Origin of the sequence: Nostoc sp. DedSLP04 (assembly GCF_034530775.1) — a bacterium.
Classification (GTDB): Bacteria; Cyanobacteriota; Cyanobacteriia; order Cyanobacteriales; family Nostocaceae; genus Nostoc.
Map to the genome: position 1 here is coordinate 94043 of NZ_JAVRCL010000013.1, position 44559 is coordinate 138601.

At 40.3% G+C, this 44559-nt stretch carries 41 protein-coding genes; 14 read left to right on the top strand and 27 right to left on the bottom strand.

From position 1 onward, the window contains the following. Window positions 1-3019: caspase family protein (locus RMX89_RS10415; RefSeq protein ID WP_322688876.1), on the bottom strand; the 3019-nt coding region annotated here is incomplete at its 3' end. 412 nt (window positions 3020-3431) lie between these two features. Between RMX89_RS10415 and RMX89_RS10420 the strand changes: the two genes are divergently transcribed. Both RMX89_RS10420 and RMX89_RS10425 read left to right on the top strand, forming a co-directional pair. Beyond that, a complete protein-coding gene (locus RMX89_RS10420; protein ID WP_322688877.1) occupies window positions 3432-3902 on the top strand; it encodes a hypothetical protein in 471 nt (156 codons plus the stop codon). A gap of 10 nt (window positions 3903-3912) precedes the next feature. Next, complete coding sequence (locus RMX89_RS10425) at window positions 3913-5238, top strand: hypothetical protein (RefSeq protein WP_322688878.1); 1326 nt, start codon at window positions 3913-3915, stop codon at window positions 5236-5238. 101 nt (window positions 5239-5339) lie between these two features. On the opposite strand, the gene RMX89_RS10430 is transcribed toward RMX89_RS10425, so the two are convergent. Both RMX89_RS10430 and RMX89_RS10435 read right to left on the bottom strand, forming a co-directional pair. Further along, complete coding sequence (locus RMX89_RS10430; protein ID WP_322688879.1) at window positions 5340-6308, bottom strand: cytochrome c; 969 nt, start codon at window positions 6306-6308, stop codon at window positions 5340-5342. A 124-nt stretch (window positions 6309-6432) separates the two neighbouring features. Continuing rightward, window positions 6433-8283 (bottom strand): vanadium-dependent haloperoxidase, encoded by a 1851-nt coding sequence (locus RMX89_RS10435; protein ID WP_322683764.1) that lies wholly within the window; start codon window positions 8281-8283, stop codon window positions 6433-6435. 391 nt (window positions 8284-8674) lie between these two features. Between RMX89_RS10435 and RMX89_RS10440 the strand changes: the two genes are divergently transcribed. Beyond that, complete coding sequence (locus RMX89_RS10440; RefSeq protein WP_322683765.1) at window positions 8675-8827, top strand: hypothetical protein; 153 nt, start codon at window positions 8675-8677, stop codon at window positions 8825-8827. Window positions 8828-9120: 293 nt separating this feature from the next. On the opposite strand, the gene RMX89_RS10445 is transcribed toward RMX89_RS10440, so the two are convergent. Next, window positions 9121-10437: an MFS transporter gene (locus RMX89_RS10445; RefSeq protein ID WP_322688880.1), complete on the bottom strand. Its 1317-nt coding sequence runs from the start codon at window positions 10435-10437 to the stop codon at window positions 9121-9123. Window positions 10438-11024: 587 nt separating this feature from the next. On the opposite strand from RMX89_RS10445, the gene RMX89_RS10450 reads away from it, so the two are divergent. The 4 genes from RMX89_RS10450 to RMX89_RS10465 all read left to right on the top strand — a co-directional run bounded on the left by RMX89_RS10450 (window position 11025) and on the right by RMX89_RS10465 (window position 13890). Next, on the top strand, window positions 11025-11165 hold the full coding sequence (locus tag RMX89_RS10450; RefSeq protein ID WP_322683767.1) for a hypothetical protein: 141 nt from the start codon (window positions 11025-11027) through the stop codon (window positions 11163-11165). A 371-nt stretch (window positions 11166-11536) separates the two neighbouring features. Next, a complete protein-coding gene (locus RMX89_RS10455) occupies window positions 11537-12208 on the top strand; it encodes a glutathione S-transferase family protein (protein ID WP_322688881.1) in 672 nt (223 codons plus the stop codon). Window positions 12209-12293: 85 nt separating this feature from the next. Continuing rightward, a complete protein-coding gene (locus RMX89_RS10460; protein ID WP_322688882.1) occupies window positions 12294-13166 on the top strand; it encodes a CmcJ/NvfI family oxidoreductase in 873 nt (290 codons plus the stop codon). Between the two features lie 142 nt (window positions 13167-13308). After that, entirely contained in the window at window positions 13309-13890 is a 582-nt protein-coding gene (locus RMX89_RS10465) for a carbonic anhydrase (RefSeq protein WP_322688883.1), read from the top strand. Here the strand turns inward: RMX89_RS10465 and RMX89_RS10470 are convergent. Beyond that, a complete protein-coding gene (locus tag RMX89_RS10470; protein ID WP_322688884.1) occupies window positions 13868-14899 on the bottom strand; it encodes an Mrp/NBP35 family ATP-binding protein in 1032 nt (343 codons plus the stop codon). The genes RMX89_RS10465 and RMX89_RS10470 overlap by 23 nt on opposite strands. A 94-nt stretch (window positions 14900-14993) precedes the next feature. On the opposite strand from RMX89_RS10470, the gene RMX89_RS10475 reads away from it, so the two are divergent. Then, complete coding sequence (locus tag RMX89_RS10475) at window positions 14994-15512, top strand: 2'-5' RNA ligase family protein (RefSeq protein WP_322688885.1); 519 nt, start codon at window positions 14994-14996, stop codon at window positions 15510-15512. A 36-nt stretch (window positions 15513-15548) separates the two neighbouring features. On the opposite strand, the gene RMX89_RS10480 is transcribed toward RMX89_RS10475, so the two are convergent. The 13 genes from RMX89_RS10480 to RMX89_RS10540 all read right to left on the bottom strand — a co-directional run bounded on the left by RMX89_RS10480 (window position 15549) and on the right by RMX89_RS10540 (window position 27887). Continuing rightward, a complete protein-coding gene (locus tag RMX89_RS10480; protein ID WP_322688886.1) occupies window positions 15549-16511 on the bottom strand; it encodes a HEAT repeat domain-containing protein in 963 nt (320 codons plus the stop codon). 19 nt (window positions 16512-16530) lie between these two features. After that, on the bottom strand, window positions 16531-16758 hold the full coding sequence (locus tag RMX89_RS10485; protein WP_012408944.1) for a 4Fe-4S dicluster domain-containing protein: 228 nt from the start codon (window positions 16756-16758) through the stop codon (window positions 16531-16533). 67 nt (window positions 16759-16825) lie between these two features. Beyond that, window positions 16826-17296, bottom strand: coding sequence for a GNAT family N-acetyltransferase (locus tag RMX89_RS10490; RefSeq protein ID WP_322688887.1), 471 nt, complete (start codon window positions 17294-17296; stop codon window positions 16826-16828). A gap of 24 nt (window positions 17297-17320) precedes the next feature. After that, window positions 17321-18103: a class I SAM-dependent methyltransferase gene (locus RMX89_RS10495; RefSeq protein WP_322688888.1), complete on the bottom strand. Its 783-nt coding sequence runs from the start codon at window positions 18101-18103 to the stop codon at window positions 17321-17323. A gap of 74 nt (window positions 18104-18177) precedes the next feature. Then, entirely contained in the window at window positions 18178-18873 is a 696-nt protein-coding gene (locus RMX89_RS10500) for an HAD family hydrolase (protein WP_322688889.1), read from the bottom strand. Between the two features lie 26 nt (window positions 18874-18899). Then, window positions 18900-19604 (bottom strand): HAD family hydrolase, encoded by a 705-nt coding sequence (locus RMX89_RS10505; protein ID WP_322688890.1) that lies wholly within the window; start codon window positions 19602-19604, stop codon window positions 18900-18902. Between the two features lie 2 nt (window positions 19605-19606). Beyond that, window positions 19607-21316 carry a fumarate reductase/succinate dehydrogenase flavoprotein subunit gene (locus RMX89_RS10510; protein ID WP_322688891.1) on the bottom strand — a complete coding sequence of 570 codons (1710 nt, stop codon included), beginning with the start codon at window positions 21314-21316 and terminating at the stop codon, window positions 19607-19609. Between the two features lie 26 nt (window positions 21317-21342). Beyond that, window positions 21343-22371, bottom strand: a complete 1029-nt coding sequence (locus RMX89_RS10515) for a sulfonate ABC transporter substrate-binding protein (protein ID WP_322688892.1) — start codon at window positions 22369-22371, stop codon at window positions 21343-21345. 165 nt (window positions 22372-22536) lie between these two features. Further along, the gene (locus RMX89_RS10520; RefSeq protein WP_322688893.1) at window positions 22537-23304 is read right to left on the bottom strand and encodes an SDR family oxidoreductase; all 768 of its coding nucleotides are present in this window, start codon (window positions 23302-23304) and stop codon (window positions 22537-22539) included. A 106-nt stretch (window positions 23305-23410) separates the two neighbouring features. After that, a complete protein-coding gene (locus RMX89_RS10525) occupies window positions 23411-23752 on the bottom strand; it encodes a 4Fe-4S binding protein (protein WP_322683781.1) in 342 nt (113 codons plus the stop codon). Between the two features lie 13 nt (window positions 23753-23765). Beyond that, entirely contained in the window at window positions 23766-25427 is a 1662-nt protein-coding gene (locus RMX89_RS10530; RefSeq protein ID WP_322688894.1) for an FAD-binding protein, read from the bottom strand. Between the two features lie 293 nt (window positions 25428-25720). Beyond that, entirely contained in the window at window positions 25721-26443 is a 723-nt protein-coding gene (locus tag RMX89_RS10535; RefSeq protein WP_322688906.1) for a phosphotransferase, read from the bottom strand. 391 nt (window positions 26444-26834) lie between these two features. Further along, window positions 26835-27887: an LLM class flavin-dependent oxidoreductase gene (locus RMX89_RS10540; RefSeq protein ID WP_322688895.1), complete on the bottom strand. Its 1053-nt coding sequence runs from the start codon at window positions 27885-27887 to the stop codon at window positions 26835-26837. Window positions 27888-28049: 162 nt separating this feature from the next. Here RMX89_RS10540 and RMX89_RS10545 point away from each other — a divergent pair, with 162 nt between their 5' ends. Then, window positions 28050-29129, top strand: coding sequence for an LLM class flavin-dependent oxidoreductase (locus tag RMX89_RS10545; protein ID WP_322688896.1), 1080 nt, complete (start codon window positions 28050-28052; stop codon window positions 29127-29129). A gap of 60 nt (window positions 29130-29189) precedes the next feature. On the opposite strand, the gene uvrB is transcribed toward RMX89_RS10545, so the two are convergent. Further along, window positions 29190-31187, bottom strand: a complete 1998-nt coding sequence (gene uvrB, locus RMX89_RS10550) for an excinuclease ABC subunit UvrB (RefSeq protein WP_322688897.1) — start codon at window positions 31185-31187, stop codon at window positions 29190-29192. A gap of 253 nt (window positions 31188-31440) precedes the next feature. Here uvrB and RMX89_RS10555 point away from each other — a divergent pair, with 253 nt between their 5' ends. The 3 genes from RMX89_RS10555 (at window position 31441) to RMX89_RS10565 (ending at window position 33641) form a co-directional block, all read left to right on the top strand. Next, the gene (locus tag RMX89_RS10555) at window positions 31441-31893 is read left to right on the top strand and encodes a hypothetical protein (RefSeq protein ID WP_322688898.1); all 453 of its coding nucleotides are present in this window, start codon (window positions 31441-31443) and stop codon (window positions 31891-31893) included. Between the two features lie 355 nt (window positions 31894-32248). Beyond that, window positions 32249-32431: a CsbD family protein gene (locus tag RMX89_RS10560; RefSeq protein WP_100900626.1), complete on the top strand. Its 183-nt coding sequence runs from the start codon at window positions 32249-32251 to the stop codon at window positions 32429-32431. Between the two features lie 571 nt (window positions 32432-33002). After that, window positions 33003-33641 (top strand): histidine phosphatase family protein, encoded by a 639-nt coding sequence (locus tag RMX89_RS10565; RefSeq protein ID WP_322688899.1) that lies wholly within the window; start codon window positions 33003-33005, stop codon window positions 33639-33641. 87 nt (window positions 33642-33728) lie between these two features. Here RMX89_RS10565 and RMX89_RS10570 read toward each other — a convergent pair whose 3' ends face one another. From RMX89_RS10570 to RMX89_RS10590, 5 genes are read right to left on the bottom strand one after another with little or no spacing between them, the layout of a single operon-like run. Beyond that, the gene (locus RMX89_RS10570; protein ID WP_322688900.1) at window positions 33729-34160 is read right to left on the bottom strand and encodes a hypothetical protein; all 432 of its coding nucleotides are present in this window, start codon (window positions 34158-34160) and stop codon (window positions 33729-33731) included. 19 nt (window positions 34161-34179) lie between these two features. After that, window positions 34180-34599, bottom strand: coding sequence for a PIN domain-containing protein (locus RMX89_RS10575; RefSeq protein ID WP_322688901.1), 420 nt, complete (start codon window positions 34597-34599; stop codon window positions 34180-34182). After that, window positions 34596-34868 (bottom strand): hypothetical protein, encoded by a 273-nt coding sequence (locus RMX89_RS10580; RefSeq protein ID WP_251959623.1) that lies wholly within the window; start codon window positions 34866-34868, stop codon window positions 34596-34598. The genes RMX89_RS10575 and RMX89_RS10580 overlap by 4 nt, the downstream gene beginning before the upstream one ends. Before the next feature lie 47 nt (window positions 34869-34915). After that, the gene (locus tag RMX89_RS10585) at window positions 34916-35422 is read right to left on the bottom strand and encodes a hypothetical protein (RefSeq protein ID WP_322688902.1); all 507 of its coding nucleotides are present in this window, start codon (window positions 35420-35422) and stop codon (window positions 34916-34918) included. 6 nt (window positions 35423-35428) lie between these two features. Next, the gene (locus RMX89_RS10590) at window positions 35429-39484 is read right to left on the bottom strand and encodes a tetratricopeptide repeat protein (protein ID WP_322688903.1); all 4056 of its coding nucleotides are present in this window, start codon (window positions 39482-39484) and stop codon (window positions 35429-35431) included. Between the two features lie 137 nt (window positions 39485-39621). Between RMX89_RS10590 and RMX89_RS10595 the strand changes: the two genes are divergently transcribed. After that, complete coding sequence (locus RMX89_RS10595; protein WP_322688904.1) at window positions 39622-40746, top strand: succinylglutamate desuccinylase/aspartoacylase family protein; 1125 nt, start codon at window positions 39622-39624, stop codon at window positions 40744-40746. A gap of 93 nt (window positions 40747-40839) precedes the next feature. Here RMX89_RS10595 and RMX89_RS10600 read toward each other — a convergent pair whose 3' ends face one another. From RMX89_RS10600 to RMX89_RS10610, 3 genes are all read right to left on the bottom strand, one after another. Next, on the bottom strand, window positions 40840-41073 hold the full coding sequence (locus tag RMX89_RS10600; protein ID WP_322688905.1) for a type II toxin-antitoxin system RelE/ParE family toxin: 234 nt from the start codon (window positions 41071-41073) through the stop codon (window positions 40840-40842). Between the two features lie 29 nt (window positions 41074-41102). Continuing rightward, window positions 41103-41342: a hypothetical protein gene (locus RMX89_RS10605; protein ID WP_322673447.1), complete on the bottom strand. Its 240-nt coding sequence runs from the start codon at window positions 41340-41342 to the stop codon at window positions 41103-41105. Between the two features lie 487 nt (window positions 41343-41829). Further along, on the bottom strand, window positions 41830-42912 hold the full coding sequence (locus RMX89_RS10610; RefSeq protein ID WP_322683863.1) for an ATP-dependent 6-phosphofructokinase: 1083 nt from the start codon (window positions 42910-42912) through the stop codon (window positions 41830-41832). Between the two features lie 429 nt (window positions 42913-43341). Between RMX89_RS10610 and era the strand changes: the two genes are divergently transcribed. Further along, window positions 43342-44316 (top strand): GTPase Era, encoded by a 975-nt coding sequence (gene era / locus RMX89_RS10615; protein WP_322683795.1) that lies wholly within the window; start codon window positions 43342-43344, stop codon window positions 44314-44316. Window positions 44317-44559 lie beyond the last annotated feature (243 nt).

Here is a 44559-nt window from a genome sequence, read left to right on the forward strand (position 1 = left end):
TGAATGCTACACTATTGACCCAATTGCTATGCCCTTTAAGGGTAGTAATTTCTTTCTCTGTAGCCGCATTCCAGAGTTTGACGGTTTTGTCAGCACTCGCAGAAGCGATGGTCTTGCCATTGGGGCTGAATGCTACACTATTGACCCAATTGCTATGCCCTTTAAGGGTAGTAATTTCTTTCTCTGTAGCCGCATTCCAGAGTTTGACGGTTTTGTCAGCACTCGCAGAAGCGATGGTCTTGCCATTGGGGCTGAATGCTACACTATTGACCCAATTGCTATGCCCTTTAAGGGTAGTAATTTCTTTCTCTGTAGCCGCATTCCAGAGTTTGACGGTTTTGTCAGCACTCGCAGAAGCGATGGTCTTGCCATTGGGGCTGAATGCTACGCTATAGACCCAATTGCTATGCCCTTCCAAGCGATTCTGCTCTTGTATATTGTAAATTGCTTGCCTTAGTGCGACTACTGCTTGCTGGTTAGCCGTTTGTTCTAAATTGACATCTTTTCTAAGTGTTCTACCTGAAAGTTGTCTGTTTGACTGTGTAGCTGCAATTAAAGCCTCAATATGCTTGTTAGATACTAGCGAAGATTCAGAACTTTGCGCCAGAGCAATCGCAGTTTGTTGTGCTGCTTCCTTAGCTTTGTTTTGGGCGTTCCACCATTGATAACCCGCAAAGATAGCTACTCCAGCTAACCCCATACTAAACAAGATAACAACTCGGTTTTGCCGCCGTGCTGCTGCCAACTTTTCTTGTTGACGTTCTTTCTCCTCTCGAACCAGGCGATTTCGCAGTTCTTGACTCTCCTGAATGTACTCTTGGGCTACCCCATTCAGCATTTGCCAATCACCAAATTTAGTTAAATATGCTTCTGCTACTGCTAATCTGTCATCTTGTCTGAGAAACCCTAGCTTTTTCTCATTCCTCTCCCATTCTTGGGCTTCCGCTTCAATCTGCCGCTCAATGCCTATTCCTAACTTATATTCCTCTTTCCACTCCCGTAACATTTGCCAGTGGCGGATTAAGGCTTCGTGGACAACATCTAAAATTACATCCTGGGAATCCGGTTCATCCGTCTTTGTAATTAATCGTGTATCTTTATCCGCTAACTTCTCACTCACCTGTTGCAAAAGTTCCAAAGAATGATAGGAATTAACCAACTCGCCCAAACGCACGCGCCGCCGGACATCTGTGGTTTCTCCGATTTGCGTCAATTCCAGAAAAATCCGCCGCGCCACAGTTTTTTCTGTTGGTGAAAGACTTTCGTAAACTGCATCGGCGCGTTTTTGTAGGGTTCCTTCCACCCCGCCTAAATCCTGATAAGTTTTCAAGCTGAGAACCTCATCGCCTTGATTTTTCGACTCACGCCACAATTCTGTCAGGGTATATTGCAGCAAAGGCAAACTTCCGGGGTAATCCTCAACATCATTAATTAGTTGCTGTTCTAACCTTCCCTCTATGCCTAATCCTACCCAATCAGCCGGTTTAGTAATCGCTTCTTCAATTTCCTCACGGCTTAAGTGTTCGACGTTGATGTAAGGTTTATGGATTCTGCTGGCATATTCAGGATATTCTCGCCATCTCGCCCGAAAATCCGATCGCATCCCAATGAAAATATAGAGGTTATCTGTACAATCAACTAATTCCCGCAAACAGTCAAAGAATTCTTGGCGCTGGCTGTCATCGCACATTGTAAAGCATTCTTCAAACTGGTCGATAATCAAGATGACTGGTGTGTTTAATGCTTTTAACTCCTTGCCGATGACATGGGTAAAATTACCCCTCCCCAACCCTCCCCTTGTAAAGGGGAGGGAGTTAGATTTTCCAGTTTCCCCCCTTTTTAAGGAGGGATTAAGGAAGTTAGATTTTCCGGTTTCCCCCCTTTCCAAGGGGGGATTAAGGGGGGTAATTTCACTTGTCTGTACACCGGAACTTTGCAATGTGGGATTAAGCGGGGTAAGCGAAAGATTAGGCAAAGAAAGTGCAAAAGCCTCCTGTAAACTATTAACAGGAGATTCTTTCGGCGTAAACGGTGTAATATAAGTCCAGCGATCGCTCCCTGGAATATCTTGCCCTAGCTTCAACTGGTAGAGTAACCCCGCCCGTAACAAAGATGATTTTCCACTACCAGAAGCGCCTAATACAGCAATTAGGCGATGCTTATCTCTTACCTGTTGAATCAACTCCTGAGTCAGCGCACTCCGCCCATAAAAAACCTCAGCATCTTCCTTTGTCTCGCTAAAATACGACAGAGAACGATAAGGACACTTATCCTGAAAGCTTTTTTGAGAAAACTTAGTAGTCAGCAGAATTGCCCGTGCAGAATTAGCAATTAACGGACGCTGGACTGTATTCGGCATTTGGCTGATAATGAAATCTGCCAATTTGTGGCTATTGATAATCCCATCTGCGTCATTTTCCGGGTTCAATCCTGCAAGTAACGCCTGCGTCAACAACCCCTGCGCGTGAGGAATTTCGACACCAGTTTCGTAGGAACGGGTTGCAGTAATAAAACAGTAGTCTTTATCTGTAGGAATAAATTTTAACAATTCACCGCTATAGCAGCAATCTAGCCAAACAACAACTCGTTTAGCCTGACTTCTTTGCAACTGCTCACCCAACCAACTTAAAGGTATACCATAGATTCCTGCTTCAGGTAAAACATCACTAGTAGCTAAAAATACTTCTTCTTTTCCCGCTACAGTTTTGCACCACCCATGTCCTGAAAAGAAGAATAACGCTGTTTCTGGGCTAGGGTTAGGAAGAGGAGGATTGAAAAGATTAGCTATGGCTTCTTGTAATTCTTGCACCTTTACCGCCCCAAGGCGATCGATTTTACTTTCTCCCTTCTGGTTTAAAGTTCTAGGTAAACATTGAGCGCGAAAAGGTCTATAACCGTATTGTTCTAATTGCTGGGCAATTTTCTCAGCATCTTCTGCTGCTGCTGTTAGCGGCTTTAGGGTGGTGTACTCTGGGTAATAATTAATTCCAATAACTTCAGCCGCCCATTCCGATGCCATTTTTATTACCTAACTAACCATTAGAACTTTTTTTTAAACTGTAGACACAATCTGTCCACAGTTTTAATACCTAATCCACAGCATTCTTTAGCTTCTACGGAAAATAACTAGGAAACCGTGCTAGGACTTACGCACCTCCGAGAAAAAATAAGGCTTTGCGATCGCTTCCCTACCCTGCGGGAACGCTAACAGCGAACGGTCGCAATGACGAAACTACGTTATTGTTGCGTAAGTCCTGCGTGCAATAAACTATATTAACTTCCGCAATAACAGGTATAATAAATAACGTTTTATTGTGTAAATTATTCTTTCTAGACATAAAGAATCAAAATTGAACATCAAGGTATCTGCTGTAATCATCTCATTCTAAATTATATTTATATTAGTCGTAGTGAGTTTGGTATAAAAACCTATGAAGACCAAGGCTGACAATACTATCATTGCTTTTCTATTGGCGTTTCAAGACTTAAAAACCGCCCTCAAAGAACAAGAAAAACAGAATTTAAAAGAAGTTGCAAAGCAATTAGACACCCAACCCAAAGCTTGGGAAGACTATATTAAAGGACGTTTATTAGAAATAATTACCCCTAATCCTGACTTAAATCAGTCTTATCAATTTTATAAATCTCAATTAGATAATCTAGAAGAAATTCCTTATGATTTACTTCCAACTGAAGCAGAAATTAGTAGCCTCAATACTTTTGACAAGTATCCAATAACTAGAGGCTTTAAACCCAAATATGAAGCTACAGGTTACGAAAGCCAACTCAATAATGTTGTAGTCATTGTTGGGAGTTCTTCTCAACCAGAAGAAACAGTAAAACAAGTCAAATTTTTAGAAAAATGGAAACAACTTTTATCTCAATCCAATCAATCAAATTAGTTTTGCCCTTGTGATGAGCGATTTAATCTATCCTACACTTGATTTGTTTCTATATGCTTTAAAAAGTTCTTTAAACACAACTGACGCAGAAACGCAAAAAAACAAAGTAGCTTTTTTAGAACAATTACCTTCTGATACTCAATTCTACGATCCTGACATTGAAACTGAGTATTTAGAGATTACCCACCCTCCTCAAATTAACTTTATTCCCGACAATAAAAGTTTAGAAGGATACTATTATGCTGTTAGATTAAATGATACTTATGGCTTACAAATAGATTGTTCTATTAATAATCAAACTGAAAGTCAACCAGCTAAGTCTTTTGCAATTTTAAAAACTGAAATCGAACAAAAACTAAAGAAAGAACTGAAACTAATTGGAAAAACCTGGTTGCTTTCTGGTTGGCTACCAGAAAACTCATCTCAGAGCCATGAAGATATTGCCAAAGATTGCTATTATGCTTTATTTAAAGATACTTCTTGGCAACCAGAAAAAGGTACTTTTTTAGATGGTAAAGTTTTTGAATTAGGACGATTGCAATATATAAATCAGAGCCTAAAAAACGCAACAAGTTCTCTAAATAGTAATGAATATGATGTGATTATTACTATTTACAATAATCGAGAGAGCGCAGAAAAATCTGCGGAATTTTATAAAGATTGGATGGGTTTATTTTGTTATCGAAGTAAGATTTCGTGGGCTTATTGGCAAAGTCGTTTAGTCAAAGAATCTCTGCTAAATCATTATAAACAGATTGAAGAAAATAGAAAAATTACCAATCAGAGTAATTCTCGGCAAGAAAAGCAGAATATTACAACTTCTCGCAAGATTTTAAATAATATTGATAATATTCTTCAGCAATATACAATCGACTTACTAAACCTTTCTTTCCAAAAACAAATTATTGAAATTAATTTATCTAATTATCAACTTCGCTTGGCTTTGATTCAAGAAAAAGCAGGTCAAAATAATCAGCTAGATTTTTTAGAAAAATTTAGCGCCCTAGCCAACAAAAAATATTTACCACAAATTAGTAAAGATATCGAAAATATGCAGCTTGGCTTGCAACTTTTAGAAGATACAATTAACGCTACTCGCAGTCGCATAGAAGCGGAAAAATCTGAACGAGAGCATAACTTCCAAGAGCTTGTAGCTGTTGCAGGTGCTAGTATAGCAACTATATCTCTGGTAAGAGAGCCTGCAAAAGATTGTAATAAAGATATTTTTTTTAAACAAGTTCGCTTCTTTTGCGACTACCCTTTCAGTTCCAGTTTCATAGTTGGAATTATTGTTGGTTTTGTAGTTTTGTGGCTGAGGAAACGATGGCGATCGTGAAATCATGTAATATTTTCAGTCGATTGTTTTAGCTGAGGAACTAGCACAGACAGCACCACATCAGACTCAATTACCAGTTGTTTGAATGAACTTGAAAGAAGTTATTTTTCTCCTTCGTAAGCTAGGGCTTGGTCGCCTGCTTGGGCAAATGCTTGGGCGAGTTCAACTAGCTTTTGTCGCTCTTGATCGTTAATAATACCAGTCGGAGGTGGCATCAGTTTTTCTTTGATTTGGCGTACCGTTTCGTGTCGTAATGAGAGCGCTTGATTTGGATAACTCAGCATTACTAAAGGATTTTGTTTAGCCGCGTTGTCTGGACTATGACAAACAATACAAGCGTGTTGACGTAAATTAACCTCAAATGCACGATAAGCAGCATCAACTTTAGCAACGTATGGGTTCGATGGAGAAAACAAACGGGTATATAGTGTTACATAAGGTTGTTTCTGACCATGAGCATCATCCCAAACCCAATTACCATCCCATACATGATTCACTACTGGTCTTTGTGAGTCAACCACAGCTGAACGCAGCGCCCCTTTAAGCTTTTTCTGTTCTAGAAACAGAAGTAATTCAGTACTTTGCTGGTAAGAATTCCACTTTTTCGATGAGTGCCAAAAAGGATAAGGATAAGCACCAATATCAAGCTGATTGCGGAACTGAATGGGAAGGTGAATCACAATTAAATTGTTTACTTGTTCAACCTTTGGTTCACCTTTGAACATAAAAGTAGCTAGGTAAATGCGACGCCAAACTAATGGATTAAATTCAGTTGTTTGATTATCTTTGAGATTATAATTACCGACTTTGCTTTGAGCGCCCCACAAGAAGGGTGCATTCATGGTTTCGCGGAGGGTTGTTAGTTTAGCGAGTTTGTCAGCGCATGAGTTGAAGGCAGCTAAATTTTTAGCATCAGAGACAACAGGACAAGCAGCAATAATTTCTTTACCGATTTTCTTAGCTAGTTCTATGTCCGGTGATGCTTCTTTTGCTGATACTATATTTTTGGGATTGAGTGCTTGTGTTGTAGATATCAAGAGCGCGATCGCTACTGCTATGCTCAATAACATAGATCGCGACCGAGAGTAAAATCTCCGAAGATCAGACATTGTAAAACTCTGAAACTAAATAGGATTTAAGTAAATGTAGAGACACGATATTTCGCGTCTCTATATTTTCTAAACAGTTAAAGCCTTAAATTGTGATTCTTGTACCATCAAACTTGGTGAAGGTGAAACCTGCAAATTTTTCGCGGAACGTTAGCTTTTCATCTCTGAGAATGCTAATTGCGATCGCTTCGCCAAGGGCCAACGACGCTGCTGCATCTGTGCGCCAGTGAATCCCAGCACTATCACGACCCAAGCCAATATTTGCCGCCAGTTTGTTTAATTCGCCGCCCACGGTCAGCAGTGGCCCTTGATAGGGAATCAACTTGGTGGGATCTTTGGGATCGGGTACCACCGGATTCGGAATCACATAACTTTCATCAAATAGTGCTTTCAAAATGGTGACACTGGCACCTGCGGACACCGAAGCGCCCCCTGGATAAGAAGAGTGGAATGGTGCCCCTTCAGGAAAAGCTTGCGGTAGCAAATAAGATTTGTTTTTACTAAAGAAGCGGTCTAGTACTTCTGAGTTAAAAACATCGGGGTGAATCGGATAGTTTGTTTTATTCACCTTGTTGTTGTGAACCAACCCACCATAAGCCTCTGCTCGCAGACGACGGTGAACATAGTACTTCTGCCAATAAGCCGCTCTGATTGCATGTGGAGCAACCCAAGCGATGAGAGATTGTGAATACCCTGGGCCAAATGTCGCAGTACCACCCGCTTGGGTCTTCGAGTTGTTATAAGGATTACCGGGATTGTAAGGTGAGCCAACGCCACCAGCTAGGAAGTCATTAATGACTGGCTTGGCGAGTAGAATTAGAGCAGCATTTGCATAGACGGGTGGTGGTGTGTGGGCAATCTCTGACTGGTCGCGCCCGTTGATAAAGTAGCGAGGGGTTGGGTCAAATTTAATCGTTCGACCAGGATCGCCACCATTTTGCACCAGCAACCACTCGTTATAGTTGGTTTGAAAACTGTTTTCGGGAATAGCTAGGGGAACACGGTTAAGCTGAACATAACTCTGTGTTCCTGCGGGCACAGGACGCAGTAAAAACTGGGAGACGTATGGCCCCACATCTACCCCTGGTAACGTGTAGTAAGTCGTTCCACCAGAGCCATTAACGTAAATCGCGGTGCCTCGAAATAGGAGTTCGGGTGTAACTCGTCCGTTCTGTTTAGGCCCTTTGAATGCTGACAACCGATTCAGATCCTGAACTGCTGCCAGAATCAGCGGGTTAGTTGTATTATTGCGGAACTCACTAAAGGGTATATCCTGCAACAGTTGTTGCCAAGCAACTTCGAGGAATTCAGCCGCCTGCTCTGCACTATCGAGGGTAGGTGGCACTGGAATTGTCAATTGGGTCGGATTCAGCCCACTCAAGCTAACCGCTAATGGACCGAGCGGTTGTACCAGCTTGCGTTTGCCACCCAGGATGATATTTTCATACTCATTGGGATCATCGGAGGTCAACGCATTAATAAAAGATTGATAAGCCTTCAGATCCACTTCGCCCAGCTTGTTATGGGGTAATCCTCGTGTATCCGTCGCAATTTTGTTAGCATACTTCGCCTCATCTCCATTGGTGGGATGAGGAGGGATAGGAACTTCCGAATTAACCTTGGCTGCTCTTGTACGTACTTGAAAAGCTCTATTACGAAAGTTGCTATAGTTAAACGTTGCAGGAGTAAACGTTGCAGGAGGTCTTTGGGCCTGGACAACATTTCCTCCTTTCTTCAAGGAAAGAGATGAGCTGAAAACCCCTGCCACAACACTAGCTGCACTAAACAAACCGGCGCGACCGAGAAATGAGCGTCTGCTGGCGTGACTACCAAAGAAACGTTTGCTAGCTACACGGGGTTGTTTCAGTTTATCTATTTCGCTATTAGCCTGAGTATCTTGTTCGGAACCTTGATGAGAATTTGGATCTACTTGCATGAGATGTTCTCCACTAGAAAAAATAATCCCAAAATTTAGTCATAAGTGAATACATGAGCATCTGAAAACTAGAACAACTAGCCACACACAAAATGCCCACTCCCAGAGAAACAGGGAAATTGAATCTGATTTGGGATGATATCTGGGGTTACTTTACTGGTAATGGAAGGTAACTTGCATAAGAGTGATATCAAGTTCGGTTAAACACTTAATAATATCTGTAGGTTACGGTTGATTGAAGAACCTAGAATCTAATGCGAATAGCATCTCCTAGAGAAAGGGCTTCTCGCAGTCAAACCCAACATTTGATCCTTGTTTAGGTTGGGTTTGACTGCCGTTAAACCCAACCTAAATTGATAGATTTTATTAGAAGTAATCATCCAAACTTGATATGATTCTCCTGACAGTCATACCAGCACTGAATGCCGATATTATGCCTTCATTGCATGGCTGTTATACTTTTGTAGTTGTAATCAGTCCGATCGGATGTTGCCGGATTAAAGCACAGCTAAAACCACGGCTTGCTTCCAGTCAAGCTATGTAGTACTGTAAATTTATCGATTTACCGTATTTTATAGATGTTAAATCAGACTTTCTCACAATCGGTGATAAAAATCAAGAGGTTTTTACAATAAACTTAGTAAGAGCGGGAAACCCTAGAGTAACAGCACACAGTGTTGTATTTTCTGCTTGAGACTGTGGATAAAACGCAACGCGGTGGGTTTTGATCGAGTATCAACAAAGGTGGTTGTTGTTGAAAGGTTGAGTTGAGAGAACTACGAGTAGGCGTAGCCCGTCATAGACATCGCTTCCAGACAACATCCCATCAAAGCGGATTTAGCTTTTATTGGACTGGGCAATTAAGCCCAACTCTGCATAAATTGGATGCACTATTTTTCTTATTTGGGGCAGTTGTCTACTAAAAAAATATGCTCCTAAAATGCAACAAACACCGCCAAATAATAAAGAATTATTAACACCAAAGTAACCTGTTAATGCTCCAAAAAATAAATTACCAAAAGGTAGTATTCCTAAAAAACCAGTTGTAAATATACTAGTTACTCTACCTCTTTTGTCTTCATCAGGAAGAATTGATTGTACAAAGTTATTGATTGAAGCCAAGGTGAGAGTATTATTCATACCGATGATAAACATGAATAATAGACAAATCTCCAAATTGTTTGAGCGAGAAAAAACTGTTAAACCTAAACCTAAAAGTGCAGCAGATATTGCTATAATTTTTCCCAGTCCCATAACATTTTTTCTAGAAATGAGATAAATACCTGAAACTATGGAGCCAAAAGCCGAAGCTGTCATCAGAAAGCCCATAGTTTCAGCGTTTCCCTTTAGTACTTCTTGAGCAAAAATTGGCACTAGATTTACATGAGTCATTCCCATAAAACAAATAATAAATTGTAATATTAATAAATATCTAATCGGCAGAAATTCGTATGCGTAAACAAACCCTTCTTTAAGGTTTTTCCATATTTTTGCTTTTTGAGCAAAGGAATTATTGATAACTGGGTTAACTTTGATAGTTAAGATTGCAGATACAAATGGTAGATAGCTGATACTATCTACTAAAAAGCAGGAAGCTGCACCAGACCTAGCAATCAGTAAACCCCCAATCATCGGGCTAACAAACTTCGCTGTATTAATCAAGAATGAATGGAAAGCCATTGCACTATAAGTATCTGATTTCTTATCCAGAAGTCTGGGAATAATTACCTGACGTGCTGGTAAATCGAAAGCTTTTACCGTTCCCTGAAGCGTGCCAATGACAATAATCCATGCAACATTGATGTTATCGCTAAGAGTTAAAAAGGTTAAGGTAGAAGATAGCAGAATAGATACTAGCTGAGTAGTTAATAAAACATATCGTAAGTTCCAGCGATCTAGCAATACTCCTACCAATGGTGTAATAATTAAGCCCATAGCTTGATTTGTAAATCCAGCTACACCCACTAATACAGCCGAATTAGTTAGCTGATAAACTAGCCATACCAAAGCAATTTGAGTCATCCAAGACCCAAAAAAAGATAAACTTTGTCCAATAACGAAACAAGAAAAGTTTACAGATTTAAGCGCAGGTGGAATTTCAAAAAAAAACTTTGGTTTGTGTTTTTGGACTTTTACTCTATTACTTGGTATCATCAGTTTTTCCTTCTTTGCAAATTATTCCAACCCTGTTTAATATTTTCATCTTTTGTTCGTTGTTAAAACTTACGCATAAGAGATCCATTCGCCCCTTTTTTATCCTCTTTTGTCATTTTTTTAGAATGCAATAACCCAAAACTTTATCGAGTTTTGGTTTCTACTTTTTGTCTACAATTTTTAGTTTATGTTAAAAAATAAAGCTTCAAAGTTTGATTCAACCTAAATCTCAGAATCTAGATTCGATTATTGTTTTTTGAGAGTAGCAAACCAGGATTAAGGAGGGATAGACGTTTCTAGTTGTTAGGTTGTGTTGCCTTTCGTGCGCTTTGCGTTCACTCTATTCATAGTGTTTTTTCCTTTAACCTATTACCTTTGGATTAAAATAATTTGCACGGATGAGGACATTGGTAAAAACGTTGAAATCCAATGTCTCTACTAATTTTTTTGATGAAGTTTTAGCAGCCTTGCATATCACCAGCCTTGAAATAGTATTAGCAAAGCTTAATGTTAGCAAAACAGAAATTTTGTATGCTTAGTATTGAAGTAAAAAATAGCAAGATGATAACTAGAATGCATATAATACCATGTTTGGTCGAATAGCCACAACCCCTACCGGTAAACAGCAAGGGTTTGAGGTGGTTGATGCTCAATTAAACCCAGTTGAGATCGCAGCCAAGCGCGATCGCATTGAACAGGCCAGAGTTTATCGTGTCCAAGTTGTTTAGCTGCCAGATGTGGCCAGTAAGGATTGCGAATGAGCGATAAACGCCACAGCCTACAAAAAGCATCCTAGAGTACAAACGCCTGATTATGTCTAGCTATTTATTTGGTTGCACAAATAATTAGGTATGCATATTTTCATAAAGACTGTATACTATTTAAAATACATTAAGCCGACCGATAAAGTGTAGTATATCATCTAACTCACGTAGATACCTGACAGTCAATTATTTAACTGCACTAATCAGAAAACAGAATGGTTTCTTTCATCCATAGTGGGCGATCGCTCATGAACAGCTTCTGTTTTATTGGTTTAGTTTGAGTTGTGCAATCTCAAATAGTCTGCATGTCACGATTATTACAAGGAAAAGATTTCATGAGCAACATCCAACTGTACTTCGCCAAAGCCTCTACCTTTTCTCAACGTACTCGTGTAGTCTTACTGGAAAAAGGCATTGACTTCACCCCGATAGAAATTGACTTACAAAATAAACCAGATGGGTACACGCAGATTTCGCGCTATGGTAAAGTTCCGGCTATCAAACATGGGGATGTTGAAATTTACGAGTCCGCCATTATCAATGAATATCTAGATGAAGTGTTCCCGGAGCCACCTTTGTTACCCCGCGATCCCGCAGCGAAAGCGATCGCTCGTATCTGGATAGACTACGCCAATACTCGCCTTGTCCCAGCTTTTAACAAATTTCTGCGCGGTAAAGATAGCCAAGAACAGGAACAAGGACGAAAAGAGTTCACAGAAGCACTTTTATATATTGAACAAGAAGGATTAGGCAAAGGTGATTACTTCTTAGGAGACCAGTTTAGCCTAGTTGATATCAGCTTCTATCCTTGGTTTGAACGTTTACCACTCTTAGAACACTTCCGCAAATTCACATTACCAGCAGAAACACCTCGTTTGCAGACATGGTGGAATCTAATAGGCGATCGCTCCTCAATCCAAGCAGTAGCAAACCCTGTGGACTTCTACTTGCAAAGATTCGCCAAAGTTCTCGGTGAACCTGTTCCCGTTGGTGCATCTCAAAAATAGGGCACAAAGGTATGGTAATGGGGAGTGAACCGTTAACTGTTGAGTATTGACCAAAAATTAACTAAAATCCAAAATGGGATGACCTATGAGCTTAAATAACCAAGTTCTAGATAGACCGATTTCCCAAGAACTGCCATCCGTAGAGGCTAACCTCAGTTACCTGGTTCCAATGGCAGAAAAACCTGTTAACTATACTTACGAACCGCCAACCGGGATTCCCCGCACGAACGCAACTTATCAGACGCACAAACTGCCAATTTACAATGCTCGCTCTATCTCAGAGAACATCTCGTTAGATCGAGAAGGATTCGCCTTTACTGGACATAATACTAATGTCCGCAACTTTTACGATGAAGACGAAGTACGCCGCGTTTACTATCCAGAAGCCGAGCAATTGTTAAAAGAAGTGACAGGTGCAACGAAGGTAGTGATATTCGATCACACTCTTCGTAACGCTGGTAACTCCAAGCCAGGTGAGAATAATATTAAAGAACCCGCCAAGCGCGTACACAACGACTTCACCGCCAAATCTGGCTATACTCGCGCTCGTTTGGAACTAGCAGCGCAAGGCATAGATAATGATGATATTGAGACGTTACTAAAACAACGATTTGCCATCATCAATGTTTGGCGAGCGATCGCACAACCAATCCAAGAGTCACCTTTAGCACTGTGTGACGCGCAAAGTATCGCCCCCACAGACCTTGTAGCTGGCGATCTTGTCTACCGCGATCGGGTTGGTGAGACATACGGTGTCACGTATAACTCCCAACATAAATGGTTCTATTTCCCACAAATGCACAGAAACGAAGCAGTATTTATCAAATGCTTCGACTCCGCAGAAGACGGATACGCCCGTTTTGCCGCCCATACAGCCTTTGAAGACCCCACCAGCCCAGCCAACGCTCCCCCACGAGAAAGTATCGAACTCCGAACATTGGTCTTTTACCCCGCATAGATCGTAGAAACTTGTCTCAAACTCCTACTATCTGCGCCTCTGCGTCAAACAAATTACATCAGTTTTCGTGTATTTGAACCACACCGTTAGTAGGGGCGTAAGGCCTTGCGCCCCTACTAGCGATCGCCCATATCAACTCAAAATGAGCCAAATTGTAGAAGAAGTTCTGGCAGCTAATCTTAGTTACACTGATAAATTCGGTGATAAAGGTAATCTCACCATACCCCCATCTCGTCGGTTTGCAATTCTCACGTGCATGGATGCTCGACTTGACCCAGCTAAATTTGCTGGATTAGCTGAAGGAGATGCCCATGTAATTCGTAATGCAGGTGGACGTGCTAGCGATGATGCGATTCGCTCTTTAGTGATTTCTTACAAACTACTTGGTACGCGTGAATGGTTTGTAATTCATCACACTAATTGCGGGATGGAAACCTTCACTAATGAAATCATTAGCAATTTACTTTCTAGTAGCCTCAAAACAGCCAAGCTAGATGAAATAGGTTGGTCAGATATTGGATCTGGGTCGGGATCGGGCGAAGGCAAGTTTATCAATTGGTTGACTATTGATGACCAAGCTAAAAGCATCTCTACAGATGTCCAACGAATTCGTTTACATCCCTTAGTTCCGAATGAAATTCCTATATATGGCTATATCTACAATGTCAAAACAGGACAATTGATTGAAGTTCCTGAAGCTACTAAGCTTGGTCAAGCTGCGTAGTTTTATCGTGTAACGTAAAAGTAGTATTTAATGAAGTAGCTATTTGTGTAAAAACCTCCTTTGCTGGTGAAGCGTATTCGTTTATCGCAATCGGATTTCCCGTATCACTACCGCTACAAATGCGGGGATCGATGGGAATTTGTCCCAACAGAGGCGCTTGTAATTCTGCGGCTAATTGTTCGCCGCCACCACTACCAAAAATCGGTGTGCGCGAACCACAATCACCACAAATTAAATAACTCATATTTTCAATAATGCCAAGAACAGGAACACCCACTTGGCGAAACATATATATATTACGTCGTACATCTGCAACAGCCACTTGTTGAGGAGTTGTCACTAAAATGACTCCACAAATTGGGCTTTCTTGGATAATTGTAATTTGAGCATCACCTGTACCGGGAGGTAAATCGATCAATAAATAATCTAATTCTCCCCATTCCACATCTTGCAAAAATTGCGTAATAATTTTATGCAATACAGGCCCTCGCCATGCCAACGGACGATTTGCTTCTGCAAGTAAACCCACTGACATTATTTTTATTCCTTGAGCTTCTAGAGGTAAAAACTTATCACCTGTGGGAGTATTAATCACTTGAATATCAGTTTGTCCTAAACCCAACATTTGGGGAACATTGGGGCCATAAACATCAGCATCTAATAGTCCTACTTTTGCACCTTGTAATTTTAAAGCTGCGGCGATATTGACGGCTGTTGTGGATTTGCCTACACCACCTTTACCGCTAGAAATACCTAAAGTTATTTTTACGCCTGGAATTGTACAAATTTGAATATAAGTTTTTTTACACCAAGATAGAGATGATAATTTAGATTGAATTTCTGGCTGTAACTGGTGCTGATGAGAACCAATATATAAACGTAAGTAAATATAATCATCAACTATGCGGAGATTTCGCACCATTCCCAAACTAACAATATCATTTTTCAAAATAGGTTCGATGATTTGTTTGAGTAGTTGGACGACTTCTTGCTGATGGACTGTAGTCATATCTTCTGGATGTTATAAAGGATATTTGTGTACCTCATGTTGGTATAAGTTCTCTTAAATAGTTTGAAATCTGCTGTATAACCTTTAATAATTTATGAGTATGTCTTACGCACTCGTACATTACCCCAATATTAACACGGAACATATCAATCAAATAAGGCAGAAATATGACCCACAATTTGATTTAATGGAACCACATATTACACTTGTATTTCCTATAATCGAGTCTATTAATGAAAACAATCTCATTCTTCATGTTGATAGTATCTTGAGTAAATGGACAACATTTCCTATTTATCTCAAAGGATTACAAAAATCATGGGATGAGTGTATGTTTTTAATGGTTGAAGAAGGAAAAGTAGATATGGTAAAACTACACAACGAATTATATACAGGCATATTAGCTGAATATTTCAGGGAAAATTTACCATTCGTTCCACATTTAACGCTAGGAAAATTTACAAAAGATACAGATAAATTGTTGCAAGTGTTAGAAGAAGCACAGCATTTAGATTTAAATTATCGTTGTTTTGTCGATCAAGTCCATCTGATAAATATTGATGATAAGCAGAGGTCAATAATTTGGAGTAAAGAATTTATACTGCGAAATTAGCAAAGCTTTGAGCAGCTTGGCATTTCTCTTAATTATTTACTGCTCCCTTGAGACTATTCTATCTGTTTGAATCTTCTGAATTGCACGTTGCGCTTGGATGGACACTTCTTTGTCAGGGTCATCTAAGGCTTGTTGTAGCGGGTTAATAACGTCGGGATGAGCTAAATTTCCAAGTGCGATCGCAGCTTCTTTTCTTACATCTGCATATTCATCTGTTAATGCTTGAATTAATCTCGGCATAACTTGAATATCTGGGATTTTTTGCAAAGCTTGTGCTGCTGATTTCCGCACTTGCCAATGTTCATCATTTAAAGCTATTTCTAATGCTGAAATTGCTCGATCATTTGCATGAATAGCCAGAGATTTAGCTGCATTCCGGCGAACTTGCCAGTCACTATCATTTGTAAGTGCTTGACAAAGTATTGCGATCGCTTCTGCATCTTGTAAATGTTCTAAAGTTAAAGCAGTAGCACGACGTACACTTGCTTCTTCATCAAAGATTAAATTTAAAGCTTGCGGACATTTTTCTAGTTGATTGATATATCGCAGTGTCGTAACGGCTGCTTCTCTTAACTCAGGATTTTTTGATTCCAAAAATGGTAAAATGTCGGGTAAAGATTGAATATCATGTATCTTCCGCAAAAGCACCAAAATATTTAATTGAATATTTACATCATTATTTTGGAGCTTCTCTAGTAAAAGTAACAATTCATTTTGTGTAACTAACTCGTTTAATGCTGATGCAGCTTCAGAGCGAATATCTGAATCGGCTGAAGTTAAGCATTCAATTAAAGCAGGAATCGCCACAGGATTGGCAATTTCCCAAAGGGCAGATATTGCTATTTTTTGAACAGTAATATGTTCGTCTTTCAAAGCGATAATTAAAGCATTGATTGTTTCGTCATCGCCTAGATGTTGCAAGGTTTTGACAGCTACTATCCGCTCGTTTACGTCAGGCGATCGCAACATTTCTAGCCAATGATTGAGTTCATCGTTCATTAATTTTTACCACAGATAGTTAACGTAATAAAAAGGGGATTTGCACAGTAATTGCATTGGTTGGACATTCTTTTTCACAAGGTAGACAAAACCAACACTCATCATATTTCATGTAAGCTTTGCCTGTTTCTGGATTTTTCGCCAATACATCCAAGGGACAAACTTCAATACAGGCTGTGCATTTTTCTAAACATTTTGATTCATCAACGATCACAGGAACATCTATTCTTTGATTGATTAAAGCCATAAAATAACTCCAATATTTTGTAATGAAACTGCTAATCGCTAAAATAAATAGGGTAAGCTTAGATGAATTATCTCACGATTGTAAGTTGTTTCTGAAAAGTCAGTGATTGTTTTATATTGGTATAACCAATTTTCTCATAAAAAAAGTGAGCTTCTTTGCGTTTAATATTAGAACGTAACAAAACACTATCACATCCAGCCAGAGAAGCCCACTGTTCAATTTGTTGCATCAAAAAACTTCCAATTCCACTATGACGATAATCTTTATCTATAACTAATCCCAAAATAATCGCTGGAGTCGGAATAACTATTGATTCACAAATATGAGCGTGCGCCCAACCAATTACATATTCATTTTCTACAGTGGCAACATATACAATATGAGTATCGTTATTTTTAATTTTAGTAAGGCGTTGCTCTATTTCTTGATTAGTCACAGAATATTCAAGTTGTTCGCAAAGACTAGCAATCCTCGCTACATCTTTAATCCCAGCTTGTCTAATTTTAACTTTGTCACCTACACTAACTTTATTTGTCATAATTTAATTTTAAATTACAATTATTTAGTTATCCAGCGTTGCACGGATAAAACGATAGCCAATATCAATCTCTGTCAAATTGTAAATATCACCATATTTTTTGCTCCATTCTCCACTACTTAAATCTGCTGCAAGTAACTTCACTCCTTGCTCTGCTAAATCTTGATTAGCTAATGCAAAAGATGATATTCCCGCACGTACTTCTGGTTGAAGATATAACTCTGGTCGTCTCCAGCCTGCTGCTGCGAATAAATCAGATAAATCGTATGGTAAAAAAAGGGGTATAGCTTCAACACGCCTTTTAGTATTACTCTGAATTAAATTAACCTGTTCGTTAAGTGGTAAAAATCGTAACGCATCTTCCCACAAAAACGGAAAATAATCATAAAGCCATATTTTCTGAGCTAATCTAATATCAAAAGTTAACAAAATTATTGCTCCATCTCTAATTATTCTGTTCATTTCCTGAAAAGCTTTTTCGAGATGAGAAAAGTGATGAATTGCCAGGATACTTACAACGCCATCAACAGACTGATCTGGTAAAGGTAGATTTTCTGCATTGCCAGTAAACCACTTAATTTGCTGATGTTCTACTGCTTGTTTTTGCATAACTACAGAAGGTTCAACAGCATTAACAAGAAATCCTTTATTAGCTAGCGCTAGACTGTAACCACCACTACCAGCGCCGATATCAGCAATAATGCTACCTTTGGGTAAATTGAGTAAATCAATTAATTTATTGACAATACGGATATCAGGAATGCGAGTTTTGGAGTATTGTTGACCAATTGAATTATATATGGACATATTAAAAGTTTCTTCAAAATAATTTACAATAAACTAGTTAAAATCTAACTTTATATGAATCAATGAAAAATCTGTTAGTTAAACAATTTCAGCAAATTTAAGAGTTCACTTATCATGAACTTTGGTTTTGCTTCTTGTATTAAATTTTGATTTTTTCTGTTGTAATAGCAAAAATCCATTTTGACTTGTGTTGCTCCTGCATAGTCGTGCTTTAGAGAATCTCCAACGTAAATAACTTCTGCTGGTGTTAAATTTAATCTAGATAAAGCATGATGGAATATTTCAGGAGATGGTTTAGCAAAACCAATTGCTTCAGAAACTACAACTGCTTCAAAAAAATGCTCAATTCCCGCAGCTTGCATTCTCGGTAGTTGTGCTGATACAAAGCCATTGGTGATGACAGCCAAACGATAATTACCTGCGAGAACAGTTAGTACTTCATTTACATCAGGTTCCATTACGCCCGAATGATTAAAAATATGCCAAAAACTTTGGCTAAGATTGCTTATTTTATCTGTTTGTATATCTAATTGAGCAAGTGTACTTTGATAAGACATCTCGATTAACTCAGTAGGAGAAAATATTTCTCGCTGTTTCCAATACTTGGAATTATAATTTTCAAATGCTTCCAGAAAAATATTTTCACTTATTTTATGTAAATTCAAAGATATTGTACAAGCTTCCAAGGCGCCAAGAATAGCTTGACGTTCACATATTTCAAAATTTAACAGGGTATTATCGAGATCGAAAATTATGGCTTTATAACTCATTCAATTCTTTTATTTACGAAAATGCTCTATGCAATAGTTGAGACTTTTCTAATTATTTTTAGTATTCCTCTGAAATCTTGACTATAAAGTTTATAATTTTTATCATTAGGTTTCCTAACTAAAATTGCTTGTATACCTGCCCGTAATGCTCCAGCAATATCAGCATTGTAGCTATCACCTATCATTACACATTCTCTTTTTTCAATCTTTAAATCATTGATGACGTAAGCATAAAATTTGAGATTGGGTTTTTCATATCCAATTGTTCCAGACGTATATATTTCTTCAAAGTATTCTGTAATATTTAATTTATCTATGATTTCGTGTAGTTCAGGTATATGATTTGAGAGAATTATATTTTTATAATTATTTTTAATTGCATTTTGCAAAGTAGGAATTGCATCATCATATAAATGCCATTTTTCCAAATTTTTATATTCATTCTGGACTTGGGAAGAATATTTTATCGCTTGAGTTTTATTTATTCCTACTTTTTCATATATTTCTGCAAAATATTCATTCATATACCCCCACCAAGTTTTACCATTAAACAATAAATTATGGGAAGTTTCAGGCGAGTGCCAAGGAAAGACATTCTTCAAGAATGGTCGAATATCTTCTGAATTTATATTAAAAATTCCATTCAATATTAAAATTGAATGTAATGTTTCACTCCACATTCCTTGACGATAACCTAGTGTATTATCAAAATCCCAAAATAAATATTTCATATTTATTTCACTGCTATATCATAAATTTCATTATGTAAATTGATATCCACAATGTAAGGATCTACAGGACGCTTAAACAATACCATTTCCCCTAACTCATTTTTCTTTAAATTTACATGACAAAACCACTCTTCATCATTTTTGTCTGGATAATCTAAGCGGTAATGATAAAGCCCCCAACGAGTTTCTTGACGATATAATGATGCTCTGGCTGCCATTTCTGCACAATCGCGAATAAAGTGAACTTCTAGACTACGCATCAATTCATGAGGATCACGAGCGCCCATTAAATCTAATGTTTCTTGATATTGCACAAAATGTTTTAAACCAATCTCGATTTTATTACCTGATTTTGGTGGTTGTAAATAATCATTAACTAAGCGTCTTAATTTATATTCGACCTGGGTGTGAGGTACACCATTCGGACGAGTTAAAGCTGCATAAATTCTGGCTTTTTCAGCTTCTAAAAAATCTGTATCTGGTTCAATAAAATCTAAATCTTGGATATATTCAATGGCATGAGTTCCGGCTATGCGACCAAAAACAAATGCCCCAATCATGTAATTATGGGGAACGCTGGCCATGTCTCCAGCTGCATATAAACCTAGAATGGTTGTTTGAGCATTTTCATTCACCCACACACCAGAGGCACTATGACCACTACATAAGCCAATTTCTGAAATGTGCATCTCTACACCGTGAGTCCGATAATCTTCATTTCTACCTTGATGAAAACGTTCTCTACTTGGTCGTTCGTTCGCCCACAGTATGGATTCAATTTCAGCGATTGTATCTTCATCAAGATGGGTCATTTTGAGTTGGACTGGCCCTTTTCCAGAATTTAATTCTTTCCAGATTTCCAACATCATTTGACCACTCCAATAGTCACAGCTAATGAAGCGATTTCCTTCGGCATTAGCAGTATGTGCGCCAAAAGGCCCGGCAACATAAGCGCAGGCGGGGCCATTGTAATCTTTGATTAAAGGATTAACTTGAAAGCATTCAATATTACTAAGTTCTGCACCTGCATGATAAGCCATTGAATAGCCATCTCCGGCATTAGTAGGATTTTCATAAGTGCCGTAGAGATAGCCGGAAGCAGGTAATCCTAATCTGCCACAAGCACCTGTACACAGGATGACTGCTTTAGCTTGAATGACAATATAATCACCGTTTCTGACATCAAATCCTACCGCACCAATAGCACGTCCGGCTTTGACTAAGACGCGGGTTGCCATAACGCGATTTGTGACTTTGACTCTGTGGCGTTTAACTTGTCGGGTAAGAATGGTTTTGAGGTCTTTTCCTTCTGGCATGGGTAAGACATATTTACCCACACGATGCACTTGTTTTAAGTCATAGTTGCCTTGAGCATCTTTTTGAAATTTCACACCCCAGCTTTCTAGTTCTTGGATAACTTCGTAACCTAATTTGCCTGTTTGATAAACGGCTTTTTGGTTGACAATGCCATCGTTAGCAAGAGTGATTTCGCGCACGTATTGTTCTGGTGTAGAATGGCCGGGAATAACTGCGGTATTCACGCCATCCATACCCATTGCGATCGCACCACTCCGTCGGATGTTAGCCTTTTCTAAGATCAGTACCTCTGCATTGGGATTTGCTTGTTTGGCTTTAATTCCAGCCATTGTCCCGGCTGTACCGCCACCAATGACAAGTACATCCGTTTTTATTTGTTGGGTGTTGATGTCCATAAGCTTTTGCGAGTAGCGAGGAACTTCTAAGATTTATTACCGTTCCAAACAATATCTTTGACTTGGATTTGTTTGGGAACTAGCTTGATTTTGTGAAAAGTATCAGCAATGTTTTGTTGCTGAGTGATTACTTCATCTGTTAGCGGTAAAACACCATACTTTCGTCGTTTTTCGGCAATTTCTAATGCTGCTGCTGGAATACCTAACTCTGGTTCTAAAAATTTGGCAACTTCTTCTGGATTATTTGTTGCCCATTTATTTACAATGCTTACTTCATCTAACAGGGTTTTCAACAAATCTGGATGAGATTTAACAAACTCTTGACGCGCAAGATAGTAACCCCGATTCGGTGCTAAATTTGTTGCATCTGTTAATTTTCTAACCTTTGTGTCGTGTTCAACTGCTGCTAGGTAAGGGTCCCAAATTGCCCAAGCATCAACGTTACCACCAGTAAATGCTGCACGGGCATCTGCTGGTGTTAGATGTGCTGGTTGAATGTCACTATACTTTAATCCGGCAGCTTCTACAGCTTTGACAACAAGATAGTTAGTGTTCGAGCCTTTAGCAAAGGCTAATTTTTTCCCTTTAAGGTCAGCAACCGTTTTAATTGGTGAATCTTTCGGTACAATAATTGCTTCAGCTTTGGGACTCCAAGGATCGTAAGCAACATAAAGCAAGGGAGTACCTCCAGCTTGGGCAAATATTGGTGGTGATTCACCTGTATAGCCAAAGTCAATACTACCTGCGTTCATTGCTTCTAGCATCGGTGGGCCGGCAGGAAATTCTGCCCATGTCACCGAAGCACCAGCAGTCTTTAAAGTTTGCGCTAAATTGCCGCGGTTTTTGAGAGCGCTGAGAATAGTCGCCGCTTTTTGATAGCCGATACGAACTACCACACCTTGATTTGCTGTCTGTGTTGCTACAGAGTTACCTGTATTGGTGGCAGAACACGCAGATATCACAAGAGTCAAAGTTAACCCACAGGTAAAGAATAAGGCAAATATGCCAATTCGGGATATTTCATAATTTTGAAGAAAGCTGCTGACAATCCTCATCAGTCGATGTGGTAAATACTTACTGAACATACGTACATTAAACTATAAGCAATATCAATACTACGATAATTCGAGCAATTTGCCGTATTTTGCTCATAGAATATTCACACAGATAAGCTGCAAATGCAAGATCCGAAAAAGTATATCTACGGGTAAAATAATTAATCAGAAATGGGAAAGGTAGCCACCATCAACAGCTAAAACCTGTCCGGTGATGTAAGATGCGGCTGGAGAAGCGAAGAACACAACAGCGCCTGTAATTTCTTGTGGAGATCCCCAACGCGCGAGAGAAGTTCGATGTTTCAACCATTCCGTGACTTCTGGATCGGCAACTACATCAGCATTACTCTCAGTTGCAAAAAAGCCTGGAGCGACTGCATTGACTGTAATTCCAAAAGCCCCAAGTTCTGCCGCAAGTGTACGGGTTAGGGCTTCAAGTCCTCCTTTAGCTGTCGTATAAACTGCGTCACCCGCACCTGCTAGTTGTCCTGCAATTGACGTAATATTAATGATTCGACCTTCACCTCTGTGCATCATCAGTTTTGCCGCTTCTCGTGACAAATTGAATGGTGCAATTAAATCAGCATTGATTAACCGACGCACTGCATCCATTTCAAACTCGAACAATCCACGGCGATCGCGCATTCCCACATTATTAACCAGAATATCTAAACAGCCGTGCTTTTCTCGGATCTCAATAAATGCATTTTGAACCGCAACTTCGTCTGTCACATCAAACGGTAATGAAAAACCTAATCCGCCAATTGATTCAATAACTGCAACTGCTTGATTAAGGCGTTCAAAATTTCGCCCATTGACGATCGCACGCGCACCAGCTTTGGCAAGTGATTTGGCAATTTCTAGTCCCAAACCTTGTCCTGCTCCAGTTACTAAAGCAACTTTTCCAGCTAATGAAAACTCTGATAACGTCACAAAAATTACTTTTCAGGGTGCTATTGAGCCGATATCTAACCAAAAACTTGCAGCAAAAGCTTGATTCTTAGTTTTATCTCTCTCCTAAGAATCAAGCCTACTGAAATTAACTTTGATAAGGGCGCGGTAGTTGGCGTAGTTTATGAGCAGTATCTAATTCACTATTGTTTTTTCTGCCATATCCCCAACCCAAGATGCGACGATATTCACCCATGATGCCACTTTCAATTAAATCATCCTCATTGACTGCAACATTGGTGTGAGATTGGGGCGCAACATAGAGTGCATCCGCAGGACAATATGCCTCACACATGAAACAAGTTTGACAGTCTTCTTGTCGGGCGATCGCAGGTGGTTGGTTCGGTACTGAGTCAAAAACATTAGTAGGACATACTTGGACGCACAGATTGCAATTGATACAGAGTTTATGGCTGACAAGCTCGATCATGATTCTGTTCCTATTACAACTTTGATACAGAGGGTGTGGTTTGAGAGGTTGGTACTGGTGGTGTAGCGATCGCATCCTTAATCCAATCGCGCCTCACCCAAAGTCTTTCTAAGCCACCAGTTGCTTGGTAATAACGCTGATTTGGATCGGTTTCGGGATAGTCCATACGAAGATGTTCGCTGCGTGTTTCCGTGCGATGTAAAGCACTAAAGTATGCCCATCGCGCTACAGCCGTCAGAGCAGCCGCTCGACGAGAAAATTCCACATCGCGCACTGTATCTTGTTTCGGGTTCCCTTGTACTTGCTGCCACAGGGTTTCTAATTTGGCGAGGGAATCCAGAAGTCCCTGCTCAGAACGCAGGTAGTTCTTCTCTAACGGGAACATCTGGTCTTGTACGCCGCGCACGATCGCCTCACTATCAAATGTTTCAGAAGATGGTGAAGGCGATGGCGTTTTGCCCACCGTAGGCGATCGCAATCCCACTTGACCAGTAGGACGCGCAACCCGTTCATTTGCTTGAGCGCCCAAACTTTTAGCAAAGTTAGCTGCTCCAACTCCAGCCCATTGCCCTGTGGAGATTGCCCAAGCAGCATTGGGGCCACCGCCTCCAGAAGCTAACCCGGCTAGAAACTCCCGCGATGCTGCATCACCGGCGGCGTAGAGGCCAGGAACCTTTGTACCACAACTATCATCGGTCAAACGAATTCCACCTGTACCACGGACTGTACCTTCTAAAATTAGTGTTACAGGCACTCGTTCTGTATAGGGGTCAATGTCAGCTTTTTTATACGGTAGAAAAGCGATGAAATGAGACTTTTCAATTACTGCTTTGACTTCAGGTGTGGCTTTATCCAAACGAGCATAAACGGAGCCTTTCAGCAGGGCATTGGGAAGGAACGATGGATCGCGACGACCATTGACATAGCCACCAAGATCGTTACCTGCTTCATCACTGTAACTAGCCCAGCCAAAGGGAACACCCCGCGTCACTGTGGCATTAAAAGCGGTCGAAATTGCATAGTGATTGGAAGCTTCCATACTAGAGAGTTCGCCACCAGCTTCTACTGCCATCAGCAGCCCATCACCAGTATTAGTATTGCACCCTAATGCTTTACTCAAGAATGCACAACCGCCATTTGCTAAGACTACTGCACCAGCACGAACGGTATAGCTACGATGATGTTGCCTCTGCACGCCTCTTGCCCCGGCTACTGAGCCATCGTCAGCCAATAAAAGTTCTAGAGCCGGACTTTGGTCGAAAATTTGTACACCAACACGCAAAAGGTTTTTGCGAAGAACCCGCATATATTCAGGCCCATAATAGCTCTGGCGCACAGATTCCCCATCTTCTTTGGGGAAACGATAGCCCCAACTTTCCACTAAGGGCAAACTCAGCCAAGTTTTTTCGATCACACGCTCGATCCAACGTGAGTTAGCGAGGTTTTTTCCTATGCGATAACGCTCCGATAAAACTTTGTCCCAATTCTCTGGAGAAGGAGCCATAATGCCGTTACCACTAGCAGCAGCTGCACCGCTCGTACCCAGAAAACCTTTATCAACAATGATGACTTTGACTCCTTGGGATGCGGCTGCCCATGCTGCCCATGCGGCGGCAGGGCCACCACCAATTACCAGCACATCAGCGGATAGTTGTATTTCATTTTCTGTTAGCAATTCCTTTTCTCCTTTTTGGCATTGCGTTAACGGTAGCGATACCTCCGGTATCGCTGATTTGTTTGTGACTAATGACTGCTACTTTGTCTGAATAATGATGCAGTAGATAGAGTTTGCATAATATATACAAACAGTGTATAAGGCGAATTACAGTTAGTATGATACTCTAATTATTAGTTTGTCAAACATTTAGTTTTACAAATTAATTATCTATTGGACTTTTAGTGAAGAGTTGGAAATGGCAATATCCACCCTCTACCCTGTATATTTCTGTTTGAGATGGTAGAAGATAGTTATGCCCATAACTCAAAACATTGCCAGTCAAAGAAAGCTACTATTGATTTCTGCAATTGCTGAAACCACAACCATTTCATGTGACGACGCCCTTCTGCTGATGCACACCATTGTGTAGCAACGTAAATACTTTGAACAACACAAAGTTGATAGTCATTTATTAGTTGCTCCCAGCTATAGCCGGAAATACCATTACTGATGAGACTTGTATGATACTCATTTAAAATTGGTATTTTCCATTGTCGTCGTAAATCGGTTTCCCACCAATGCACTATCATATATGCAAGATCGCTAACTCCTAGCCATGTAGTCAGCGACCAGTCAAATGGTTGACGGTCGATCAAATAGGTTTTTCCGTTGGCATTCAAGGGAGATAGGATATTACCCGGATTGAGATCGCCATGAATTAGTGTGAATCCAGATGAATCAACAGTGCGATCGCTCATTTTCGCAGGATGATACTGAAATACATCTATCAGTACAGACTTCCAAGAAGAATCAATCTCTGCCTTCAGTTCCTCTAACATAGGTACTAAGCCAAGTTGGGCTTGAGCTACATATCGCTCAATTTCAGTCTTGTGGGGAATGCTGGCGTTCAGAGATTGTAATTTTTCGGTTCCCCAGAAATGTGCGTGTAATAGGGCTAGAGATTGAGCAACTGCACAGCCATAAGCAAGTGTTGGTTTGTACTTTTCGATTGGAACGATGGCTGACAGATAAATCCTCCATCAGGATGTGATATTGACGAGTTTTTTCGTCATATTGTGCTTGATAGCAAGCTGGTATCGGTCGATTTGCGAGGTTAATATAATCTCGTATGTAATAATTTACTTCAGAATTTCCAAAGAGATTATTTTCACCTGCACATATTTTCAAAAACAGTGATTTTGGTAAGCTTTCTAAGGTTTCTGACTGATATTTAAGCTGAATTATAGCATTGTGAGAATTGTCACTACCTGAAGCTGCATAGGCGTAGCCCGCCGCAGGCATCGCAAAATCTTCGACTCTGGTAGTCAATGTAGAATTATCGTCAAACAGTACTGAATTAATCCATTCAAGAGTTATCTGAGAAACATCCGTAATAACTTGACTATTCATGTACCCGCTTTAATCCTATACTTTCTGCAATTGTCGTACCCGTGGCATAACTTCTTCGGCAAATCGCGTCATTTCCCGAACAAAGGGATTAAATTGCAACATGAAAGTATCGATACCTGCATCAACGAAAGCTGCAACGCGAGCGGCTACTGTATCATAGCTGCCCACTAATCCTGCGGCTGTACCACCATTGCCGCCAACAGCCGGATTTTTGGCGAAGAGTTTGAACATGGCGGCTTCTGGGTCAACTCCTTTAGCAACACTTAACTTATATTGTTCTTCCAACTTTTGCAGTGCCATGAGTCGTTCTAGTTCTGCTTGCGCTTCTTCGTCTGTAGTCCGGGCAATGACAAAGGCTGACAGACCAAAACGGACTGGTTGGGGTAGGAAACGTGGTCGGTCTAAAACTTGCTTAATTACTTGGCGGACATCTTCAATCGGCTGACCGTTGATGAAGTAAACATCAGCTTGTTGGGCTGCTAAAATCTGTGCTGGGTCTGATGCTCCTCCCAGGTAGATACGAGGATAGGGTTGAGCAACAGAGAAGGGTCGGAGGCTCAAATCTTGGATTTTGAAATATTCACCCTCGAAGTTCACCCTCTCACCGCTCCACAAATCTCTAACAACCTGCAACCATTCACCAGAATAGCGATACCGTTCATCATGGGGAGGGAAAGGGATATTAGTACGCTCCATTTCTGGGCGAAACCAAGCACTAATTAGGTTGATGGCAAAACGTCCGCGACTGATAGCATCAATACCCAAGGCCATTTTGGCTAGAACGGCTGGATGAAATAATAAAGGTTTAATCGCGGCGATAATTTCTATGCTTTCCGTAGCTTCAGCCAAGGCCGCACAAGCTGTCCAAGTTTCCAACTGTTCTAAATCTAGACTACGGGGATTAGCAAGATGCTGTGCGACTAAGGTTGTCATATATCCTAAACGTTCTGCTTCTAATACTAGCGATCGCGTGCGTTCATAACTAGCATCAATCGGTTCATCTGGTGTATTGAGAGGGCCAAAGTTACCCCCAACAGGAACCCAAATACCATAGCGTGGTTCTGACATTCTTGCCTCCAAATTAAATGGGGACTGGGGAGATATACCTTGTTTTTTATCCTCACCTATGCAAATCTCATATTATACTACTATAAATCTACCAATTTACAGTATTATTTTTAAGGTGCAAAAATAAAGTTTTAGTGCCGACTACAAAGGTTCTAGAAAGCTATGTCTGAACCACACTATGGGATTTGGATTCCCGTTTACGGCAACTGCGGTGCGATCAACCATCCTCTTGAACCTCGTGATGCTAGTTACTCACGAGCCAAGAATTTAATCCAATTGGCCCAAAAGTGCGGATTTACCACAACTTTAATCGCGCAACATATCATCAATCCCAGGAATCAAGAACTTGACCAGCTAGAAACTTGGACAACAGCAGCAGCTTTGGCAGAAGCAACAAACTCTATCGAGATTATTGCAGCTGTTAAGCCATTACTATTTCATCCTGCCGTCTTAGCAAAGATGGCCTTAGGTATTGATGCAATCAGTGGTGGACGCTTTGCTATTAACTTAGTAAGTGCCTGGTTCAAGCCAGAAATAGAAAAGTCGGGGATCAATTTCCTTACCCACGATGAGCGTTATCGCTATTCAGATGAATGGATTAGGGTCGTAAAAGCTTTATGGAGTGGAGAGAAAGTCAACTTCTACGGTGAATATTTTCAGATCGATGATTTGAAGCTCAATCCTCCACCTATAGCCAAACCACATCCGCGTGTATATGTAGGGGGAGAGTCAGAACCAGCCCAAGAACTAGCCGCAAAAGAAGCGCATACATTTTTCCTGAATGGTCGTCCGATTGAAGTCATCCGCGAAACTATTGCGGCTGTTGCTCAAAAAACTCGCTCTCGTTCCCAACCTCTAGGCTTTGCTATGTCAGCTTTTGTCATTGCTCGACCAACAGACGAAGAGGCAGAAGCGGAATATCAGAGCCTTAGAACAATGGTAGTAGCACAAGACGATCGCTCAGAATTACTCAAAGGAGTAGATTCGGAAGTAGTTATGTTCAAAAACATGGCTAAGTACCCTGGTGTGGGGAGCAATGGCGGTACAGCAGCAGGATTGGTTGGTAGCTATGAAACTGTAGCCCATCGGATTGCTGAATTTACCAAAGTAGGAATTGGTACTTTCATGCTGCAATTCCAGCCTTTTGCCACAGAAATGGAGCGTTTTACTGCCGAAATTATACCAAGAGTGCGAGCGTTAACGGTAGATAGTGAAGCGATGTCTGCGACGGGTGGTTCCTGAGCGCAGCCTAAGGGCTGCGCCTACGCTAATTTGAACTTTGAGGTCATAGATTGAATATCATCAACGTCCTAGCATTTTATCTCGCAGATGCTTAATGCGATCGCGCAATTTTGCCGCCTCTTCAAATTCTAGTTTCTTCGCCGCTTCTTTCATTTGCGTTTCTAACAGAGTAATCAATTGGGGAATCTGTTCTAATGGCAGTTCATCTAGATGTTCATCTACTACTTTTAAATCAGTTGCATTCAACCGCCGAGATACATCTAAAAAAGCCAAAATTGCATTACTTGATTTTTTCACAATCGGTTGTGGTGTAATCCCATGCAATCGATTATGTGCTGTTTGAATCCCACGCCGCCTGTCTGTTTCATCAATAGCTTTAATCATGCTACCTGTCAGATTATCGGCATATAAAATCGCTTGTCCCTGAATGTGACGCGCGGCTCTACCAATAGTTTGAATTAAGGAACGCTCGGTTCGTAAGAAACCTTCTTTATCTGCATCCATAATTGCTACTAATGAAACTTCCGGTAAATCCAAACCTTCTCGCAGCAAATTCACACCAACCAATACATCAAAATTTCCCTCGCGCAAATTCTGCAAAATTTCGATGCGCTCAATAGAAGTAATTTCGGAATGTAAATATCGTACCCTGATACCGTGGTCTTGCAAATATTCGGTTAAATCTTCCGCCATCCGCTTAGTTAATGTAGTAATCAAGACTCGTTCATGGCGGTCGGCTCTATCTTTAATTTCGCCTAACAAATCATCAATTTGTCCTTCTGTGGGACGCACAGAAATTTCTGGATCGATCACCCCAGTTGGTCGAATTACTTGTTCAACTATATGGTCTTCAGAAACTTCTAATTCCCAATTTCCGGGAGTTGCTGATACAAAAATACACTGATTTACTTTTTGCCAGAATTCCTCGGCTTTTAAAGGACGGTTATCAGCAGCACTAGGAAGCCGAAATCCATGTTCAATTAAAACTTTTTTTCTCGCTTGGTCGCCATTATACATGCCGCGAATTTGTGGCACGGTAACGTGAGATTCATCAATAACTAATAGCCAATCTTTGGGAAAATAATCAATTAAACATTCTGGTGGTTCTCCAGCTTGTCTTCCTGCTAAGTGACGGGAATAGTTCTCGACACCGTTACAGTAACCGACTTCGCGCAGCATTTCCAAGTCATAGCGTGTACGTTGATCTATGCGTTGCGCTTCTAATAGTTTCCCTGCTTGTTCTAAGTCTAGTTTTTGCTGTTTTAACTCGGCTGCAATGTCATGACAAGCTACTTCTAATCGTTCTTCTGGGGTGACAAAGTGACGTGCAGGATAGACATTTACCGCTTCCAAACTTTTGAGAATTTCACCTGTTACCGGATCGATATAGCGAATTGCGTCAATTTCATCACCAAAGAATTCGACGCGAATAATTCGGTCTTCATAAGCTGGGCCAATTTCTAAAACATCACCCCGGACGCGAAATTTTCCCCGACCCATTTCGATGTCGTTACGGCTATATTGAACGTTTGCCAAATCTCGTAAGATTTGACGCTGATTTACTTCCATACCTATCTGAAGAGGGATGGCAGCTTTCAGATATTCTGACGGCATTCCCAAACCGTAGATGCAACTGATGGAAGCAACGACAATGACATCACGACGTTCAAAAAGCGATCGCGTTGCCGAATGCCGCAACATATCTATTTCATCATTAATTGCTGCCGTTTTTTCAATATAAGTATCGGTGACGGGAATATACGCTTCTGGCTGATAATAATCGTAGTAGCTGACAAAATACTCAACTGCATTGTTCGGGAAGAAATCCCGCAACTCGTTACAAAGCTGTGCAGCCAGGGTTTTATTATGCGCCAGTACTAAAGTCGGCTTGCCAATTTTCTCAATAACTGCTGCTACGGAAAATGTTTTGCCAGTTCCAGTGGCTCCTAGTAAAGTTTGGTAACGATTGCCTGATTGGATACTAGCAGAAAGTTTAGCGATCGCTTGTGGTTGATCGCCTGTGGGACTAAAGGGAGCTTGAAGAGAAAATTCTGTCATACAGTTTTGCTGTAAATACCCGATCTCATGGTGACGATTCCGCTCTGTATCTATTGTAGCTGGCTTATTAGAGCAAATAAATAGTAATAATTATTTACAAAAATTATTGCTTTAAATTTACTTATGTATTTGTTTTAAAGATTCTTATATCTATATGGGGTTTTTTAAGGTTAAACTCTAAGGTATATGGGAAAAAATTTCATCTTTCCTTAATTATTGTAAAATTCAGTTAACAAACTAGAGGTGTTCGTTTATGACTATTAGCAACACTGGCAAAGCAACCAGTTCTCGGCAGAAGTATGCCAAGTCTACACAGGAAGTTGAAAATCAACAAGACCAAAGCTTGAATGCAGATAAAGCCGAGGAAGTTAATGAACTGCCAGTAGGAGCTTCTGGAACACTCGCCATTTCTGGAATTCGCCCCATAGGCGCTAGCGACTTAGAAGTTGCTGAACACCTTTCAATTTCTGGGGTGCGTCCTGTTAGCACCAGTAGTTTGGAAGTAGTTGAAACCTATAACGCAATGGGTATTCGCCCAATTGGTGCTAATAAATTCCAAATTGTTGAAAGTATGAATCTCTCTGGAATTCGTCCAATTGCCTCAAGTTCATTGGTAATTGATGAAAGCTATTCGACATTCGGTAATCGTCCGATAGCATCAAATGAGATTGACAATTCTGAAAACCTGATGGGTTTTCTAGATTAAACAAAAAACATCCCCGTAACTTTATTAACCCATTTTCTCTACGAAACTGGGTTTTTTTTATTTAAAAAGTAAAAATTATCATCTGTGACATTTGTTCTATGTCTTTTAGCATAGGTAACTAAACTATTCTCACTTTATTTTACTTTATTTTATATTCAACTAACAGCCAGAACGCTTACTAAAACTCACTTTTTTAATTACGAATTACGAATTACGAATTACGAATTATTGAATCTGCCTTGTGGTAGAAGGCTTTAGCAAAAACTTTAAGTTACTGTGTAAAGGTAATAACAAAGAGTTTCAAAGTTAGTTTATAGCTTTGAAATTAGTTTTTAATTAAATCAGGAGTATCAAAATGAGCATAGAAGATCGCGCAAAGGCTGCTGCTAAAAATGTTGAAGGTAAAGCCCAAGAAGCATTAGGAAACGTCACTGGAGATCCAGAAGATAAAGCTGAAGGTAAAGCAAAGCAAGCTGAAAGTGAAGTACGTCACGGAATTGAAGACGTGAAAGATAATGTAAAGAAAAACATTGACTAGTAATTCATGATTTTTTTTGCAGAAACTCTAGGGATATAAATGGGGTGCATTCCATTTTTGCAAGAAAAAATTACGAAATGCTAAACATTCAATGCTATGCACCTTTATTCTATTCTTAGCAAGGGTTGAAAGATAAAGGACTAGCTTGATTGACAGAAATTTTATAGAGACGTAATTAATTACGTCTCTATATCTATGCTTAATTTATTTTTATAATTATTAAAAAGCAATAATGGCAATGTCTACGACGAGCGTAGCTAAGAGGATGAATGAACAAGTATTTTTCATAACATCAAAGCCTCGCAAACCTAACCCCCCTAGCCCCCCTTCCCTACAAGGAAATGGGGGTTTCAAAGCTTGAATTCCCGACTGATAGCGCAGCTCCTTCGAGTCCGCAAACGTCTTGATTCTGACTCCTGTTAGCGGATAGCTAAGGTTTAGCCCATTCTGGCTTCTGAATTATTTTTCAATTTAAATCTCAAAAATTGTAGTAATATACCACAGGCATTAACTATCTTCAGCTACATCTGATAGTTAGCGCTTTTAAATTCACAATCGATGAGAATATACGGTGAACCTAACTCTTTATTTCCTCCGTCACGGACAGACAGAATGCAGCCGCAATAATTCCTTTTGCGGTTCTATAAATTCAGAACTTACTCCAGAAGGCTTGGAGATGGCAAAAGCTTTTGCAGATACATATAGTTCTATGCATTGGACAGCAATATTTTGTAGTCCAATGCAGCGAACTGTATTAACAGCAAAACCTTTGTATGAAGCAATAGGGATAGAACCACAACTTAGGGATGGTTTGAAGGAAATCAATTATGGCTTGTGGGAAGGAAAAACGCCAGAAGTAATTAGTCGTGAATATCACGATGATTATATTCGCTGGTCAGCAGATCCCGCTTGGAATGCGCCTAATGGTGGAGAAATGGCAGTTACAATTGCTTATCGTGCCTTGCAGGTAATTGAGGAAATCAAGCAAAATTACACTAGTGGTAATGTTTTAGTGGTTTCACATAAGGCAACTATCAGAATTATTCTGTGTAGTTTACTAGGGGTTGATGTGGGACGCTTTCGTTTTCGTTTAGGATGCCCTGTTGCTTCGGTCAGTATTGTAGAATTTAGTTCGCATGGGCCGCTATTAAAGGTTTTGGCAGACCGTACTCATTTGGATGAGCGGTTGCGAAATTTACCGGGAACGTGAGAGAAGTTAGGAGTTAGGAGTTAGAAGTTAGGAGTTAGGAGTTAGGAGTTAGAAGTTAGGAGTTAGGAGTTATTATTTCCTTGCTCGTTATTTGTTATCTGGCTCAGTGTATTTGCACAAAACATTTATTCCGATTTTTAAAATATATAATACGACAATTGTGGCGATCGCCCCATCAATCGGGATGCCATGTACTGCTGCAACGGCAACCAGTGAGCCAATAACACTGTTAAACAAAGAAGCACTACCAGGGTTATTGGTGTATTCTTTGATTTTGCCCCGTAAACCATCATCACCACAGATTTCCGCGCGGATTTCGTCGAGGGTGAGTTGTAAGAGAGATTTTTTGCCCTTACCATAATCTGTTTTGCCGACTTTCTCTTGCCAGAGTGCATCAAAACTGGTTTCTAAATTACCGTTGTGTTGTTGCAGGGTAGTAAGCGCTTGTTGCGCTGGGGTGTCGTCTTGCAGAAGTTGCTGAAACTCTTGGATTTCGACAGGGGTTAATTGGGCATTCATATATATTTGACTTAAATATTTATTGAGTATTTGTTAGTTCCTGAATCAACTCTTCAGGTGTGATAATTCTGGGGGTAGCAACTGGAAAATCTCTAGGATTGCGAGTAATAATAGCATCTAAGTGATTGAGTACCGCACTGCTGTATTGAATAGCGTCTTCAAAATCTCTAAAGTTAAGGTTTAGTGCCATGTTGATTGTAGTACTGTCTACGATGGCGACTTGGCAGAAGTTGACCAATTGCCTTAAATAAGTAAGTGTCCACTCTCGACCTCTTGCCCTACGGATGATGTAATACAAATCACTAAAAGTTGAGGCGGAAATATAACCTTCTACCTGTCCTTGTTCAACTAGCACCAACACTTGTTCGCTTGCTTCTAGAAAAAGTTCACGCTCAAGGGCATCATCTACAATGATGTTGGTGTCTAACAAGATTTTCACAGATTATGTTTCTCCTTTAAAGCTTCCCATCGGGCTTGGTCTGGGTCAAAGTCTGGTGGTGTGGGTGGGGCATTTTCAAATAACCCTTCAAATGCTTTGACTTTAGACTTTCTTCTCGGCTTTTCTGGCTGTGACTCAGTAGAAGTTTCCAAGGATGGAACTGGCTGCAAAATAATCACTTCCACTTTTCCAGGAGCAATATTTAGAGGTTCGTCAATAATTAAATGACCGGATTCGTCAATTGTGGCGTTCAGCTTGTAGGCTTGCATATTGCTTTTCCTCATCTATATATAATTAAATAATATTTCAGGCAATTTCACAGATTATGTTTCTCCTTTAAAGCTTCCCATCTGGCTTGGTCTGGGTCAAAATCAGAAGGTGTAGGTTGTGTTTTTTCAAACCAGCCTTGCAAAGCTTTGATTTTTGTTTGTCTTTTCGGCTTCTCTGGCTGTGACTCAAAGGATGGAACTGGCTGCAAAATAGTACCTGAATCAACGATCGCAGTTATAAGTGAATGTCTTGTCGTCACCAACATTACAACATTAAGTCTTAACGCTATAACTTTAAGGCTTAATGCTATAACCTTAAGCCTTAAAGTTATAACTTTAAGGCTTAACGCTATAACTTTAAGGCTTAACGTTACAACATTAATCACCAGCATCATAAGATTAAGGCTTAAGGTTACGACATTAAGCCTTAACATTACAACTTTTTGACAAAAGCTTATGCGATCGCTCTTTAGGGTAGTGCGATCTGTGCGATCATCGCAAACAATGCTTAAATAAAACTTATGAATGATTTGAGTTGGCAATAAATCTTGCACTGCACCCTACGACTCCGTTTCTAGCTCATCCCGTACTGTCCAAATTGCCTCGCGCACCTCTCCAGCGCACTCTTCATCCGTCGCCTCGCGCCAAATGGTTTGAAACTGGCTTTCACCTAACTGCTGGAGCATACGGGCTAAAGCATTGATATAATAACCAATCGAATCTTGAATATGCTGTAAGCCAATGGCTAAACCACGAATATAAATTGGCAAAGCCTCAGCGTAATTTTCTTGAGCTTCTAAAACCCTTCCCCATTTAGTTAATGTTTGTGAAGCCCAATACCAATCCTTGAATTGCTGATAAACTTCCCAGGCTTTTTGATAATAGTTAATTGCCACATCAAACTGCTGTTGTTTTTCGGCTACCATGCCTAGTGCGTAATAGTCATTAGCAGCAGAGTACAAATTCCCAGTATCTTCAAATATCTTCAGCGCCTTGTGGAAGTAATCAATAGCTACATCAAACTGCCTCCGCTCATAGGCGACATTGCCCAGTGTGTAATAGTCATCAGCAGCAGAGTATAAATCCCCGGCGTCTTCATATATCTTTAGCGCCTTGTGGTAGTAATCAATAGCTACATCAAACTGCCTCTGCTCTTGGGCTACGATGCCCAGTTGGTGATAATCACTAGCAGCAGAGTAAAAATCCCCAGCATCTTCAAATATCTTCAGCGCCTTGTGGTAGTAATCAATAGCTACATCAAACTGCCTCTGCTCTTGGGCTACGATGCCCAGTTGGTGATAATCACTAGCAGCAGAGTAAAAATCCCCAGCATCTTCAAATATCTTCAGCGCCTTGTGGTAGTAATCAATAGCTACATCAAACTGCCTCTGCTCATAAGCGACATTGCCCAGATTATGATATTCACGAGCAGCAGAGTACAAATCCCCAGCATCTTCATATATCTTCAGCGCCTTGTAATAGTAATCAATAGCTACATCAAACTGCCTTTGCTTTTGGGCAACATTTCCCAGTTGGTGATATTCATAAGCAGCAGAGTAGAAATCCCCAGCATCTTCAAATATCTTCAGCGCCTTGTGGTAGTAATCAATCGCCACATCAAACTGCCTCTGCTCTTCGGCTACCATGCCCAGTTGGTGATATTCACGAGCAGCAGAGTAAAAATCTCCGGCATCTTTATATATCTTCAGCGCCTTGTGGTAGTAATCAATCGCCACATCAAACTGCCTCTGCTCATAGGCAACATTGCCCAGATTGTGATATTCATGAGCAGCAAAGTAGAAATCCTCGGCATCTTCATATATCTTCAGCGCCTTGTGGTAGTAATCAATTGCCACATCAAACTGCCTCTGCTTTTGGGCTACTATGCCCAGTTGGTTATAAGAAACAGCAATTATGTTATTTTCTGAAAGGTCATTTAAAGGGATCAATTCATCGAGAATTTCTTGATGAATTTTACTTGCGCCTGCCAAATTAGCACTTAGTAGTGCCTCATTAGCTTCGTAACTCCGCAAATATATCCAGAAATCAACAGCATCTTTACCCTTTGCTTTTGCATCTGCCAAGTGGATACCAATTTGCTTCAGCGCCCGTTTTTGCAGCGACTTAAATTCAGGTTTGCGCCCGATGCGCTCATAGACTTGCAAGGCTTGTAGAATCGATTGTGCTTCAGCCCATTCCTGTTGCTGTTCGGCTAGGCGTAGATTTTGCAACAGATTTGGTTCTTCCACTCGCAGTATAAAAGTTGCATATTCTGCGTTGCTGATGAGTTTCTGGTGATACTTATCCGCCAAACAAGCGTAGAAAAATAGCAACTTTTTTTCCAGTTCATTAATCACCTCTTGAGAAGCTATTTTGTTTAACTGCTGGCGCAAATACCAAGGTAATGCGGGGTGAATTTTATAAATAGTTCCACCCAAATATTCCATAATACCTGCGGCGGCGGTTTCATTAAGCAGCTGCAACCAATCAGCTTTTTGTAAGTTCTCCCCAAACACCGCCTGATAAGCTTTTCCATCACTATCATCAGGGTTCGTTGAAAAAATATGCAGCCAATCAACATCAACCCGTTCAGAAAACAACGCCAAAAACGGTAAATGTCGCTGCGCCTTCTCCGATAACTTCGCAAACGAATAATCCAACGACACCGTTAGCGACTTATCCCTACCTTCCTCCTCCACTCCCTGAAAAGTATCCAACCCCTGCCGCAGTGCCTCAATTAACTGCACAGGTGTCTGCATCTTTAAATGCGGCAACACCACCCGCAAAGACAACGGATGTCCCCCCAACAATTGCAACAATTCCAAATACTCTGCTGGTAGGTTCTTTCTCTCCACGCCCACCGTTTGCAAAATCTTCGCGGCTAACTCTTGGGCATCCGCTTGAGACAACCCCCGCAAGTTGATTAAACTATACCCGCAATCAAGCCAAGGTTCTTCACGACGACTGGTAATTAATACCCAAGATTTACCACCCCGCAATTCCTTAAGAAACCGCTTCAGCTTGTTTCTTTCTTCCCCACTCAATAATGGTTCATTCCCCGTAGGGAAACCGTTGACAGGTTCAAAGTTATCCCAAATCAACAAGCAAGGATTAGTTTGCAGATATTGCCGCACCACATCCTCTTGGTGTTCTGGCATCATTTGGGAAAATCTCTCACCTCCTAACGCCCTACCAATTTGGTTAATTACCTGACTCAACCCCGCACCCTGTTCAAAGGAGGTGAAGAACATACCGCCTGTACGTCCTTGAGTATCATTTAACCACCGGGCGAAACCTGCGGCTAACTCAGTTTTACCAACGCCGCCCATTCCCTGCACCAAAACCAGATGATTTTGCCGAAATGCTCTCTCTAAACGCAAAATCTCATAATCTCGCCCAATAAAACCATAAGCACTTTCATCAGGTAAACCTATAGCTTTGCTGCTTTCTGAAATGTTGTCCGCTTGCGCCATCAAATCAGCAAAACTGGGTGCTGTCTTTTGAGGAACAAAAGGCGTATAGGGTTCCTGCTGATACAGCACTGGCACAAGCCAATCTTGTAAAGGTAAATTTCCTTTCGGACTGGGGCGCATTTTTTCAATAGACATGGACTTGCGTCCAGCTGCGACGGCTGTAGCGATACACTCTCCCCTGACTAATTCCCCATACAACCGCCCAACAAAATGTTCTGCACCTTTGGCGTAAACTGAATACGCCATCGCTACTACACCCTTTGCCCCCAATTTCACCAACTGTCCCGCCACAGAAGAAAAAGCTTCTTCGCCTACTTGCCCAGACTTACAAGCATTGAGTACAAAAATCGGCACGCGACAATCTGTTAAATATTGGGCAATTTCTCTGGCACTAACAAGTTGCTCATTACCCTGCTCATCCTCAAAGACTAAAACTCCTTGAGTATCGCTGTCAAAATTTCCATGTCCATCAAAATGGACGATATGGTAAAAACCTTTATTTGCCTGGAGTTCTGCTTCAAATGCTTTCAAGCTAGGGGGACGCAATACTTTCAGGTTGACTCGCTGACGTATTGGTTGCAACGCCGCCAGCAAAGGACGGGCAATGGTTTTAAAATTTACGTCTTGCTCGTCATAAGGACGGGCAATAACTAATAAAATATTCAATTGGTCATCGGGCATTGGTGGCAATGGTGCTTTTACGCCCTGAGTGCTGAGACTGCGATACATCCCCGCCAGTGAAGGTGCAAGAAATTGATAGTCGGGGGAATACAGCAATTCCCAAGGTAAATTCAGCACGTTGGCGTTATCGGAAATGATGCCCAGTTCGCATTTATCGAGTCCTTCCCGTGTAGCTTCTTGAAAAAACTCTCTTCCTTTTTCTGTGCTGCGAAATACTAGCTCAAATAGCTGTTGTCCCCAGTGCTGTAATTTTTGTTCGATTTTTACAGCGTTATCTGGAAAAATACCGTAAGGAAACTGTAAATAATCTTCTAAATACCAGCGCAATTCAGCCGCGTTTTCTTCATCGAAGGGTTGTTGGAAAGGGACTGCTGGGGCTAGGCGAGGATTTTCGTATCCGCGTTGCCAAGAAAGTTGGATTGTTTCGCCTTGATGGGTGATTCGCAACCAATTTGTTGCCATTGCTGCTGTGCTGGTTACTGGGTAAATTGATGCTAGCTTAATTTGAGTAATTCACGCAGAGGCACAGAGAGGAAGATTGAGTTTTAATTCAGTGCAGATACAGCGATAATGTACTCAAATTATCAGCGAATTATTTTATGCAGCCAGATATTGAGACTATTGTATTACGTCAAATGGCTTCGGGCGATCGCCTATCTTTACAACTATACAAATTCATCGGCGCTCAACCTGGTAAAAAGGTTTACATTCAATCTAATCTGCACGGTGCAGAAATTGCTGGTAATGCCGTTATTCACCAGCTAATTGAGTTTTTCTTAACAATAAATGATACAGATTTAACTGGAGAAATTTGGCTAGTTCCCGTTTGTAATCCAATGGGGACGAATGAGCGCGCTCATCATTTTTCGCCTGGACGTTACTGCATTTACGAAGCTAAAGACTGGAATCGCATATTTTGGGACTACGAAAAAGAAGCTGATGATTTAGTAGCTTTTACTAAATCTCAACTTCATATCGATCTAGAGGTCATTCGACAAAATTATCTAACTATAATTAAGCAACAATTTGCGAAAATTTTAGAAAAAATTAATTCTCCTAGTGCAGTGCCCTACACTGAGCTTTTTGGCTACAAGTTACAAAACCTGAGTTTAGATGCAGACTACTTAATTGATTTACATAGTTCTACAAATCAAGCGTTAGACTATGTTTATTACTTCCGAAATCGAGAAGACAGTGCAAAACACTTTCTACTCGATTTTGGAATCTTGCTTAATAAATACGATGGTGATGCTTTTGATGAAGCTTTTATCAAACCTTGGTTAGCGCTGGAAGCTTGTTTTAAAGAGTTGGGTAGAGAAATCAAGTTTGATGTGGAAGCTTGGACACTAGAATTAGGCTCAGGAATGCAAATGAATCCTGATTCAGTTGCTAAAGGTGTACGGGGTGTAAAAAATTATTTAGCACAAAAAGGTGTACTGCAAATGTCTGTATCAGGTGACACAAAAACCCATGAAATGACTTTTGCATCTAGCAGCAACCGAAAAAAATATTATGCGATCGCAGGTGGGATGATTCAATCGAGAATAGCATTAGGTAGTACAGTCAAAGCTGGAGACAAGCTGTATCAAATTCTCAGTTTTAATAAAGAAGGTCAACTACCTAGTGTAATTGATGTCTGCGCTCAACATGATGGATTAGTTTATGATGTCGCAACCAATCAAGCTGTTAATGAAGGTGAGTTTGTCTTGGGAATTGTTAGTTAAGGAATAGCAGTTCGTAATTAAGATAGGAGCAATAAGTTAATGCGATCGCGTTTGGGTTTGTGGAGTGCGATCGCTCTAAGTTTTTCTTGCTTCTCAACTTTCATCTTTATAAATATTTTTACGATGTCCGACTTCCACAACATTTACCATTAGAATATCGTCGAAAATATCATAGATAACGCGATAGTCACCTACTCTAATTCTATAAGCATTTTCTTTCCCTTTTAGCTTTTTAACTTTATTCGGACGTGGTTCTGTAGCTAAATCATCAATTTTAATTTGTATACGTTCTTGAAGTTCTGACGGTATTTTTTTAAGTTGCTTCAATGCACCCCTCTATATTTCAACTTTATAACTCACGCCACTTCCTTGTTTATTCCTGTCTTTAGTTCTTTTTTAGCTTCTTCCCATGACACTGAATTATCAAGATTAGCTTCTTTTTTTGCTTTATCGTAGGCTTTTAAATCTTCTTCTTCTTCTTCTTCTTCGATTGTTTGAAGTAGTGCGTAAATCTCATCTAAAGTACTATCATAAGCTTGATTTAACAGTACGTTAATCTCTTTAATTAATTGTTCGCGTTCCTGTTCACTTTTCATAATTTGTCTTTCTTACTCTAAACTTAGGTTATAAATTCAATTATAAATGCAATCGCGTTTTGGTGTTTTGACATGGCGATCACTATTCATTTTATACTGGTGTAATTTCTTAATTTTGCCCTAACTTCCTGTGCGGAAATTACTTTACCAGCTTGACTGTCAGTAAGTCCAGCCGCGTTGCGTCTACGCATTTTTATTTTGTAAATAAGTACGATCGCTTATTTAAAATCAATTTAACTTCAACTACTTTGTTGCTGTTCCAAACACAGCTAACAAACATTATCAAAACTCACAAGATTAACAGACATAATATTATGATTATATTAATCTGAAATGGTTTTAGTAATTATTGTGCGATCGCGCAGATGAAGAAGTTATTGCATCTGTATTTTATTTCCCCAGTGGTAAAATTCCCGCGTCATTTACATCTTCTACTAAACTTTGTACTTTGATAGGCACAGCTATGCTGTGCCTGTACCATGTATATTCAGTCTCCCAAATAAATACCCATACCACGAGCGGTTTTAACTAAAGTACCATTGGGATCGACAGCGCTATATTGAGCGATCGCTTCTATAATTGGTACACTTAATACTTGGCGATTTTGCCATGTTACCATGCGATCGTATTTACCCTCTGCAATTAGATTAACGGCTGCAACACCAAAAGCTGTTGCAACTAATCTATCTAGTGGTGAAGCAGTTCCACCGCGTTGAATGTGTCCTAAAACTGTAACTCGTGTTTCTACACCAATGTGTTCAATAATTTTATCTGCCAAATATTCACCAATTCCGCCATATCGAGATTGACCTAAGCGATTTGTAATCGTCACATTTTCCCCATCGTGGGTACGAACCGCTTCAGAAACAATTATCAAACAATAGTTTTTGCCTTTCTCTTGGCGTTCTTTGATTTTGTGGCAAATATGCTCAACTGTGTAAGGAATTTCGGGAATTAAAATTACATTCGCTCCCCCCGCAATTCCCGCAGCTATTGCTATGTGTCCGGCATCACGACCCATTACTTCCAAAATCATGACTCGGCTATGACTTGCAGCAGTAAAATGTAACCTGTCTAGTGCTTCCGTGGCAATATTGACTGCTGTATCAAAACCGATGGCGTGTTCGGTAACGCCAATATCGTTATCAATGGTTTTGGGAATACCTACTAAATTAATACCACCTTGTTGAGCTAGGCGACGCAAAATTGCCAAGCTACCATCGCCGCCGATACCAATCAAAGCGTCTAAACCTAGTTCATGATAACCTGCAATAATTTCTTCGGAGCGATCGCATAAACTTCCATCCGCCATCGGAAAAGCAAAAGGGTCGCCTTTATTGGTCGTCCCCAACATTGTGCCACCCGCAGTTAACAATGAGTCAACTCGGTCAACTTCCAGGTTGGTAAATTGCGGCGGACGCGCCATTAATCCTAGAGTCGCTTGACGAATTCCTAAAACCTCCCAGCCGTAAGTATTTACAGCACAATTTACTACAGCCCTAATCACAGCATTTAAACCAGAACAATCACCTCCACTCGTAAGAATTCCTATGCGTTTGGGTTCTCCCACATTTTTTATTGACATTTTGATCCAAATGTATACGTTAAGTAGTCGATGAAACTTAAGCCAAAGTTAGCAGTAGATTAAACTCAAGCAAAAGTCCTCTCTGTTAATGCCAAAGTAATTTTATGTTTCTTTTGGATCTAAAAACAAAACAAAGTCTAAAAATTCAGCACCTCTTGAGCTAAAAGTCAAAATTTATGTGGGTTTAGTACGATCGGCGATGAAATGAGGTAAACTTTGAGTTTAATTTTTTTAATATTCTGACTACTGAATTCTGACTCCTGAATACTACAACTAAGGTTATCTCAGCTGTAAAATATAAGTGTAGAGCAAGTAGTAGATTAAACCTCGGCAAAAGCAAACCCTAAAAATGCCAGGGTAATTTTATGCTTGTTTTGTGTCTAAGAAAAAACCAAGTTATCCCAGCTAGAAAATATGAGGGTGGAGCCAAAGGTGACTAGTATTGAAAATTACACTTTCTCTTTTTCAGAAGAAGTAACAATTCCCCAGGCTCCTCCTGAATTCAAATCAGGTTTTATCGGCATTGTTGGTCGTCCAAATGTCGGTAAATCTACTTTGATGAATCAGTTAGTAGGACAGAAAATTGCCATCACCTCACCAGTAGCACAAACTACACGTAACCGTTTGCGCGGTGTATTAACTACACCAGAAGCGCAGTTAATATTTGTAGATACACCAGGAATTCATAAGCCCCATCATCAATTGGGCGAAGTATTGGTGCAAAATGCCAAAATTGCCATTGAATCGGTAGATGTAGTGTTATTTGTGGTAGATGGATCTGTAGCTTGTGGATCGGGCGATCGCTACATTGCCGAATTGCTTAGTCGCAGCAAAACACCAGTAATTCTGGGTATGAACAAAACCGACCAACAACCGGCTGATTCGCAGTTTCTAGATGATAGTTACGCCCAAATGGCCCAATCCCATGAATGGGAAATCGTGAAATTTTCTGCCAAGACTAGTACCGGATTACCGCAACTTCAAGAATTATTAATTAAACATTTAGAAATTGGGCCATTATATTATCCTCCAGACTTGGTAACTGACCAGCCAGAACGCTTTATTATGGGTGAATTGATCCGAGAACAAATTTTATTATTGACTCGTGAAGAAGTACCCCATTCAGTAGCGATCGCCATTGATCTAGTAGAAGAAACTCCCAGCATTACCCGCGTACTTGCTACCATCAACGTCGAGCGTGATTCTCAAAAAGGCATACTCATCGGCAAAGGTGGAGCAATGCTCAAAGCAATTGGTAGTGAAGCCCGCGAACAAATTCAAAAATTAATCGCTGGCAAAGTTTATCTAGAATTGTTTGTGAAAGTCCAGCCAAAATGGCGACAGTCGCGGATTAGTTTAGCAGAGTTAGGCTATCGCGTGGAAGAATAATAATTGGTCATTTGTCATTGGTCATTGGTCATTTGTCATTGGTCATTGGTCATTGGTAACTTGTACTGAGCGACTTGTACCGAGCAAAGTCGAGGTAAGCCGTTGACGCAGCCTCTCCAAGAGTTGTATTGTCATTGGTTATTGGCAGGTGAAAAAAGCAAAAAACAAAAGCCAAAAGACTAATAACTAATGACAAATGACAAATGACAAATGACAAATGACAAATGACAAATGACAAATGAC

What these genes read in the sequence shown, in the direction of transcription:
- RMX89_RS10440 (WP_322683765.1), top strand. Translation starts at nt 8,675, where the DNA reads ATGATTCTCCTGACAGTCATACCAGCACTGAATGCCGATATTATGCCT.
- RMX89_RS10460 (WP_322688882.1), top strand. Translation starts at nt 12,294, where the DNA reads ATGAGCTTAAATAACCAAGTTCTAGATAGACCGATTTCCCAAGAACTG.
- RMX89_RS10445 (WP_322688880.1), bottom strand. Translation starts at nt 10,437, where the DNA reads ATGATACCAAGTAATAGAGTAAAAGTCCAAAAACACAAACCAAAGTTT.
- RMX89_RS10515 (WP_322688892.1), bottom strand. Translation starts at nt 22,371, where the DNA reads ATGAGGATTGTCAGCAGCTTTCTTCAAAATTATGAAATATCCCGAATT.
- RMX89_RS10505 (WP_322688890.1), bottom strand. Translation starts at nt 19,604, where the DNA reads ATGAAATATTTATTTTGGGATTTTGATAATACACTAGGTTATCGTCAA.
- RMX89_RS10480 (WP_322688886.1), bottom strand. Translation starts at nt 16,511, where the DNA reads ATGAACGATGAACTCAATCATTGGCTAGAAATGTTGCGATCGCCTGAC.
- RMX89_RS10570 (WP_322688900.1), bottom strand. Translation starts at nt 34,160, where the DNA reads ATGAATGCCCAATTAACCCCTGTCGAAATCCAAGAGTTTCAGCAACTT.
- RMX89_RS10485 (WP_012408944.1), bottom strand. Translation starts at nt 16,758, where the DNA reads ATGGCTTTAATCAATCAAAGAATAGATGTTCCTGTGATCGTTGATGAA.
- RMX89_RS10555 (WP_322688898.1), top strand. Translation starts at nt 31,441, where the DNA reads ATGACTATTAGCAACACTGGCAAAGCAACCAGTTCTCGGCAGAAGTAT.
- uvrB (WP_322688897.1), bottom strand. Translation starts at nt 31,187, where the DNA reads ATGACAGAATTTTCTCTTCAAGCTCCCTTTAGTCCCACAGGCGATCAA.
- RMX89_RS10590 (WP_322688903.1), bottom strand. Translation starts at nt 39,484, where the DNA reads ATGGCAACAAATTGGTTGCGAATCACCCATCAAGGCGAAACAATCCAA.
- RMX89_RS10545 (WP_322688896.1), top strand. Translation starts at nt 28,050, where the DNA reads ATGTCTGAACCACACTATGGGATTTGGATTCCCGTTTACGGCAACTGC.
- RMX89_RS10580 (WP_251959623.1), bottom strand. Translation starts at nt 34,868, where the DNA reads ATGCAAGCCTACAAGCTGAACGCCACAATTGACGAATCCGGTCATTTA.
- RMX89_RS10605 (WP_322673447.1), bottom strand. Translation starts at nt 41,342, where the DNA reads ATGAAAAGTGAACAGGAACGCGAACAATTAATTAAAGAGATTAACGTA.
- RMX89_RS10495 (WP_322688888.1), bottom strand. Translation starts at nt 18,103, where the DNA reads ATGTCCATATATAATTCAATTGGTCAACAATACTCCAAAACTCGCATT.
- RMX89_RS10420 (WP_322688877.1), top strand. Translation starts at nt 3,432, where the DNA reads ATGAAGACCAAGGCTGACAATACTATCATTGCTTTTCTATTGGCGTTT.
- RMX89_RS10595 (WP_322688904.1), top strand. Translation starts at nt 39,622, where the DNA reads ATGCAGCCAGATATTGAGACTATTGTATTACGTCAAATGGCTTCGGGC.
- RMX89_RS10510 (WP_322688891.1), bottom strand. Translation starts at nt 21,316, where the DNA reads ATGGACATCAACACCCAACAAATAAAAACGGATGTACTTGTCATTGGT.
- RMX89_RS10560 (WP_100900626.1), top strand. Translation starts at nt 32,249, where the DNA reads ATGAGCATAGAAGATCGCGCAAAGGCTGCTGCTAAAAATGTTGAAGGT.
- RMX89_RS10500 (WP_322688889.1), bottom strand. Translation starts at nt 18,873, where the DNA reads ATGAGTTATAAAGCCATAATTTTCGATCTCGATAATACCCTGTTAAAT.
- RMX89_RS10465 (WP_322688883.1), top strand. Translation starts at nt 13,309, where the DNA reads ATGAGCCAAATTGTAGAAGAAGTTCTGGCAGCTAATCTTAGTTACACT.
- RMX89_RS10435 (WP_322683764.1), bottom strand. Translation starts at nt 8,283, where the DNA reads ATGCAAGTAGATCCAAATTCTCATCAAGGTTCCGAACAAGATACTCAG.
- era (WP_322683795.1), top strand. Translation starts at nt 43,342, where the DNA reads ATGAGGGTGGAGCCAAAGGTGACTAGTATTGAAAATTACACTTTCTCT.
- RMX89_RS10455 (WP_322688881.1), top strand. Translation starts at nt 11,537, where the DNA reads ATGAGCAACATCCAACTGTACTTCGCCAAAGCCTCTACCTTTTCTCAA.
- RMX89_RS10540 (WP_322688895.1), bottom strand. Translation starts at nt 27,887, where the DNA reads ATGTCAGAACCACGCTATGGTATTTGGGTTCCTGTTGGGGGTAACTTT.
- RMX89_RS10470 (WP_322688884.1), bottom strand. Translation starts at nt 14,899, where the DNA reads ATGACTACAGTCCATCAGCAAGAAGTCGTCCAACTACTCAAACAAATC.
- RMX89_RS10475 (WP_322688885.1), top strand. Translation starts at nt 14,994, where the DNA reads ATGAGTATGTCTTACGCACTCGTACATTACCCCAATATTAACACGGAA.
- RMX89_RS10450 (WP_322683767.1), top strand. Translation starts at nt 11,025, where the DNA reads ATGTTTGGTCGAATAGCCACAACCCCTACCGGTAAACAGCAAGGGTTT.
- RMX89_RS10490 (WP_322688887.1), bottom strand. Translation starts at nt 17,296, where the DNA reads ATGACAAATAAAGTTAGTGTAGGTGACAAAGTTAAAATTAGACAAGCT.
- RMX89_RS10525 (WP_322683781.1), bottom strand. Translation starts at nt 23,752, where the DNA reads ATGATCGAGCTTGTCAGCCATAAACTCTGTATCAATTGCAATCTGTGC.
- RMX89_RS10430 (WP_322688879.1), bottom strand. Translation starts at nt 6,308, where the DNA reads ATGTTATTGAGCATAGCAGTAGCGATCGCGCTCTTGATATCTACAACA.